Below are 55,120 nucleotides of genomic sequence, written 5' to 3' on the forward strand. Positions count from 1 at the left end.
CTTGTCCGCCGCGATCGATCCGGACGCTGATCGACGTCTTGATGCCGCGGTCTACTGGAAGAAGTCCCGGTGTCTCGAAGCGACCATCAGGGGGGCCGCGACTGGTGATGATGGCTTGACCTGTCTGGAAGGCGCGGCCAGCAGACGAGGCGCTGTCCACGACGAACGATGATTGCTCGACCGGGCTCGGCCATCCGTAACCCGCGCGGACCAGCAGTCTCTTGCCATCCGCCACGAATTCCATCGCCATCGTGAACGGTGCATTGAGGCCCTTGGCGCAGAGCGCGGTGGCGCGCTGAAGAACGCTGTTGATATCGCGGGTCTGCAATGCAGCACGACTGAATTCGGCGAGCACAGATTGTTGGATGAGCCTGTAGCTGCGTATGTCATTCCGGACGCCTGCCCGCTCGAGAAAGATCGGAAAAGCGGTATCTTGGCTCTGATGTCTCAACACGCGAATTCTCCAAAACAGGACGCACTCCGACTACAAATTCCCCGCTGCTCTCTTCCTTACAATTTGATATTATGAGACTATTGTGTTGCTGTTCCCGGTCGGAGTCTGAGCAAAAGCGAACATGGGTCCAGTTTGCCGCAGCGCAATTCGTCGGGAGCCGAATCGAGGAGAATGGCTCCCCGGCGCGGGCAGTAGCACCTGACGCTCGCTGTGCCCCCCGCGCGCTCATCCAGAGGACCTTCCACGGAGAGCGGGCACTGATGCCGTGGCGAGAGGCGTGCTCATGCCAGCCTTTCAGTGGGCGGGGCGGCACCCTCATCACCGGAGACCGCCCTATGCGAGCCAGGCGGCCGGCCGCTGGCGCGTCGGCCAGCTCCGCCCATTCGGCGGCAATTCTTTCCGCTCGGTGGTGTGGCCCACCGACAGCGAGTCGTGGGGCGTGTGACAGATGGATCCCGTCGAGCGCATCTGCCGATGGCTGCTGATGATGCACGACCGGGCCGAAGGGGCGGTGCTTCCGTACACGCATGAATTCCTGTCGCAGATCCTCGGCGCCAATCGCAAGTCGGTGACGCTTGCCGCGCAATCCATGCAGGCGGCCGGCCTGATCAGCTATCGTCGCGGCACCATTCAGGTGCTCGACCGGCCCGGACTCGAGAAAGCCTCGTGCGAATGCTACGCCATCGTCAAGCAGCGGTTCGGTGCATTTCTCCAGCCGCCCACGACGGCGGTGCGCAGCCAGCATTGATTTGATGGTGGCGCGGATCGAGCAGGGCCAGGGCCAGCTCGATCTCGAGATGCACGGTCACTCGAGATGCACGGTCATAGGCTCTTGAGGGGAGCCTTGCCTTCAACCGACTTCACGCCTGCGATATGCGGCTGATCGTGCAGAACCACGTTCAGCAGGGAGTTGTGGATCACGAGATGGCCGTTGTAGTCGATGAAGCCCAGCTTGCGGAACTTGTTCATGAAGTGACTGACCCGCGAGCGGGTGGTGCCGATCATGTCGGCCAGCATCTCCTGGCTGACCTTCGCGATGACCCGCTGCGGCTTGCCGTCATTGCCGAAATTGGCCAGCAGCAGTAGCGCCCGCGCAAGGCGCTTCTCGCTCGAATTGAACAACTGATCGATGAGATCGGCCTCGACGCGGATCGTGCGGGCGAGGATGTGCGAAACGAACACCTCGGAGAACGCCGGCTGCTCACGCAGGGTGCTGATCGCGGCCGATTTGGTGATCCGCAGGATTTCGCTGTCCGTGATGGCCGACGCTGCCGACAGCCGATGAGATTGGCCGGCCAGGCACCCCTCGCCGAAAAAATCGTCCTGACCGAGCAGCGCGATGACCGCCTCCTTGCCCTGCTCGGAATGGACGACGATCTTGACCGTGCCCGTGATGATATAGAACAGCACATCGGCGAGGCCGCCCTGGGAAAAGATCTGCTGGTCCTTTCGGTATTTCCCGATCGTCCGGCCTGGGCCTTCGGTCTTCAGGAACACCGCCGGATCGAAAGCCTGCTTCTTGGGCTGCGGCTTTGCGGCCGTCGGCGGCTTTACGATGGGTCGCTTCGCCATGTGTTCTCCGGGTGAAACGCGAGTGCTGAATACTTCGAAACCGGATCTCGGCATAACAGTTGGGCAGGCGCGAACGCAGCATAGCGCCTTTCGCGGCCGCTTGACAGCGCAGCGCCTATTTCGACGGGACATGCGCAGCCGTTTCGTGTTCCAGTGACGCAGCGGAGCGGGAATTAGTTAATTCATGTTATCAGACATTAGCATCGCACCGCTAATGCAGCGCAAACAGACCCAGCGCCTCGCGTACGTCGCGCAAGGTCGCATCGGTGACGGTGCGCGCCAGTTCGGTGCCGTGCCTGACGATCTCGAGAACATGGTCGGGATCACGCGCAAACGCTGCCCGCCGGTCGCGGATCGGCGCGACCACGGCCTGCAGCACGTCATCAAGTCGCTGCTTCACGACGCTGTCTCCGAGGCCGCCGCGAACGTAGCGCGCCTTCAGGTCCGCGACCGCCGCGTGATCGTCGTCGAACGCGTCGAGATAGGTAAAAACGACATTGCCTTCGACACGCCCCGGATCGGCGGCCCTGACGTGGCCGGGATCGGTGAACATGCGGCGGACGGCATCGCGAATCTGGTCCGCGGTGGCGGAGAGTGGAATCGTGTTGCCCTGTGATTTGCTCATCTTGGCCTTGCCGTCCACGCCAGGCAGGCGTCCGACGCTCGGGATCAGCGCGCGTGCCTCGGGGAGCACCTCCGTGCCCGCTTGGCGGTTGATGCGGCGGACGATCTCGTTGGTCTGCTCGATCAGCGGCGCCTGGTCCTCGCCGACCGGCACGATGGTCGCCCTGAAGGCGGTGATGTCCGCGGCCTGCGCGACGGGATAGCACAGGAAGCCGGCCGGTATATCGCGGCCGAAGCCGCGTGCCTGGATCTCGTCCTTGATGGTCGGGTTGCGCTCGAGCCGCGCCACCGTGACGAAGTTCATGTAGAGCAGCGTGAGATCGGCCAGCGCCGGCAGGTGCGATTGCAGGCAGATGGTCGTCATCTCCGGGTCGATGCCGACGGCGAGATAGTCGGTCGCGATCTCCAGGATGTTCCGGCTCACCTTGCCCGGATCGTGGGCGTTGTCCGTCAGCGCCTGGGCATCGGCCAGCAGCAGGAATTGCCGATGCGTCGATTGCAGCGCGACGCGGTTCTGCAGCGAGCCGACATAGTGGCCGAGGTGCAGGGGGCCGGTGGTCCTGTCGCCGGTCAGGATGACGGGACGTTCTGGCATTGAGAGAGGCATCGTGGTTCTCCAGAAGTGAGAACCGCCGCTCGATCGAGCTCTTCGATGCTGTTGATGACAAGAACCGCGTCGCAGGCCGATGAACGGCGGCGACGGGCGAATGAATGACGAGGCCGTGCCGCTCCTAGATGGAGCGCCACCACGTGTTCACGGGCATGGTCTCGGTCTTGATCATGCGATCGATATGGCCGAAACCGCCGATGAAAGCAACCCGCTCACGCACGCTGCACGGAGCGGCGAGCCCAGAGCCATTCAGCCTATTCGAGATCTATTGCGTGATACTGGCCGGTCTTGTCGAGCTGCGTGCCCCAGACCTTGTGCAGCGCCTGGTGGTCGGACGGGCCGAAGCTCACCCTTGATCCAACGCCCAGCTCGTAATTCTGCATCGATTCGAGGACATCGACCAGCGACTCGGTGTCGACAGCGGGACCGGCGCGACGCAGTCCTTCGATCAGGATGTTGGCGGTGAGATAGGCTTCCAGGGACGAGTAGTCCGCCGGCTCTCCCGGGAAATATCTGTCGAGCGCCTTCTTGTAGTTCAGGGTGACGGACGCGTAGCCGTCGACCGCCGGCGTGACCTGGGTGCAGATGACGCCGTCCGCATAGCGCGGGCCGAGCACCATCAGCTCACTGGCGAGGCCGGTGCTGCCGACACCCGAAATCGTCGCGTAGATCATGTCCGGATACAGGTCGCGGGTCTTCTCGATGAACTTGGCCGCGGCGCGAAAGGTGGCGACCAGCACCACCGCCTTGATCGCATGCTTCTGCCGGCGCAGTTGCGCGATGGCCTCGTCGACATTGACGGTATTGCGGTTGTAGCTCATGCGGAAGGCGTCGCCCACGCCGCCGCGCAGCCCGTGCATCGCCTTGCTGACACCCTCCCACCCCGCGTCGCCGTAGGCATCCTGCTGGGTGAGAACTCCGATCTCCTGCGGACGCAGCTTGCGGCTCTTGACGAGATAGTTCACGAGCGCATGGGCTTCCTCGGCGTAGCCGGCACGGTAGTTGAAGACGTAGCGGTCCGGCGGATCGTGGCGGAGCGAAGGAGCGCCGGTGAAGGCGCCGAAATAGAGCGCATGATGCTCGAGCGCGTACGGCACCGAGATCAGGGCCGTCGGACTGCCGTAGTTCTCGACGAAGCCGAACACCTTGTGCTGCTCGTAGAGCTCCTTCATCGCGTTCAGCGTCCGCGTCGGCTCATAGGCATCATCGGCCGTGTAGAGCTTGAGCTGCCGGCCATGCACGCCGCCTTCCTCGTTGGCCTGCGCGAAGGCGAGGTCGATGCCGAGCTTGAGCTGATGGCCCATCTCCCTGGCCGGACCCGAGAACGGCGCCGCCATTCCGAAGCTGATTTCGGTATCCGTCACGCCCTGGACCGGGGGCCGCGCGCTGGTCGGCTGCGCCGACGCGGCATTGGCCATCCGCGTATCGAACTTCGGCACGCGGTCCTCCTCCCTCAGCGGCAGGCTCTGATCCGGCGCGACGACGGGGACGGCGCTCGCAATCGCTCCAGTTGGGAGAGCATCTTGGACCGGTGCAACGGTCTGCGCGGCTCGGGCCGGCGATGACGGAACCGTTGCCGTGGTTGCAACCTCCGCACGGCCGTTGGCGGAGAGCGCAGCGGTCCACCGCGTCGGAAGCTTCGTCGCTGCAAAGCCGGCCACGCCTGCGGCGACAGCCACGAGCCCCAGTATGCTCAACGCGCCGAGGAATCGTCGCTCCCGTGGCGGCGGGGAAACCTCCTGCACGCCGAAACGGGACGCAAATTCCGCAGGCGAGGGCCGGTCGTGCTCGTCGCGCCACGATTGTTCATACAACGTACGCCGGCCATCGTCGTAACCGGACGAGAATGGCGGATCGTGGTCGTCGTTGGGCGCACGCAAATGTCTCACGATTTCCCCCTTGGCTCGCGCGTCCTGGACTCGTTGGCGCTTTTTCCTGATCGCGCGGCGGCCATACGCTGCAGGCTCTGCCGGCCGGATGAGCGTGGACATGCGCCGAGATCTGCGCATGTCACACGAACTAACACTCGTCATCGAGCGTTGGTGGATCGGCAGTTCCAGACATGTTGTCTGGAACAAGTCCGAACGTCGGCATGATACTGCGAAGCAATGGGGCGGTTGTTTGTTCTCGCCGTCAATTCCGGCTGAACAAGGCGGGAGCCGCGCCGCCGGGGCAGCAACTAGCTATCGCAGCAGGCAGGAGAGAAATGCCGTGAAGCAGTCGTGTTTGATCGTTGGCGTCAGGCGTCCGATGACGCTGCGCACGACGCCAAGCTGCGCGTCACCGGCCGGTCGTCTCCTCCGCCACCAGTCCCGTCACCATCGCCTGCACCATGGTCGCGATCTGCTGGCGCAGGGCGGCGAGCGGAACGGCGATCAGCTTCTGCTCCAGCCCGAGCGCGACCATGCCGTGGACCGCCGAGAACAGGCTGCGCGCGGTGACGCTGATGTCGTCGAACGAGCGCTGCGGAAACAACGCCGCCAGCGGCTGGTGGATGTGACGGAACAGGTGCATCTGGTCGGCGATGGCCCAGTCGGGCAGCGGCTTCTCAGGCGCCATGCGATGCTCGAACAGCGCGCGCCAGAGCTCGAGATTGTGGGCGGCGAAATCGCAATAGGCGATCGCGATGCGCACCAGCGCAGCCTCGGGGCCCGGCGGCCCGGCGCTTTCGGCCGCCGACAATTCCGCGTCGAGCCGCGCCAGGGTGCGTGATCCAACCATCAGCACGAGCTCGTCGACATCGGCGACGAGATTGTAGACCGCGCCATTGGCGACGCCGATCTCCTGGGCAAGATCGCGCGTCTTCAGACCGGCGAGACCCCTCGTCCGGATCATCCGCTCGGCGGCCTCGATCAGGGCTTCGCGCTGTTTTGCACGTCTTTCCAGTGTCTTGGACATTGTTAACCAAAATATTGAGCGATGCTCAAAATACGCCTTGAGCGTCGCTCATGATTGCGCTAGAAGAAACTGTATGAGCAATGCTCATAACAGGGAGTTCACAATGTTCAAGACTGTTCTGACGCTGTTTCGGGGCACCGTGGCCGTCGCGGAGGAGGAGCTGCAGGACCGTACCGCACTGGTGATCCTGGATCAGCAGCTGCGTGACGCCGCTGCCGCCGTCGATCGCAGCAAGCGCGCGCTGGCGCTGGCCATCGCGCAGGACCAGCAGGAGGGCAAGCGGCTCGAGGCGACCTTGGCGCGGATCACCGATCTCGAGGTGCGCGCCACCGCAGCGCTCGACGGCGGTCGCGAGGATCTGGCCCGCGAGGCGGCGCAGGCGATCGCTGGCCTCGAGGCCGAGCGTGACGCTGCCAGGACGGCGCGGGCGCTGTTCGCGACCGAGATCACCAGGCTGAAGAAGCATGTCGCCAACGCCGAGGCGCGCATTGCCGAGCTCGATCGCGGCCGGCGGATTGCGCGCGCCTCCGAGGCCGTGCGCAATCTGCGCCGCGGCGGCATCGAGGCGGCGCGTCCCTACGAATGCACGCTGCCAGAGGCCGAGGCGACCCTGAAGCGGCTGCGCGAGCGGCAGATGGAAGCGCAGGCCGCCGACGAGGCGCTGATGGAGCTCGATGCCGCGACGGGGCCGATCACCACCGCCGAGAAGCTCGCCGAGCAGGGCTTTGGCCCGCGCATCAAGACCACCACCGACGACGTGCTGGCGCGGCTGAAAGCCGGCCGCACTGCACCGGCCAACTGAATTTCGTCACCACCGATCGAAACGCATCAGCCAACCTGATTGTCATCATAGGAGCCGACCATGAACCAGAACACCCAGCCCCACAGCAGCGCCTTCATCACCTTCTCCTACGCCTCGTTCGCCGCCTCCGCTTTCCTCGTCGCCCTCGGCGTGTTCTTCATGCCGATCGATCTCTGGATGAAGGGCTATCTGACGATGGGCATCGTCATGCTGGTGCAGACTTGCGTCACCCTGACCAAGACCCTGCGTGACCGCCACGAGAGCGGCAAGCTCGTCAACCGCATCGAGGACGCCCGCGCCGAGCGCCTGCTGATGGAGGTGTCGAAGGCGGCGTGAGCAGCGGTTTCCTCGCCTCTCCCCACTCGCGGGTAGAGGCCGGATTGCATCGAAGATGCAATCCGGTGAGGGGGACACTCCGCGCGTGCCGGGAAGCGGTGGATGCGATGGCGTCCACCGCTTGCGGTCGTTCAACCTGCGTTTACCGTCACTGACGCTCTGTCCTGCGTCATGATCATGAATTAACGGCGCGGAGCGTATGTCGTGAACTTTAGGCACGGCTTCGGCGAGACGTTTCTGATCGGGCAGGTGGATGAGGACAATGAACGTCGTCGCAACGGCCAGGCGTATCCGCGACAATGTCGGCTTCTGGCTGACGGCGCTGGGGCAGGAGGCGATGGACCTGTCGCTGCGCACCCATGCGGAGTTTCGCACGCGCATCGTCGAGAGCCCGGGCACGACCCTGGACGATGCGGCGCTGGCGGCGCTCGTCGCCGATCTCCGCACCGTCGCCGGCAAGACGCTGCCCGCCGGCGAGCTCACCTATGGCATCTTCTCAGGCGAGCGCGACCCGCTCGCGCGCGCCATCATCACGGTGGTGTCGGAGGAGGCGGGCGGCCGGCCGATCGCCTTCAATGCGCTCGCGGTGATGCAGGTCGAGCGCGATGGCGACAGCCAGCAGGTGATCCATCTCGGATTGGTCATGGTCGATCCGGAAGCGCGCGGCAAAGGGCTGTCCGGCGTGCTCTACGGCCTCACGACGCTGCTGCTGTTCGTCCGCGACGGGCTGCGGCCGAAATGGATCTCCAACGTCACGCAGGTGCCGGCGGTGGCCGGCATGGTCTGCGAGACCTTCTCCGACGTCTATCCGTCGCCGCTGCCGCAGGCCCGACAGAGCTTTGCGCATCTTCAGCTCGCGCGCGGCATCATGCGGGCGCATCGCGCGGTGTTCGGTGTCGGCGGCGAGGCCGGGTTCGACGAGGCGCGCTTCGTCATCACCAACGCCTATACCGGCGGCTCCGATGCGCTGAAGAAGACGTATGACGATGCGCCCAAGCATCGCGACGCCATCTACAACGGCTTCTGCGCGCGCGAGCTGGACTACACCAGGGGCGACGATCTGCTGCAGCTCGGCCGAATCGATCTCGCCGCCGCCCGGCGCTATCTGCTGCGCGAGATCCCCTCCGGCTCGCTGCCGGCGCTGCTGGCGACCTCGGCCGTGCTGGCGCTGCAGCGGATGATCCTGCCGCTGGTGCATTGGCTCGACGACACCAGGACGTTCGGCACGCTCCGTCCGCGCCTGCAGCCCGGCGAACCCGCGCCATGACGGCCGGCATCGTTGCGGACTCCGTCGTCAACCTCTGCGGCGCAATCGGCCTCGCGGTGGCCGCCGCCATGCTGCACCGGCGCGACCCGAGGGGACCGCTGACGGCGCGGCTCGTCGTTCTGCTCGGGACCGTCGCCTCGCTGTTCCTGTTGCGTGGCATCGCCTGGTGGACGGACAATGCTTTTCTCGACCGCATCTCGCTGATTCCGGCGGCGCTGATCCCGCTCGGCGCGCTAGTGGTGACGGAAGGTCTGCTGCGGCGACACGCGCATCGCGCGCTCAAGGCGATCGCGCTGGCCGGCGGCGTGGTGCTCGCGCTCGCCGGCGCGCTCGGTCCGGCCGAGTTCGAAAGCCACCACACGGTCGTGCTGTCAGCCTTTCAGCTCGCAGGCTTTGCGACCTGCGCCTGGCTGCTGCTTCGCCGCGACCGCGCGAGCCTGCTGGCCTGGGAGAACCGCGTCATCGATCGCGTCGCGTTCGGCGCCGTCATGGTCATTCCCTTCATCATCACCGATTTCCGCGTGCTGGCGCCGAGCATGCCGGTGCGGCTCGGCGCATTGGGCGCGCTGCTGGCGGTGACCGCGATCCTGATCGCCGGCGCCAGCGCGGAGACGCAGCGTCAGGGCGGGCTGCTGACATTGTTGCGAATCCTCGGCGCCGCCCTGCTCGGCGCCGCCGCGGCCGCGCTGTCGCCGGACGTCGATGCGGCGCAATTGATGCGTTTCTGCGCGGTCGCGGTGGCCGGCGTGCTCACGATCGGGCTGATCGGCGATGCCTTGCGCGCGATGCTGCAAGCCCGCGAGCCGGGCGTGCTCGACTCGATCGGGGCCTCGATCGCGGCGACGCGCGACGGTCTGATCGCCGAGCTCACGCGCCAGCCGGTCTTCGAAAGCGCACGCCGCTGTCGCGAGGATGAGCTGACCGCCTATGATCCGCCGCTGCTGCGCGACTTTCTCGCGTCAAGCCGTGTGCTGCGCCGGGCCGATGCGCCGTGGCGGCGGGCGGTCACCGACCCCGCCGTCGAGCGCATGGTGGCGCTGATGGATGCGCGGCATGCGACGCATGTGATCGTGCTGTCGCACCAGCCGGTCGATCTCATCGTGCTCGCGGTCTCCGTGATCTCGGCCGATCCGGCCACGGAAACCGCGCTCGCGCTCGTCAGGCGCCTGCTGGTGCAGGCGCCCGAGCGACAAGTGATCACGCCCACATGTGATGATGCTGATGCTGTGACATCTCCATCATCGGCCCCTCCATCATCGGACCGTCCATGACCAGGGTTGCCGGAGCGGCGCCGGCGTGTGCTGCTGGCGCGGCGCTGGGAAGCATGATCACGTTCGAGGCCGGCGCGCTGGTGACCGCGGCCAGCAGCGCGGCGGCGTCGGCACTGTTGCCGCCGCCGGTGGTCGCCAGCACCTGGCCGATCGTGGTGCCGTCGACATTGTAGGCGCCGCCATTGACCGGGATGTTGTTGCCGCCGACATCGGCTGCGTTCTGGTGCATCTGGTCGGCGGCCGCGGCGACCAGCGCCTTGTTGCCGGCCTGGAAGCCCTCGAGGATCTTGGCGATCTCGGCGCCGAGCGTGCTCTGGTCGCCGAGCAGCTCGTTGTCGAAGCGGGCCTGGAAGATGCCGCCCTGCGCCGCGTCGAAATCGGTGACGTCCTTCTTGAAGGTTATCAGGTCGGCGGTGACCTTGGCCATCGCGGCGGCGTCGCCGGAATTGACGGCTGATATCGCCGCCTTGCCGAGCGCGTTCGACTGGGCGATGAACATGGCCCAGAAATCGGTCTGTGCCTGGTTGTCCTGATAGGCCGGCGTCGGGTTGAGGAAGTCGCCGAAGCCGCTCCAGCCGGTCAGGCCGTTCTGCTGCGCCATGTTGGCGAGATTGGTGTCGCCGGCGACGATGTCGATGATGTCGAGGAAGTCGTCGTTCAGCGCGCGGCCGATGTCGACATTGCCGGCCGCACCGTTGATGTGGGTGTTGACGAGCGCGAGCTGGTCGATGATGGCGAGCGCGTGCACGCCGGTCAGGCCGCCGAACTGCAGCGGATTGGCGGCGACCAGCGCATTGAGGCCGGCGATCAGCGCGTCGACATCGTCCTGGATGACATCGACGTTGCTTTCGTTCACGCCGCCGATCAGCCGGTTGGCGGCATCGTTGAAGATCAGGCCGAGCTCGGCCAGCGTGCCCTTGGCGGCGGTTGCGGCCGTCACGCCTTCGGGCAGCAGCGCCGGCGCCTGCAGGAAGCCGGTGGCGCCGTCGGCATTGGTCGCCTTGCCCGCAAGGTTCGGATCGTTGTTGACGACGTTGAGGATGTCGAGATGCGCGTTGCGCAGCGCGGTCTCCGCGGCGGCGATGCTGCCGAACGCGCCGCCGCCGGTCACCGAAGCCATCGCGGCATCCTGCGCGACCGTGATGTCGGCGAGGATCTTGTTGATGTTGGTGAGCGTCTGCCCGGTGAACTGGCCGGCGGCAACCATCGCCTTCAGACCATCCTGAATCACGGTGAGATCGCCAGTGTAGTTGTAGACGCTGCCAAGCCCCTGGCCGCCTTCCTCGACCACGTTGCGCCACAGTCCGCCTTCGAGAAAGCGCGTCGCGTCGTTGAAGACGACGCCGAGATCGGCAAAGCCGAGCGCGGGCGTCGGCGGCGTGGGCGGTGTCGGCGTGGGCGGCGTCGGAGGCATTGGCGCAGGCGCCGGCTGGCAGTGATGATTGTGATGATGATGGTGGTGGTGGTCGTTGTGATGATGGTGACCGTGGTGACTGTCGTGATGGTGACGGTGATGGCGCGACATGTCCAACGTACTCCTCAAAGCTGCGCACCACTGCGGATGAGCCGAAGCAACGGGCGCGGCTGACGCGGGTGCGGATGATGAGGGCTATCTGCTGCCTGCTTCGTGGCTGCTTCGCGCAGGGATTGTGGAATGCGTCTGCGTCAGATTGTCGTGCGGCGTACGGATGGCGCTCCCGCAGAGCTGCGACATCTCACCGCTTGACGGTTGAGGGGCGCTTCAAGAGCCGGCGACCAGCGGCGACGTCGCGCCCGCGGCAAATCAGTAAGTTGCAAGAGCATTCGACCGTAGCGATTCGGTCGATGGGTAGACGTCCCGAACGCACGCGGACCGCCTTGCGACGATCCGACGCGTCTGGGAGCTTGTGCTGAGACCGGGAGCAGCTATGCGCCGCCGCTCCGATGTGGTCGGATCATGGCGAAATCTTTGCGAACTCGGCGAATGCGTCGGCGTAGTCGGCATGCCAGCGCGACAGCGGCGGCCGGTTCTCGACGATGTCGCCGGCCGCCCACAGGATGCGCCGCTCGTCCAGCGCGCGCGGCACGTCGTTGTCAGGGCACAGCACGTAGAAGTCGCCGGCCGTAACGCGCTCCAGCATGAAGTCGACCGTCTGCTCCGGCGTCCAGGCGGCGGCCGGCTTCTCGATGCGGCCATTCGCCGTCAGCGGCGTGAACACGAAGCCCGGAATGAACAGATGCGCTGTCACCTCGCAGCCGGGCGTGTTGCGCAGCTCGTGCTGCAGCGCCTCGGTGAACGCCTTCACGCCGGCCTTCGAAACGTTGTAGGCGGGATCGCCGGGCGGCGTGGTGATGCCCTGCTTGGAGCCGGTATTGATGATCAGCGCCGGCTTGCCTTGCGCGATCATGCCGGGGGCGAACACCTGCGCGCCATGGATGATGCCCCACAGATTGACGCCGAGGATGCGTTGCCAATTGTCGTCGGCAAGCATCTTGCTGCCCGGCTGGATGCCGGCATTGTTCATCAGCACGTCGATCGCGCCGAAGCGCTGCCGCACCGCCGTTTCGAGCGCGACCACGCTGTCCCGGTTGCTCACATCGACCGTGGCGGTCATGACCGCAGCCTCGCCACGCTTGGCCGCGGCCGCGAGCCTGGCGGCGGCGTCGCGCAGCCGGGCCTCGTCGACATCGGCGATGCAGACGTTCATGCCGCGCTCTGCGAAGCGCATGGCGGCGGCGAGCCCGATGCCGGAGGCGCCTCCGGTGACGACGGCGGTGTGGTCGGCGGACAAGGCGGGGTGAGACACGGCAGGTTCTCCGGCATGACGATGAGATGCTGGTGTATGACGTCTTGGCACGGCCGCAAGATCATCCGGCTGACGGCAAGACGGTTTTTTGCGGCTGCAACGCGCGGCGCACCAGTCCGGTCGCGGATGCATCGCGTCGGCTGGAACCGGCTTACGACGCGGCCTTGGCCCCGCGCGCCTTCCTCGGCTTCTCGATATCGCTGCGCAGCGCGGCGAGATCCTTCTTCACGGCGTCAGCCGCATCGCGCTCGATGCGCCGATAACGTTCGACCAACTGCGCGCCGAACGCCGTCAGCGCCGCGCCACCGCCATTGCGGCCGCCGGTCTGGCGCGCCACCGCCGGCTGCCGGCACACCCGGTTGATCTCGTCGACGAGGTCCCAGGCCCGCTTGTAGGACATGTCCATCGCGCGCCCGGCCGCAGAGATTGAGCCGTGCCGTTCGATGTTCTCCAGAAGCGCGATCTTGCCCGGCCCGATCCGGCTGCCGTCATCGAGATCGATGCGCAGGCTGAGCGAGGGCAGGGCGTTCGCTTTCGGCATGGAGGGTCTGCTCGTACTGACGTGGGGCGGACATTGCCACCATCATGTTTTGCGAACAAGATGATCCCAATCGACAATCGCAACGACATCTGGGGACGAAATGCTGCCTGCGCTGTTTTCACCGCTCACCATCGGTCCTTATCGCCTCAAGCACCGCGTCGTGATGGCGCCGTTGACCCGCATGCGCGCCGCAAGGGAGACCCTCGCGCCGCGGCCGCTCAACGTCGAGTATTATGCGCAGCGCGCGACGCCGGGCGGGCTGATCATCGCCGAGGCCTCGCCGGTGCTGCCGACCGGCACCGGCAGCCCGAACGTGCCGGGGATCTACAGCGCGGCGCAGGTCGCCGGCTGGAAGCAGGTCGTCGACGCGGTGCATGCCAAGGGCGGAGTCATTTTCCTACAGCTCTGGCACGTCGGCCGCGTCTCGCATTCCTCGTTCCAGCCGGGCGGCGCGCTACCGGTGGCGCCGTCGGCGATCGCGATCGGCGACGATCTCAAGGCGATGACGGCGGACGGCAAGCCGGCGGCCTACGAGACGCCGCGCGCGCTGGAGACGGACGAGATCCCCGCGCTCGTCGCGGCCTATGGCCAAGCGGCGCGCAACGCGATCGCGGCGGGCTTCGACGGCGTCGAGGTGCATGGCGCGAACGGCTATCTGATCGAGCAGTTCCTGCAGACCCGCAGCAACCAGCGCACCGACCGCTATGGCGACGGAATCGCGAACCGCTGCCGCTTCCTGCTCGAGGTCACGCAGGCGGTGATCGACGCCTGCGGCGCCGACAAGGTCGGCGTGCGGCTGTCGCCCTATGGCATCGCCAACGGCTCCGGCGAGGCCGAGCCGATGCCGCTCTATACCTACGCGATCGAGGCGCTCAACAAGCTCGGCATCGCCTATCTGCATCTGATCGAGCCGCGCTCCTCCGGCGCCGGCCGCGCCGACGTCAACTGGCAGAACGTGCCGTCGGCCATCGCTCTGTTCCGGCCGGTGTGGAAGGGCGTGCTGATCGGCGCCGGCGGCTTCACCGGCGAGCCGGCGGACGCCGCGATCCAGGCCGGCCACGCCGACGCCATCGCCTTCGGCCGCACCTTCATCTCCAACCCGGACCTGCCCGCCCGCCTGCAGCGCGGCTGGCCGCTGACGCCCTATCACCGCCCGACCTTCTATGGAGGCGAGGAGAAGGGCTACACGGACTATCCGGCGTATGACGCCATGGCGAAGGCGTAGCTCGCGCTCTCTCCGCCGTCATTGCGAGGAGCGTAGCGACGAAGCAATCCAGAGTCGCGTGCGCCACCCTGGATTGCTTCGCTTCGCTCGCAATGACGGTGGAGCGAGAGTTGGCGTCAACTAATAGGACCGTGCCTGGAGGAGCCGACCCATGAAGAACCGCACCACCGGACGCTCGGCCTTCCTGGCGCTGCTCAAGGATGAGGGCATCACGCATCTGTTCGGCAATCCCGGCACCACCGAGCTGCCGATCATGCACGCGCTGAAGGACCATCCCGATCTCACCTACGTCATGGCGATGCAGGAGAGCCTGGTGGTGGCGATCGCCGACGGCTTCAGTCGCGCCTCGGGACGCCTCGTCGCCTGCAACGTCCACGTCGCGCCGGGTCTCGGCAACGCCATGGGCGCGCTCTACAATGCGCAGTTCACCGGCACGCCGATGATCCTCACCGCCGGCCAGCAGGAGCAGGGCCACGGCCTGATGGAGCCATTGCTCTACGGCCCGCTGGTGCGGATGGCCGAGCCGCTGGTGAAATGGGCGGTCGAGGTGACGAGGCTGGAGGACCTGCCGCGCATCATCAGGCGTGCCGCCAAGGTGGCGACCACACCGCCGACCGGTCCCGTCTTCATCTCGCTGCCCGGCGATATCCTCAATGCCGAAGCCGGCATCGAGCTCGGCCGTTCCACCCGGGTCGATGCGCGCGTGTTGCCGGCCGCGGACGCGTTGCAGGGGCTGGCGCAGCGCATTCTCAGGGCGCAGCGGCCGGTGATCATCACCGGCGACGAGGTCGTCAAGAGCGATGCGCTGCGGCAGGCGGCCGAGTTCGCGTCGGCGATCGGCGCTCCCGTGCATCAGCAGTCCGCGCCCTATGGCGCGCATTTCCTGTCCGAGCATCCCTGCTACATCGGCTCATTGTCGCGCGCGCAGAAGCAGGTCCGCGACCTGCTCGCGCCACACGATCTTCTCATCGTGCTCGGCGCCGATCCCTTGCGGATGTCCGTGCACAGCGAGATCGAGCCGCTGCCCGAGGGCTTGCCGATCGTGCAGATCGGCCTCGTCGATTGGGAGCTGGGAAAGAATTTCGGTGCCGAGATCGCGCTCAAGGCTGACGTTCGCGAGACGCTGCTTCAGCTCACGCCGCTCTTACACGAGCTCGGCGGCGCGGCCCTGCAGGCGCGTGCTCAGGAGCGCGTGGCCGAATTGTCCTCGAAGAACTGGAGCGCACGGCGCCGGACGCTGGCGGCGCAGATCGAGGCGGCCCGCGAGCGGACGCCGATCGACCCGGACTATCTGGCGCTGCAGGTCGCCGAGGCGATGCCGGAGCACGGCATCCTGGTCGACGAGGGCCTGACCTCGGCGCGCTACATGACGGCGCTGTGGCCCTATCGCGACCGCTACAATTATCACGGCCTCGCCTCCGGCGGCATCGGCTGGGGCCTGCCGGCCTCGGTTGGCGTCAGTCTCGCCAATCCCGATCGTCCGGTCGTGTGCTATTCCGGCGACGGCAGCGCGATGTATTCGATCCAGGCGCTGTGGACCGCAGCGCATCACAAGCTGCCGCTGTCGGTGGTCATCGTCAACAATGGCGGCTATCGCATCATCAAGCAGCGGCTGCTGTCGTTTCACGGCGACGACAACTACATCGGCATGGATTTTGCCGACCCGACGGTGGATTTTGCAGGGCTGGCACAGTCGCTCGGCTGCGAGGCGATGCGCATCAGTGATCCGCGCGAGCTGAATCCGACCTTGTCGGACGCGTTCCGCAGGCCCGGCGCCAAGCTGATCGAGGTGATGGTCAGCCACGCGGTGAATTGAGAGACTGCGCCTCTGGATTGTCAGTTGACCACTTTCGTCCGGGACGAGGACGGGGCTGGCGTTACACGGGCGGGCGAGGAGTACCGAGCAAGCCGCAGCGCGATCCAACCACCGAGTTTGATGGTAGGCTACGCGGTTCCGAAATCCGAGACTTGCTTGATATCAGCACTGAATTCAAAGCGAGCCCCTTCCGCTCGTCGCGCGATCCCGATATGACGCCGCCTTCGTTGTGACTGGAAAAGCGCCATGACCAGGATTGATGCAATTGCCCGTGCCCGTCAGACGCTGACGAGCGGTGACTTCTTGGCCGAGCTCGGCCGCCGGGTCGCCTATCGCACCGAGAGCCTCAATCCCGAGCGCAAGGACGAGCTCGCGGCGTATCTGACCAAAGAGCTGACGCCGTCCTTTGCCGCCCTCGGCTTTTCCTCCGAGATCGTGCCCTCGCCGAGCGGCAAGTCGCCGTTCCTGATCGCGGCCTACCACGAGAGCGACAGCGCCCCGACGGTGCTCAGCTATGGCCACGGCGACACCGTCGACGGCATGGCTGGTGAATGGCGCGACGGCCGCGATCCCTGGGCGGTGACGCCGGCGGGCAATCGTCTCTATGGCCGCGGCACCGCCGACAACAAGGGCCAGCACAGCGTCAACATGGCGGCGCTGCGCGCGGTGCGCGAGGCGCGTGGCGGCAAGCTCGGCTTCAATGCCAAGTTCATCATCGAGATGGGCGAGGAGATCGGCTCGCCCGATCTCGCCAAGGTGGCCGATCTGCATCGCGACGCCTTGAAGGCCGACGTCTTCATCGGCTCGGACGGCCCGCGGCTGTCGACCGCGCGCCCCACCATCTTTCTCGGCTGCCGCGGCGGCATCCGGTTACATCTCGACGTCAACCTGCGCGAGGGCGGCAATCACTCCGGCAATTGGGGCGGCGTGCTCGCCAATCCGGCGACCATCCTGGCGAACGCGATCGCCACGCTGGTCGACGGCCATGGCCGCATCAAGCTGGAGGCGCTGAAGCCGCCGCGTCTCACCAATGCGATCCGCGCCATCCTCGCCGACGTGAAGGTGGAGCCGACCGCCGACGAGCCGGCGCTGTCGGACAATTGGGGCGAGGAGGGGCTGACGCCCGCGGAGCGGCTCTATGCCTGGAATACGCTCGAGGTGCTCGCGATCTCCTCCGGCAATATCGACAAGCCGGCGAATGCGATCCCCGGCCGCGCCCGCGCCGTGCTGCAGCTGCGTTTCGTCGTCGGCACCAAGGTCGACAGCATCGTGGCCGACGTGAAGAACCATCTCGCCGCGCATGGCTTCCCGATGATCGAGGTCAGCATGGCGCAGAGCTTCATGGCCTCGCGCGCCGACATCGACAGCCCCTGGATCAAATGGGCTGCGGATTCCATCAAGATGAGCACCGGCAAAGCGCCCGCCGTGCTGCCGAACTTCGGCGGCTCGCTGCCCAATGACGTGTTTGCCGACGTGCTGAAGATGCCGACCATGTGGGTGCCGCATTCCTATCCGGGCTGCTCGCAGCACGCGCCGGATGAGCACATTCTGCTGGATGTCACGGAGGAGGCGCTCGGCCTGATGGCCGGGCTGTTCTGGGATCTCGGCGAGCTGCAGAAGCCGTTGTGAGGCGAGAAGGGGGGCATGAGCACACATCTCTTGGCGTTATCGGTGCTCACCTCTCGCTGCCTGAGGCGGGGTGAGCGACGCCCCGGTCGTGTTCAGCGCCTGCGGCCGCCCTTCGAGACGGCCGCCTTCGGCGGGCTCCTCAGGGCGAGGACTGGTGCCTTGGCGAAGTCCGTGGTGACGTTCATGGTGAGGAACGCCGCGCCGGTCAGGAAGATGGACGGCGGGCTTGCCGCGCGCGGCGCGTCTCGAACCACGAGGTCCGTGTGCTGTGCGGTTGCATTGCCGCGTGCGGGAACCGCCCGAGTGAGACTTTCGTCTGGTCGCGGGGCTCGCGAGCCCCTCGCAGTTTACCATCCCGACGTTCGGCGCTGCCGTTTCAGCCCGAACGTCTTGTCGAAGGGGACACAGGACAGGCAATTTGTCGCGATCGTCCGAGGACGTCCCGCCGCGGGGCGGTCTATGGTGCCCGCGCTCGTCCGGCCGGAGATCGTCCGGGGGGCGGGGGCCATTTTGAGTTCGCTGTGGTTTATGCAAGCATCCGGCGATCAGCCGGATTGAGGAGATCAGTTATGAAGCAGCTTCGCCTATTCGGTCTTGCCGTCGCCGCCGCGCTCTGCGCCGGCCAGGTGCAGGCCGAGGACCTGACGGGGACCCTGAAGAACATCAAGGAGACCGGCACCATTACGCTCGGCGTCCGCGACTCCTCGATCCCGTTCTCCTATCTCGACGACAATCAGAAGCCGATCGGCTTTGCCATCGACATCTGCATGGGCATCGTCGATGCCGTGAAGAAGGAGCTCAAGCTCGACAAGCTCGACGTGAAGCTCAACCCGGTGACGTCATCGACCCGCATCCCGCTGCTCGCCAACGGCACCATCGATCTGGAATGCGGCTCGACCACCAACAATGCCGAGCGCCAGAAGCAGATCTCCTTCACCAACACCCACTTTCTGACGGCGAGCCGCTACGTCTCGAAGAAGGCGAGTAAGATCAACGCGATCGACGATCTGAAGGGTAAATCGGTCGTGTCGACCGCCGGCACCACCAACATCAAGCAGCTCACCGAAGCCAACGCGGCGCGCAACCTCGGCATCAACATCATCCCGGCCAAGGATCATGCCGAGGCCTTCCTGATGGTGGAGACCGATCGCGCCGTCGCCTTCGTGATGGACGACATTCTTCTTGCGAGCCTCGTCGCCGGCTCCAAGGATCCGGCCGCCTACGTCGTTTCCAAGGACGCGTTCTCGAAGCCTGAGCCCTACGGCATCATGCTGCGCAAGGACGACCCGCAGTTCAAGAAGGTCGTCGACGCCGCGACCGCCAAGATCTACACCAGCGGCGAGGGCGCCAAGCTGTATGACAAGTGGTTCATGCAGAAGGTCCCGCCGAAGGGCCTGAACCTGAACACCCCGATGTCGGCCGAACTGAAGGCCGAGTTCGCCAAGCCGTCGGACTCGCCGGATCCGGATTCGTACAAGCCGTAACGTGAGGCCGCAGCTCTCGCGCCGAATTCGATCTGCCCCCCTCCCCCAAGGGGGAGGGGGCGGGGGTGGGGGTCTCAGGAAAGACTGCCCGTGTGGACCCCCCACCCCGACCCTCCCCCGCAAGGCGGGAGGGAGCGCAGCGAGTTTTTGGCAAAGACTGTGTAATGCGACTTGCGAGCTAATTCCCTCTCAGGATGTCCCCGTGAACTACACCTGGAACTGGCACATCTTCCTGGAGCCGAACCCGACCGGGGCCGGCACCTATTTCGACATGCTGCTGTCGGGGCTGAAGGTCACCATCGTGACCTCGCTGTCGGCCTGGGTGATCGCGCTGATCTGCGGCACGATCGTCGGCATCCTGCGCAGTCTGCCCTCGAAATTGGCGACCTGGATCGGCTTCGCCTATGTCGAGTTCTTCCGCAACATGCCGCTTTTGGTGCAGCTGTTCCTGTGGTTCTTCGTGCTGCCGGAGCTGTTGCCGCCCACGATCGGCCTGTGGCTGAAGCAGATGCCCAATGCGCCATTCTATACGGCGGCCGTCGGCATCGGGCTGTTCATGTCGGCGCGCGTCGCGGTGCAGCTCGCGGCCGGCATCGGCTCGCTGCCGCGCGGCCAGATGATGGCGGCGACCGCGCTCGGCCTCACCACCTTGCAGGCCTATCGCTACGTGCTGCTGCCGATGGCCTTCCGCATCATCCTGCCGCCCCTGACGTCCGAATTTCTCAACACCGTCAAGAACAGCGCGGTCGCGATCACGATCGGCCTGATCGAGCTGACGGGCGCTGCGCGCGCCATGCAGGAATTCTCCTTCCAGGTGTTCGAGGCGTTCAGCGCCGCCACCCTGATGTATCTCGTCATCAACGTCATCGTCGTGATCGGCATGCGCCTCCTGGAGCGCGCGGTGGCGATCCCTGGCTACATCACGGGCAAATGAGATGCTGGCCAATTTCGATTTCGATGTCATCCGCCGTTCGCTGAGCTACCTGTTCATCGACGGCATGACCTTCACCTTGATGCTGACGGCACTGTCGGCGACGGGCGGTCTGGTGTTCGGCACCCTGATCGCGCTGATGCGGCTCTCCGGCTATCGCGTGATGGGTTGGATCGCCGGGCTCTATGTCGACTTCATGCGCTCGCTGCCGCTGGTGCTGGTGATCTTCTGGTTCTACTTCCTGGTGCCCTATATCGGGCAGTGGATCACCGGCTCGTCCCGGCCGATCAAGGTCGGCGCGTTCGCCTCGTCGCTGATCACCTTCATCCTGTTCGAGGCGGCGTATTTCTCCGAGATCATGCGCGCCGGCATCCAGTCGATCTCGCGCGGTCAGCCGGCCGCGGCCTCGGCACTCGGCCTGACCTACGCGCAGACCATGCGCTACGTCGTGCTGCCGCAGGCGTTCCGCAACATGCTGCCGGTGCTGCTGACGCAGACCATCGTGCTGTTCCAGGACACCTCGCTGGTCTACGTGCTCTCGATCCCGGACTTCCTCGGTGCCGCCTCCAAGGTCGCCCAGCGCGACGGCCGTCTGGTCGAGATGTACCTGTTCGCGGCCCTGGTCTACTTCACCATCTCCTGTGTCGCGTCCTACGGCGTCCGCCGCCTGCAGTCGCGCATCTCCATCATCAGATAGTCGGCTCCCATGATCGAAATCAGCCACGTCAACAAATGGTACAGCCCGAGCTTCCAGGTGCTGAAGGACTGCACGACCTCGGTCGCCAAGGGCGAGGTGGTGGTGGTCTGCGGTCCGTCCGGCTCCGGCAAGTCGACCCTCATCAAATGCGTCAACGCGCTGGAGCCGTTCCAGGACGGCACGATCACGATCGACGGGCTCAAGGTCAATGATCCGAAGACCAACCTGCCGAAGCTGCGCTCGCGCGTCGGCATGGTATTCCAGCATTTCGAGCTGTTTCCGCATCTGAAGATCATCGAAAATCTCTGCCTCGCCCAGCAGAAGGTGCTGGGACGCGGCCATGAGGAAGCGACCGCCAAGGGCATGAAGCTTTTGGAGCGCGTCGGGCTGAAGGAGCAGGCGCAGAAGTTTCCGGCGCAGCTCTCCGGCGGCCAGCAGCAGCGCGTGGCGATCGCACGTGCGCTCGCCATGGACCCGATCGCGATGCTGTTCGACGAGCCGACCTCGGCGCTCGATCCGGAGATGATCAGCGAGGTGCTCGACGTCATGGTCGATCTCGCCCGCGAGGGCATGACCATGATGGTCGTGACCCACGAGATGGGCTTCGCCCGGAAGGTCGCGCACCGCGTCATCTTCATGGACCGCGGCGAGATCGTCGAGGACGCCAAGAAGGAGGATTTCTTCGGCCAGCCGCGCAGCGAGCGGGCGCAACAGTTCCTGTCGAAAATCCTGTCGCATTAGCACTTACCGTCGTTCCGGGGCGCGCGGAACGCGCGAACCCTGAATCTCGAAGTTGGAGAATATGAATTTGGACCCGATCGCTTACGTCAACGGCGCCTTCGTGCCCCTGTCCGAGGCCAAGGTCTCGGTCCTCGATCGCGGCTTCCTGTTTGCCGACGGCATCTACGAAGTGGCGGCGGTGCTCGATGGCAAGCTGGTCGACAGTGCCCCGCATCTTGCCCGCCTGGAGCGCTCGGTCGGCGAGATCGGGCTGGCGCTGCCGGAGAGCCTGGCGCGGATCGAGGAGCTGCAGAAGGAGCTGGTCGCACGCAACCGGCTCGACCAGGGTATGGTCTATCTGCAGGTGACGCGCGGCGCCGACAAGGGCCGCGACTTCCCGTTTCCCAAGGGCGACGTCAAGCCGACCTTGGTGATGTTCGTCACCGCCAAGGACATCATCAATGCGCCCTCGGCGAAGACGGGAATTGGCGTCATCACCGTGCCCGACATCCGCTGGGCGCGCCGCGACATCAAGAGCGTGGCGCTGCTGGCGCAGGTGCTCGCGAAGCAGGCGGCCGCCGCGGCCGGGGCCGGCGAGGCGTGGATGGTCGAGGACGGTCATGTCACCGAGGGCGGCTCGTCCTCGGCCTTCATCCTGACCAAGGACGACGTCATCGTGACGCGGCCGAACTCGAACGCGATCCTGCCGGGCTGCACCCGCAAGGCCGTGGTGAAGCTCGCCGAGGAGCGCCAGCTCAAGGTCGAGGAGCGGCTGTTCACGGTGGAGGAGGCGCTCGCGGCGAAGGAAGCCTTCATCACCAGCGCGAGCTCGTTCGTGCAGCCGGTGGTCACGATCGACGGCAAGCCCGTCGGCGACGGCAAGCCGGGACCGGTGGCGGCGCGGCTGCGCGAGATCTATGTCGATTTTGCGCGCGCCACGGCGGTGTAGTTGGAGGAGACGATAGAGCAGGTGCAGCATCGAAACCCGTTTGAATTGTCCGGCGCTTTGCTATCGTGGCGACGAACGAAACAGAAATCAGGGAGGAGTTTCGATGCGGTATCGCTTGAGTGGGCTCGCGGCCGGACTATTGATTGCGGGCGCAGGCATGACGGGAGCGGCATTGGCCGATGACGGCTGGGTGACTCTGGTCGACTCCACGACCAAGGCCGACTTCACCGAGGTCGGCAAGGCCAATTGGGAGATGAAGGACGGCGCGCTGTCGGCCGACAAGCTCGACGGCAAGGATCCATCGTATCTGGTGACCAAGGTGAGCTACAAGGACTTCCAGATCAAGGCCGAGTTCTGGGTCGATGACGCCGCCAACAGCGGCATCTTCATCCGCTGCGACCAGTCGGCGAAGATCGACTCCAACATCTGCTACGAGGTCAACATCTTCGACAAGCGGCCCGATCCGAAATACGGCACCGGCGCGATCGTCGACGTGTCCAAGGTCGATCCGATGCCGAAGGCCGGCGGCAAGTGGAATACCTATGAGATCACCGCCAAGGGCACGCGGCTGACCGTGATCCTCAACGGCGAGAAGACCGCCGATGTCGACGACAGCAAGCACGCGGCGGGACCGATCGCCCTGCAGTACGGCTCGGGCGTCGTGAAGTTCAGGAAGGTGCAGATCAAGCCGCTGTAGCGGCCGTGCATTCCGGGCAGCGGCGCTGGCCGCGGCTGGCGCGGTAGAGGCTCTTGCAGTACCAGCGGCGCGCCATCATCTGCAGGGGATGGCGGGCCAACCGGGCCAGCGTCACCAGTTCGAGCATGGCGGGCATTGCGGACTCCTCTCCTACTTTCCAACTCTTGTGAAATGGGGCGGCACTTCGTTTGCGGAAGTGCCGCCCCAGTCGCATCAGCCATGCAGCTTCTTTGCGGTCTCGGCGATGACGCGGCCCTGATAGCGCGCCCCCGCCAGCTCGTTCGCGCTCGGCTGCCGGCTGCCGTCACCGCCGGTGATGGTGGTGGCGCCATAGGGCGAGCCGCCGGTGACCTCGTCGAGCTTCATCTGGCCGGCGAAGCCGTAGTTGAGGCCGACGATGGTCATGCCGAAGTGCAGCAGGTTGGTGATGAGCGAGAACAGGGTGGTTTCCTGGCCGCCGTGCTGGGTCGCGGTCGAGGTGAAGGCGCCGCCGACCTTGCCGTGGAGCGCGCCCTTAGCCCACAGGCCGCCGGCCTGATCGAGGAAGTTGGCCATCTGCGAGGCCATGCGGCCGAAGCGGGTGCCGGTGCCGACGATGATCGCGTCGTAATCGGCGAGCTCCTCGACCTTGGCGATCGGGGCTGCCTGGTCGAGCTTGTAGTAGGAGGCCTTGGCAACGTCGGCCGGCACCAGCTCGGGCACGCGCTTGACGTCCACGGTGGCGCCGGCCTCGCGGGCGCCTTCGGCCACCGCGTTGGCCATCGCTTCGATGTGGCCGTAGGCGGAGTAGTAGAGAACGAGAACCTTGGTCATGGCAGTCTCCGTGGGGACGAGGATGATCGGGAAGAGCGTCCCGGCCGGATGCCCGGCCGGGATCGCGTGAGACGGTTAGGCGGCGTCGACGAGCACCAGCTCGGAATCTTCGAGCGCGGTGATCTTCAGCGTGGCCTCGTCGCGGATGGCGGCGCCGTCACGAGCGTTGACTCGGACGCCGTTGACTTCGACGCTGCCGGCTGCGGGCACCAGATAGATGTGCCGGGCCTTGTCGGCGCTGTACTCGGCGGTCTCGCCTGCCTTCAGCGTGGTGCCGAGTACGCGCGCCTTGGCGCGGATCGGCAACGCGTCGCCGTCATCTGCGAAGCCGCTCGCCAGCGTGACCAGCTTGCCGGAGCGGTCGGACTTCGGAAACGGCTTGGCGCCCCAGGTCGGCTGGCCGCCATCGGTGGCAGGCTCGATCCAGATCTGGAAGATCCGTGTCGTGGTCGGCTCCAGATTGTACTCGGAGTGGCGGATGCCGCTGCCCGCGCTCATCACCTGGACGTCGCCGGCCTCAGTGCGGCCCTTGTTGCCGAGGCTGTCGTGATGCGTGATCGCGCCTTCGCGGACATAGGTGATGATCTCCATGTTCCGGTGCGGATGTGCAGGGAAGCCGGTGTTCGGGGCGATCTCGTCGTCGTTCCAGACCCGCAGGGCGCCGTGGCCCATGTTGCTGGGGTCGTAATAGTTCGCGAACGAGAAATGGTGCTTGGCCTTCAGCCAGCCGTGGTCGGCGCCGCCCAGCGCCGCAAAGGGCTTCAATTCGATCATGGGTTTGTTCCGTTGTTGCACGTCGGCCGCGAGCCGCCGTGCCGTTGGGCACTGGAATAGGCTGACGATCCGAGTATAGAAATAGAAACTATTGAAACCCATTGTTTCCAAAAGTGAGATTGCCGCCGATGGCGCGACTTCCGGATTTCGAGGCGATGGCGATCTTCGCCAAGGTCGTCGAGCTGCGCTCCTTCGCCGGCGCGGCGCAGGAGCTGAGCCTGTCCAAGGCGTCAGTGTCGAAGGCCGTGAGCCGGCTGGAAGAACGCCTGGGCACGCGGCTGTTCAACCGCACCTCGCGCCGTCTGGCGCTGACCGATGCCGGGCAGCGGCTGTCAGAGAGGGCCGCGCAACTGCTCACGGATGGCGAGGCGGCGGAGACCGAGGCGTTGGCGCAATCGCTGACGCCGCGCGGGCTGGTGCGCTTCGCGGTGCCGATGACCTTCGGTGTGAAGAAGATCGCACCGCTGCTGCCGGTCTTTCTCGAACAATATCCGGAAGTGTCGATCGATCTGCACATGAGCGATGCGACCGTCGATCTCATCGGCGAGGGGTTCGATCTCGCGCTGCGCATCGCGCGGCTGCCGGACTCATCACTGGTGGCGCGCCGCCTCTGCGCGATGCCGCGCTACACGGTGGCGGCGCCGTCCTATCTGAAGCGGCACGGACGGCCGACGCATCCGATGCATCTTGCCGAGCACAAATGCTTCGGCTACGCCTATCTCTCCACCGCCGGCGTCTGGCACTACACCAATGCAGCCGGCGAGCAGGCCAGCGTGCGGCCAGCCGGACAGCTGCGCGTCAACAATGGCGAGGCGGTGCTGCCGGCGGTGCTCGCCGGCCTCGGCATCGCCGACCTGCCGGACTTCATCGTTGGCGACGCGATCGCCTCGGGCGAGGTCGAGGTGATCCTGAAGGGCTGGAGCCAGCCCGAAGGGGCGATGCATCTGGTGATGCCGCCCGGCGGCCCGCGCCCCGCCCGGGTCGAGGTGCTGGCGGAGTTCCTGGTCAAGGAGCTGGCGAAAGGGAAGCGCAAGTGACGTTCGGGGGAGTGGTTTCCATGTGGAAGCAGCTGCCGAGCGCCGTTGCAAGGTGCGCCGTCGCTCTCGGAATCATTGGGTTTTTGCTACCGCTCGGATTGGGGGTGTTTCCGGACGATTGGCTGAATGCGATCGAGCTTCCAAACGCGCTTGGCTCGGCCCGGGTTGCAGCTCCAAATGGACGTGTGTTCGTTGCGAGCGAGCCGTTGGGGAGAGTGCAGCGCTATGGTCCCCAGGGCTTCGAGCGAGGTTTTTACGTCGGTTCGCAAGGCGGCGCCTTCGATATCGGTGTCAGTGACGTGGGAGATGTGCTGATCTGCTCCGTGCGTGCACGTGCGTTGATCGTCTACACACAAGACGGCGTCGAGTCCGCCCGGCGTGGACCCTGCACCTTCAACGACGCAAATGGTGGACTCATGCCCGCGTCCCGGAGCTATGAGCGCAACGCTCGAGTGCCGGAAATCGCTTTCGGATGGTTCGGACTGCTGGCGGTGCCGCTCTGGCATCCGTTCGTTGCATGGTTCATGGCGCTCATGGGGGCGCTATTTTTGAAGTCGGGCACCGCTCGCTCGCAACAGAGCGAGCTTTCGTCAGTCGCCAAATGAGCGCACGACGCGATGAAGCTGCCGCGCCTGGTATCATTTCGGTGCGACGACTAAGTCGCGACCTCGCAAACGTCGACCCATTCGGCCGATGTCAGCTCGGCCATGCGGTCCGGCGTGATCTTGACGGCGCTATGGGTCGAGCCTGCCGCCGGCACGACGATGTCGAAGGCTTTCAGCGAGACGTCGCAATAGACCGGCAGCGGCGATTTCAGCCCGAACGGACAGACGCCGCCGACCTCGTGACCGGTGATGTCGGCGACCTCGTCGAGGCCGAGCATCTTCGGCTTGCCGCCGAACTGCGCCTTGACCTTCTTGTTGTCCATCCTTGCGTGGCCCGCGGCGACGATCAGGATGACGCGCTCGCCGACGCGCAGCGACAGCGTCTTGGCGATGCGGGCCGGCTCGACACCATAGGCCTCCGCCGCGAGCGCCACGGTGGCGGAACTCTGGCTGGAGACGAGGACGTCGATGTCGGGGGCTTTTTCGGTGAAGAAGGCGCGGACGGAATCAAGGCTCATGTTTGGCGACGATCTCGGGCAGTTCGGATAGTGCAGCAATACGATAGTCCGGCGCCAAACCCAACTCGTCCATCTGGCTGCGCAGCGCCTTGAACAGGGTGAGCGGCGCGACGAGGTCGGTCTGGCTGCAGGCAGCCGCCATGGCGTCCGGGGTGACGCGCTCGATCCAGGCGACGTTCAATCCGAACGCCTTGGCGCCGCAGACGTCCCAGGGGTTGGAGGATACGAACAGCACCTCGTCGGGTGCAAACCCGAGCGTCTCCTCGATCAGTGCGTACGCCTGGGGACTCGGCTTGAAGATCTTCCGGGCATCCACGCTGATGACCGCATCGAGCGGAGCATCGAAGCCGCTGGCCTTGACCAGGCTGTCGAGCATCGCAGGGCTGCCGTTGGAGAGGATCGCGAGCCGATGATCCTTCATCGCGGCGAGCGCAGCCCTCGCATCGGGGTAGGGATCGAGATCGAGATATTTGGCGATGATTCGGTCTCGCGTGGCGGCATCGGCCTGCAGGCCCAGAATGCGCAGCGTGTAGCTCAGCGCGTCGCGGGTCACGACGGCGAAATCCACGTAGCGCTGCATCAGCGAGCGCAGCCAGGTGTATTCGAGCTGCTTGATGCGCCAGATCTGCGTGATGATGTCGCCATGGCCGGGAAAGGCCTCCTCGGTCACGGCCGCTACCGACTGGATGTCGTACAGCGTGCCATAGGCATCGAAGACCACGGCTTTGAAGGGCACGGCGATCACCTGATCGAAAGCAGACAGGCGCTAAGGCTGATGGCCACCGCGCCTGCGGATGATAGCATGATGCCCGTGACTTGCGCGGGGCGGCAAGGGCAGGACCGACGACGTCAGATCCCGAGCAGCTTGCGGGCGTTGGCCTTCAACACCTTCGGCCGGATCTCGTCGCGGATGTCGAGCTTGGCGAAATCGGCGAGCCAGCGGTCCGGCGTGATGACCGGCCAGTCCGAGCCGAACAGCATCTTGTCCTGCAGGATCGAGTTGATGTAGCGCACCAGGATCGGCGGGAAGTACTTTGGCGACCAGCCCGAGAGGTCGATATAGACGTTCGGCTTGTGGGTCGCCACCGACAGCGCCTCCTCCTGCCAGGGGAAGGAGGGATGGGCGAGGATGATCTTGAGGTCGGGGAAGTCGGCCGCGACGTCGTCCATGTACATCGGGTTGGAATATTTCAGCCGCATCCCCATGCCGCCCGGCATGCCCGAGCCGACGCCGGTCTGGCCGGTGTGAAACAGTGCGATCGCGCCGCCGTCGTTGATCGCCTCATACAGCGGATAGGCCAGCCGATCGTTGGCGTAGAAGCCCTGCATCGTCGGGTGGAACTTGAAGCCGCGGACGCCATACTCCTCGATCAGCTTGCGCGCCTCGCGCACGCCGAGCTTGCCCTTGTGCGGATCGATGCTGACGAAGGGGATGAGGACGTCGAGATGGTCGGAAGCGACCTCGAGCATCTCGTAGTTGTTGTAGCGCCGAAAGCCGGTCTCGCGCTCGGCGTCGACCGGGAAGATCACCGCGGCGATGTTCTTGGAACGATAATAGGCGGCGGTCTCCGGCACCGTCGGCGGATGCTTGTGCGGCGACTTGAAGTAGTCGGCCATCTGGGCCTGGAAATCGTCGTAGCCGTCATCCGCATGCATGCCGCAGGGCTCCTCGGCATGGGTATGGATGTCGATGGCGACGACATCGTCGATCTTGGGCAGAGCGAGCTTGGGCATGGGCGTTCCCGGCGGTTGGTTCTTGGCTTTGGAAAATTGATTATAGGATATAACAAATTTGGCAATCGCCAAGTTGGATCGAGGGGCGCGTCGCCGGCCGGTTCTGTTGAAGCCGGGGCCCGCCATGATTGACATCCGGCGGGCTGGTGGTTAGAAACCGGCCAATCCGGGCGACTTGGTCGCTTGCGGAACTCCCTTTGTATTTGCCACTTCCGGCCTGTCCAACACGGCCTTTCAACGTATCAGGATGTCCCATGAAGGTCCGTAACTCGCTGAAGTCGCTGCGTGGCCGCCATCGCGCCAACCGTCTGGTCCGCCGCAAGGGCCGCGTCTATGTGATCAACAAGGTCCAGCGCCGCTTCAAGGCGCGCCAGGGCTGATCCCGTAGATCTCCCCTCGAGAAGAGGGGCCTCCTCACAGGTCTTTGAGGCGCGTGCTGCTTTGCAGGACGTGCCGACTGCGTTTAGACTTGGGGCATGGCCAAGCGATCCTTGCGGGCGATTCTTCTCGCCGTTGTCGTCATTTCGGTACCGCATCTTGCCTTTGCGCAGGGGGAGCCGCGGGCCGGCGTCAAGCCAAAGCCGCCCGAGGCTCCGGCCAAGCTGCCGAAGATCGGCGCCGACAAGACCAAGGGCCTCGATTTCCTGTTCGGTGCCCTGAAGGCGGCGCCCGACGAGATCAGCGCCAAGCATGTCGAGGCGCGGATTTGGGCGATCTGGCTGCAGACCCCCAGCGATACCGTCGCCCTGTTGATGTCGCGGTCCAAAGCCGCGATGGACGCGAAGCAGAACGAAGTTGCGCTCAAATTGCTCGATTCGGTGATCAAGCTCCGGCCCGATTATGTCGAGGCCTGGAACCGTCGCGCGACCATCTATTACCTCCAGAACGATTACGGCCGCTCGCTTGCCGACATCCAGCAGGTCCTGCTGCGTGAGCCGCGGCACTTCGGCGCGCTCGCAGGTCTCGGCATGATCATGCAGGATCTGGGCGAGGAGAAGCGGGCGCTGGACGCGTTCCGCAAGGCGCTCGAGGTCAATCCGCATCTCGACAAGGTGCCGGAGTTGGTGAAGACCCTCACCGAGAAGGTCGAGGGGCGCGACATCTAGCCGTAACGGCCGATTAACCACGTCTGGGCGGCCGTCCTTGTCGGTCCGGCCACGCGAACCTAGCTGCCTCTCAACGATGGATCTCGGCAGGAGAGACGCGATGCGGCGGGCGGTGCTGACGGCAGCGCTGGTGATGACGACGATGTCGGCCGCCTGGGCCGAGGATCCGGATCTGTTCTGGGTGGTCGGCAACCGCGCCACCAATCGCTGCGAGATCGTGACCAGCAATCCGGTCGTCACGATCATGGGCGACATCTGGTTCGCGTCCGGCCCCTTCAAATCGAAGGATGACGCCAAGCTCGCGAGATCCACGATCAACGCGTGCCCGAACAAGGACATGACGCAGGAGGACTGATCGGCTCGCCCGCGAGCGGGCCGGCGGCTCAGTGGAACGCGGTGCTGCGGCGGTCCGGCAGGCCGTACTGGGCGGCCGCGGCATAGAGTTGTGCGATCTCGGCCTCGAGATGCTCGTTGACCAGCAGCAGCGCCTTCAGCGCGCCGCGAAGGTCGCCGTTGCAGCTCGCGACGATCTCGTCGATGGCTGCCTCGCTTGAACGAAAGCTCATCGGTAACCCCCTCCCAAAACACCAAACTAAACACAGGGCCGGTCATCGTGCTTCGACTGCGCAATGACCCGACCGCAAGTAATTCACGGCCATCGGCTGATTGCGAGGAAATGTCCTGACCATGGTTATAAAATGGCCGACGACGCCATCATGACAGGATTCGCAGGCGAAATGACGGGAGACGGCGGCCGCAGCCGCAACCTGCTGCGATCCATCCCGTATCTGTCCAGGTGACAGGCAGAAAATCATCAATGATTTCAATACTCGTAGTGGGGGCCCTGGGGCTGCTGGCGCTGCTGACCCAGGCCGGCGTCGTGCTGATGGAAAGACGCTATCCGGCCCAGGGAGAGGCGGTCGAGGTCGATGGAGCGACCATCAATCTTGTGGATATCGGGCCGCGTGACGGGGAGCGGCCGCCGCTTCTGCTTGTCCACGGCGCCAGCTCGAACCTCGAGGCGATGCGCAGGCCGCTCGGCGACCTGCTCGCCCGGCGTCATCGGGTGCTCCTGGTCGACCGTCCCGGCCACGGCTGGAGCCCGCGCGATCGCGCCGAGGATTCGACGCCCGCGGTTCAGGCCCGCATGCTGGACGAGGCGCTGGCCCGGCTCGGCATCGGCCCGGTGATCCTGGTGGTCCATTCCTGGAGCGGTGCGCTCGGCCTGCGCATGGCGCTCGACTTCCCTGACCGGGTCGCTGGCCTCGTCATGCTGGCGCCGGTCGCCTATCCCTGGCGGGGCGGGGTCGGACAGTACAATGCGGCCGTCACGACGCCGGTGGTCGGGCCCTTGCTGGCGCATACGATCACGCTGCCGCTCGGCCTGGCGCTGATGGCGCCTGGTGCCCGCGGCGTGTTCGCGCCGCAGGAGATGCCGGACGATTTCGTCGACCGGACCGCGACGCCGCTGTTGCTGCGGCCGCGCGAGTTCCTGGCCAATGCGCGCGACCTCGTCACCCTGAAGCAGGCGGTGATCGAGCAGGCGCCGCGCTATGGCGAGATCAAGGTGCCGGTCACGATCCTGGCCGGCGATGCCGACAGGACGGTCTATACCGAGATCCATTCCCGGCCGCTCGCGCGGGTCTTGCCCCAGGCGCGCCTGATCGTCGTGCCCGACCTCGGGCACATGGTCCAGAATGCGGTGCCGGAGCTCGTGGTGGGCGAGGTCGATCGGATGGTCAGCGCGCTCACGGCCGTCGAAGCGGCGCCCTGATGATGGAAAGGCCCCGGCGTCTGCCGGGGCCTCCAGGTCTCGAGCGGAGGGCCGCGGCCGGCCGCTTACTGCTTCTGCTTGCCGTCCTTGTCGAACGACGCGACATAGGCCCAGAGATTGTTGATCTCGGTCTCGTTCTTGATGCCCGCGAAGGTCATCTTGGTGCCGGGGATCTTGGCCTTCGGGTCCTTGATGTATTCCTTGAAGACCGCCTCGTTCCAGGTGATGCCCGAGTTCTTGTTGGCTTCCGAATAATTGTAGTCCGGCGCGCTGCCCGACTTGCGTCCATCGAGGCCGTTGAGTTCCGGACCGACCTTGTTCTTCGCGCCTTCGCCGATCGCGTGGCAGGGCAGGCACTTGTTGAAGGACGTCTTGCCGGCGGCCGCATCCTGCGCCAGCGCGGCAGACGCCAGCGACGACGAGGCGAGGATGACGAGCGCGCTCAAAGTCATTTTCTTCATGGATCAGGCTCTGTGGGTTACGAGACGAGTTTGCGCGCAGGTTGTGGCATGGCCTCAAGCGACGCACAAGCGGGGAAGCGCTGAGGCAAATCAGCATAATGGCTGAGTTTGTTGCTCTGCCGCAAACTCCGATGCTGATCCGCTGCCTATCCAAACCGTTTCCGTTGTGATTGATATGCCAGGGCAAATCGAGGGCCGGAGGAACGCGATGGCGATCATGATGCCGGAAGCTGATCGGGCGGTGCTGGCGCGCCGTGACGAGATCGTTGCTGCACTGCGTGCGATCGTGCCGGGCGAGGGCGTCATCGACAGCGCCGCCGAGATGCTGCCTTACGAGTCCGATGGGTTGATGGCCTACCGCCAGCCGCCGATGGTTGTGGTGCTGCCGGAGACCACCGCGCAGGTGTCGAAGGTCCTGAAATACTGCCACGAGCAGGGCATCAAGGTGGTTCCGCGGGGCTCGGGGACGTCGTTGTCCGGCGGCGCGCTGCCGCTGGCCGACGGCGTGCTGCTCGGGCTCGGCAAGTTCAAGCGCATCCGCGACATCGACTTCGACAACCGCGTCGTCGTCACCGAACCCGGCGTGACCAATCTCGCCATCAGCCAGGCGGTCGCGCATGCCGGCTTCTACTACGCCCCCGATCCGTCCTCGCAGATCGCCTGCTCGATCGGCGGCAACGTCGCGGAGAACTCCGGCGGCGTGCACTGCCTGAAATACGGCATGACCACCAACAACGTGCTCGGCTGCGAGTTCGTGCTGATGACCGGCGAGGTGCTGCGCATCGGCGGCAAGTGCGCCGAGAACGCGGGCTATGACCTGATGGGACTGATCACCGGATCGGAGGGGCTGCTTGGGGTCGTGACCGAGGTGACGGTGCGCATCCTGCAGAAGCCGGAGACGGCGCGCGCGCTGATGGTCGGGTTCGCCGAGGTCGAAGCCGCCGGCGAATGCGTCGCCCGCATCATCGGCGCCGGCATCATCCCCGGCGGCATGGAGATGATGGACAAGCCGGCGATCCACGCCGCCGAGGCCTTCGTCCATGCCGGCTATCCGCTCGACGTCGAGGCGCTGCTGATCATCGAGCTCGACGGTCCCGGCGTCGAGGTCGACGAGCTGATTGGCCGCGTGGAGGCGATCGCGACCGGATGCGGCTCGACGACCTGCCGGATCTCGACGTCGGAGGCCGAGCGCAATTTGTTCTGGGCCGGACGGAAGGCGGCATTCCCTGCGGTCGGACGCATCTCGCCGGACTATCTCTGCATGGACGGGACGATCCCGCGCGGCGCGCTGCCGAAGGCGCTGGCGCGCATTCGCGAGCTGTCGGAGAAGTACCAGCTCGGCTGCGCCAACGTCTTCCACGCCGGCGACGGCAACCTGCATCCGCTGATCCTGTACGATGCCAACCGGCCGGGCGAGATGGAGCGGGCCGAGGCGTTCGGCGCCGACATCCTGCGCTGCTGCGTCGAGCTCGGCGGCGTCCTGACCGGCGAGCATGGCGTCGGCATCGAGAAGCGCGACCTGATGCCGGAGATGTTCACCGAGATCGACCTCAACCAGCAGCAGCGGGTGAAGTGCGCCTTTGACAGCCAGGGCCTGCTCAATCCCGGCAAGGTGTTCCCGACCTTGCACCGCTGCGCCGAGCTCGGCCGCATGCACGTCCACGGCGGCAAGCTGGCGTTTCCTGATCTGCCGAGATTCTGAAAAGCGCGCGTGAGAGCAGGGCGGCATCGTTTGGTGTCTGCTCGATCTCACGTCCCGCAAATGCTGGAGACCCTCATGGTGAGGAGGCGCGATAGCGCCGTCTCGAACCATGAGGCCACCGTACGGGCCTCGCCCTTCGAGACGCCCGCCTGCGGCGGGCTCCTCAGGGTGAGGAGCGAAAGTCGTGCCCAGAACACGTACCGTGTAGATCGATCCAGCACTCTCGCTCTCTCCACGACGACGCTGCTGACAGTCCATGTGCCGCGCCGCTCTCGGACCTGGCCCCTCATGGTGAGGAGGCGCGCAGCGCCGTCTCGAACCATGAGGCCCGTCCAGCCATGCCGACGGCGTGAGGTCCATATCCACATCCCAGACAATATCGGACATGACCTCGCATCCCCGCGGCGCACGACGCCCGGATCCTGCCATCGACATGCCCTTCGAAAGCAATCGAGAGGGCGCAGGGAATGCCGGGTGAAGGCCTCACCCATGGCCCGCCTGCGAAAAAAATGCAGGCGGCAGGTACCACAGGTTCAGCCGATCAACCGGCATTCCCCGCGCGCTGGTCTTAACGCTTATACGTGATCTCCTCGGGGACCGGCGTTCTTGCCCCCGTCGCCTGCGCGCCCCGCAAAGGGCATCGCCCGCTTGGCCTCAGCACCGGGAGGCCAGGACCACACGACTTCACGTCCGCATCGCAGTCGTTCGTCGGCATGACCGAAGCCACGCTGCGACCCGACACGGCCACCGCATCCCCACCCCACGTATCGTGACGACCGCGCGTACGCCCCTCTCGGCGAGGCGGGATGGGGAGAGTCATACACGATTTCTGTAAAAACGAAAGAGGAAATTTCGGCGCCTGGAGGAGGCCTGCCGCTTCGCACTGAAATAGCTCGCGAAATGGGGTTTTCCGCGCGAGCGATTTTGCTGCGGCCGGCCGTTCTTGTGCGGTGAGATCGCGCAAGATCAGCAAAGCTGATTTGCCCGACGACTCGAAAAAGCCCTGCATCTCTGTCGGTTCGAAATTGTGGACGCTCAAGGGATCGACCTTGGACCGCTCCCGTGTGAAGGTTGCGGATCAATGTTCATTTCAGATGCAAATCAATGAGTTATGTAGTGGGCGCGCCATTCGTGGACGGTTTATACACGGCGAAAGAAGCGGACATGCCGTGCTCTTATCGATCGCTACGAGCACACGATGGCGAGCGAAGAAGCGCGGCCGGCGGATTTGTTGCCGGTGGCCCGAAAGATCAGTCCTCGCTCCTAGTTCGTTGAGCGACCCATAGCAGACGCGGAGATTCCATCGTCATGGTCAAGCACGGGCCGTAACGCGCTTGGAAAGACGATATGGATCCTATTGCTTGTAGCCTTAGAGAGATCGACAGAGGGGCACTACATTCATCCCAGGGTGAGGAATGTGCCCTTACCGTTCAGGCATTCGTCTCCGAACCGCTTGAATGGATGCTCGGCGTCCGAAGTATCACAGTCGCATATGTGAGGGATCGCAGGCCCGAAGGCCTCCGCTATGGCAATTCGGGCGTTTGCCTTGGCTCGATTGCGTGCGCTCTTTCCTTCCACAGTGATCCTTAAGGCAAAGTCGAGGTGAGCCTCCTGACCGTGCTCAACAGTGCTTGTAACGGTCAAGGTGTAATCAGGACCATTGAGGGGGATGGCGCCATATTTGGCGTTTCTAAAGCCACAGTAATATCGACGAGCCTTCGCGGTCTGGTTCTGGATGGCAGCAATGCCACAACCGATTTGATGCACCTGCTCGGCTTCCGGCACCAATCGTCTCAGTACGCCAGACTCGTGGCCACAGCCATCCTCGCCAGAGTTTTCGAAGCGCCAAAGCAGCTCGTCGAGATGGACCTGATCTTCGGAAAAGAAGCGCGGAAAGATAATGCACCGCGCGATGCTATCATCTTCTTCAAGGGCAACGGTCATTTTTAAGCCGGCGTGTGTCCCAACAATTTAAACTCGTGTATATTGATCGAGTCCCTTGCCGTCAGCAACTGACGATTGTCGCGAACGACGTAGCCGACTTCACCGTCTGTTATCGTAATGGCGCAACGCTTCATGCCCTCTGCCCAGAGCATGATTATAGCTTCGTGGTCTTGAGTCGCGATTTTCGGAGGTGGCAATCGAGCGATCTCGATTTGATTCAGAACCGCAATCGCGGTTTGTACGGCACCGCGCTCGACCGCTTCTTCGTCGTCTGCGTTTGCTAACGCATCCAAGCGCCTCTCGATCTCGTCGTATCGCTTTTTCACACTTGCTAAGGCGCTAGCGGCGGGGCCTTCATCGATCGTAGGCGACGATCGACCATAAATTCGTTTGTAGATCAGAGGCTCGTAGGTCTCGTTCGGGCTCACCTTCTGAAGCATGGAGAGGTGCACGGTGCTGTCTGCTGCGTATCGAACCAGGAGATCAGACGAAAGCGGTTCAGCTTTTTTCCTAGGCAGTGTAACATCGATCGAGTTAGGCTGCGGCGATTGCTGAAATCTAAGCATTGGAACCACTCGTTGTGTTTTCAATTCGCGCGATGGCTCGCGATGAGAGGCATCGAAAGACGCGAGCAACATCACCTCTTTGAAATGACTGATTTGGCGCGGTGTTAACGTCGATCTTGTGAACTATGCGCTGATCAGTTTTCACCGCAAAGGGAGTTGCTCCGCTAGAATCGAATCGAAAGAGCTGCACGTTAGCTACCGACCAGGTTGATATCTGGTTCACCAGAAGCGGCGGGTCGCCATCCTCCGTCACCTGGATATTATACTGGATCGTTGGGTCAATCGAGTTGATCGGAAATCTTGCACCCGTTTTCGCTTCGATCATCTCCGTTGCAGAGCCTTCGAACGGGAGAAGCTGGTTCAGTACAAAAGCGCCCCGCAACAGCGGGCAAGACTCTGGCAACAGCTCAGCCTTTTGAGCGAGTTCAGCTAAGATCTCTTCCGGGCTTTCAAGAAAGGGATGATCCTCCCCCGGAGCGTCAGGCATCGTATTGACCGTTACATCAATCCGACCAATCTGGCTGGCGATAGTGATTTGTTTTTGGGCGGCGGTGCCTGCCGCGACGGTTTGCTTTCCAGGAGTATTTGGAATCCGCCGAAATTCATCCGGACCAGGCGCACCGTAAAACAACTCCCAAATCTTTCCAGCATCGAGCGGATCCGGCCTGGGAGCCGTGAAGTAAGCCATTTGGATGAAGTCGATGTTTTTCACTGCGATTTTCCGGTTGCCCAATAGTAAATGGCTCGGCCGGGGCATATCAAGAGACGGCGGGCCACAATGGAACTCTATCGTATACAACTGAAGACAACGGAAAGAGGGCGACGCTCAAATGGCGGTTCGGCTAAGGGCCAAAAATCCTATCACTCCGAGTTCGATCCGCGCAACCGGAACGGGCCTTTGGCGAAACTTTGCAACTTAAGCATTAGATCGTCGAAATTCTCTAGTAATATCAATGACTTTCGCTCCCTTCACACGGTAGAGGCCCCAGGTTGATCCCATCTGGCGACGCCCATGGTGCCCTGTGATCTTTCGTTTCTTACCGGCTACGCCGCTCGACGCACCTGCCAGTCTTCATAGGCGCGCATCCCGGCCTCGCGCTCGGCCTTCTTCAGGATTTCGCCCGGCGGCCGGTCAACGCGACTGGCGACTTCATCCAATCTGCCTCGAGCCAGTCCTGAATCGTCGGCATGACCGAAGTCACGCTGCGACCTGACACGGCCACCGCGTCCCCACCCCACGTATCGTGACGACCGCGCGTACGCCCCTCTCGCTCGGCGAGGCAGGATGGGTGAAATCATACACCATTTCTGGAAAAAAGAAAGAGGAAAATTCGGCATTCGGAGGCCTTGAACTACGGGGCGCTATTGCGCACCGTGGTTCAATCACCAACGTGCAGCCGGTTAGCGTCTTCGCATTGACGATTGCCCCGGAATGACGGCGAAAACGCGTCCGCTTAGCTCTCGCGGAACCTTGACGACGCTGCACGCGCGCCGCCCATCATCTGATAGAATAACGACATGGTGGCGGCCGCGCGATGTTCGCGGCTGCGGTCCGATCATTCGCACAGCGGGGTGAACCATGACAAAGCCGTTTCCGTCAAAAACCCATATCGGCAACCATGCGCTGCATCCGGAAACGCTGATGCTGAACTACGGCTACGATCCGCAGCTGTCGGAAGGCGCGGTCAAGCCGCCGGTGTTCCTCACTTCGACCTTCGTGTTCAAGAGCGCGGAGGATGGACAGGATTTCTTCGATTTCGTCTCGGGCCGCCGCGAGCCGCCTGAGGGCGGCGCGGGCCTGGTCTATTCGCGGTTCAACCACCCAAACAGCGAGATCGTCGAGGACCGGCTCGCCATCTACGAACGCACCGACAAATGCGCGCTGTTCTCGTCCGGCATGTCGGCGATCGCGACCACGATCCTCGCCTTCGTGCGTCCGGGCGACGTGATCCTGCACTCGCAGCCGCTCTATGGCGGCACCGAGACGCTGTTCAGCAAGACGCTGGCCGGCCTGTCCATCGGCGCGGTCGGCTTCGCCGACGGCGTCGACGAAGCCGCGGTCGACGCGGCGGCGCAGGATGCGATGCGCAAGGGGCAGGTCGCGATGATCTTCATCGAAACCCCGGCCAATCCCACCAACGGCCTGGTCGACATCGCGATGGTGCGCCGTGTCGCCGACACGATCGGCAGGGCGCAGGGACATACGCCGCTGGTCGCCTGCGACAACACGCTACTCGGCCCGGTATTTCAACGGCCGATCGAGCACGGCGCGGACATCTCGCTCTACTCGCTGACCAAATATATCGGCGGTCATTCCGACCTGATCGGCGGCGCCGCGCTCGGCGCCAAGTCCATCATGAAGGACGTGAAGGCGTTGCGCGGCGCCATCGGGACCCAGCTCGACCCGCACTCCTGCTGGATGCTGAGCCGCTCGCTCGAGACCTTGAGCATCCGGATGGAGAAAGCCGATGCCAACGCGCTCATCGTCGCGGACTATCTGCGGGACCACCGCAAGGCGGCCAAGGTTCATTACCTCGGCCATCTCGACCAGGCCTCGGCCGCAGGCCGCGTCTTCCGGCGCCAGTGCACCGGCGCCGGCTCGACCTTCTCGTTCGACATCGAAGGCGGCCAGGCGGCCGCCTTCAAATTCCTCAACGCGCTGCAGATCTTCAAGCTGGCCGTCAGCCTGGGCGGCACGGAGTCGCTCGCAAGCCTGCCCGCCAGCATGACCCATTCCGGCGTGCCGGCTGCCGTCAGGCAGAAGATCGGCATCCTGGATTCGACGATCCGATTGTCGATCGGCATCGAGCATCCCACCGACCTGATCGCCGACATTGCCCAGGCCTTGAACGCGGCCGCGCCCTCTCCGGCGTGACTGCGCTGAGGGCCGGTTTCAGGAAAGCGGCGTTTCAATCAGCTCGTACTGCACCCGCTCGCGCCGGGCCAGCAGAGGCAGGGCCAGCCCGGCGATATAGGTCTTGAAGTGGTCGCTCTCCTGGTGGGCCTTGAACGCGGCTTCGTCGCGGAACAGCTCGTAGAACAGGAACTGCGCCGGGTTGTCCTTGGCGCGGGAGATCAGGAACAGTTCGGCGCCGGGCTCGCGCTGCGCCTCGGGCAGGAAGCGCGACAGGATCTCGGCGACGCGGTCGGCTTCGCCGTCGCGGGCCTCCCATTGTGCCACCACCAGCAGGCCGCCGCCGCTGATGGCCTCGTTCACGGTTTTCGTCTCGACTGCATATCCGGTCATCGTGATCGGTCCTTTCGTTGAAGTGCTGCAAGGGCAACGATACCGCAGTTCCTGCACCTGATCCTTCGATGGCGGACGAAGGATGGATGTGCACATGAGTGCGTAGGGCGGATGGGCCGAAGGCGTCATCCGCCGTGCGTCTCGAAAGTCGGCGGGTTACGCTTCGCTAACCCGCCCTACGGGCTGGGGAGTACGCGATGCCTGGGCTTGTTCCGCCTGCGGGGCCTGGCGCCTCGCGGGGCGAAGGCCCGGCATCGACGTCTTTCCTTCTCCGGATTCGACGACGTGGATGGTCGGGACAAGCCCGGCCATGACGACGTTGAAACAGCTCGGCCGGACTCTGACGGCGTCATATGCGATAGTCCTGCGGGGCAGCGAAGCCTCGATGCCGCAGAGCACGACGGCGGGGCCATGCAGATCGCGCGTGAACGTTCCGTCGTGGCCGCCCTTGTGTCCGGCCCGCAACGCTTTAGAAAGGCCCCAACGTCGGTGGCCGCGTCGCGCTGGACCGCCTGTCATCATCAACAAGCAAGGCGAGCAGCGGTGGACGCCCTCAAAGTACGCAACGCAGCCGACGTGGAGGAGGTGGTTCGCGCCGCGATCGCGAGCGAGCAGCCGCTCGACGTCATCGGCCATGGCTCGAAGCGCCGGATCGGGCAGATCACGACCACCAACGCCGTGCTCGACCTGTCGGCCCTGAGCGCCGTCGTCGCCTACGAGCCGAACGAGCTGATCATCACGGCGCAGGCCGGCGCGCCGCTCGCCGACCTCTTGTCGCTGATCGATTCGAAGAGCCAGCAATTCGCGTTCGAGCCGATGGACACGGGTCCGCTGCTCGGAACCACGGGCCGCGGCACGCTCGGCGGCATGATCGCGGCGGGCCTGGCCGGTCCGCGGCGCATCCGCGCCGGCGGGGCGCGCGACCATCTGCTCGGGGCGCATGCCGTCTCCGGCTTCGGCGAGAGCTTCAAGACCGGCGGCAAGGTCGTCAAGAACGTCACCGGCTATGATCTCTGCAAGCTGCTGGCGGGCTCCTGGGGCACGCTCGCGGTCATGACCGAGGCGACGCTGAAGGTGATGCCGCGGCCGGAGTCGGAGCGCAGCCTGGTGCTGCGCGGGCTCGACGACCTCAAGGCCAACCGCGCCATGACGGCGGCGCTGGGATCGCCGTTCGACGTGTCGGGGGCTGCGCATCTGCCGGCCTCCACGCTGCGGCCGGAGGTCGATGGGCTGAGCCCGATCGGCTCGCCGCGCGAGGCGGTCACGGTGATCAGGCTCGAGGGCATCACGGCGTCCGCGGCGCATCGGGCGGCGTCGCTCGCCAAGCAGCTCGCGACCTTCGGTCCGGCCGAGATCATCGCGGACGACGCCTCCGCCGATGTCTGGAGCGCCGTGCGCGACGTGCTGCCGTTCGCGGCCAATGGCCCGCTCGGCGCCTGGCCGGTCTGGCGCATCGTCTGTCCGCCCGTATCCGGCGGCGTCATCGGGCAGGCGCTGACGCGCCAGACCGGCGGCGAGGTGATCTATGACTGGGGCGGCGGGCTGATCTGGGCGGCGCTGCCGCCGCAGCCCGATGCGTCCGCGGGGCTGGTGCGCAAGCAGGCCGAGGCCGTTGGCGGCCACGCCACCCTGCTCCGCGCGTGGGACGAGATGCGTCTGGCGGTCGACGTCTTCCACCCGCAGCCGCCCGGCGTCGCCGCGCTGGAGGAGCGGGTTCGCGTCTCCTTCGATCCCAAGACCATTCTCAACCGCGGCCGTATCAGGCGGAGCGTTGCGTCATGAAGACCGAGTTCACCCTGGCGCAGCTCGCCGACCCCGATATCGCGGTGGCCGACAAGATCCTGCGCGCCTGCGTCCATTGCGGCTTCTGCACGGCGACCTGTCCGACCTATGTGCTGCTCGGCGACGAGCTCGACAGCCCGCGCGGCCGCATCTACCTGATCAAGCAGATGCTCGAGAAGGACCAGGCGCCGACGGCGGACGTGCTCAAGCACATCGATCGCTGCCTGTCGTGCCTGTCCTGCATGACGACCTGTCCGTCGGGCGTCCACTACATGCACCTCGTCGACCAGGCGCGGGGGCGCATCGAGCAGACCTACCAGCGTCCGCTGGCGGACCGTCTGTTGCGCGCCGTGCTCGCCTATGTGTTGCCGCGGCCGCGCGAGTTTCGGCTCGCGATGACCCTGGCGCGGCTCGGCCGGCCGTTCAAGGCGCTGCTGCCGGCGTCCTCCGTGACGCAGGGACCTGTGCCGAGCCTGCTGCGGCGCGTCAGGGCGATGCTCGACCTGGCGCCCGCCGCGGCGCTGCCGCCGCCGGGGCCGGCGGGCGGCAGCGTGTTTGCCGCGCAGGGCGCGCGGCGCGGCCGCGTGGCGCTGCTGCAGGGCTGCGCGCAGGCGGCGCTGGCGCCGCGCATCAACCAGGCTGCGATCAGCGTCCTGACGCGGCACGGCGTCGAGGTCGTGCTGGTCAGGGACGAGCAATGCTGCGGTGCGCTGACCCATCACATGGGGCAGGACGCCGACGCGCTGGCGCGCGCCCGCGCCAATGTCGGGGTGTGGGCTGCCGAGGCAAAGCGTGGCGGTCTCGACGCCATCCTGGTGACGACCTCGGGCTGCGGCACCGTCATCAAGGACTACGGACACATGCTGCGCGAGGACCCGCAATATGCAGCGCCTGCTGCGGCCGTGTCGGCCATGGCGAAGGACATCAGCGAGTATCTCGCGGGTCTCGATCTGGTCTCCGCATCTCGGCACGACGACCTCGTCGTGGCCTATCACTCCGCCTGCTCGCTGCAACATGGGCAGAAAATCACGAGCATTCCGAAAGAATTGCTTTCCAAGTGCGGATTCGTGGTGAAAGATATACCGGAGAGTCATTTGTGTTGCGGTTCGGCGGGGACCTACAACATTCTCCAGCCTGACATCGCGATGAAGCTGCGCGATCGCAAGGTCGCCAATATCGCGACCGTCAAGCCGAATGTGATCGCGGCAGGCAATATCGGCTGCATGATGCAGATTGCCAGCGGCACCACCGTTCCCGTCGTGCACACCGTTGAGCTTCTCGACTGGGCGACGGGCGGTCCGCGACCAGGAATGATTTGACGGACGGGCGCGTGCTGACTGCCGGCCCGTCCCGCCGGATGAGTTGATTTCGGCGGCAACTGGAGGGATTCTGATGGCGAAGGACAAGAAGGCGAAGAAGGACAAGAAAGACAAGAAGAAGCTGATGGCGCAGGCCAAGACAGCCAAGAAGGCGACGAAGAAGTCCGCCAAGAAGGCTGCCAAGAAGTCCGCGAAAAAGGCTTCCAAGAAGGCTGCAAAGGCGCCGGCCAAGAAGGCGAAGAAGACCGTGAAGGCCGCGGCGAAGAAGGCGGCCAAGGCTCCTGCCAAGAAGGCGCCTGCCAAGAAGGCTGCTGTGAAGAAGGCTCCCGCCAAGAAGGCCAAGACGTCGGCCGCGAAGGCTCCCGCTGCGCCGAAGAAGAAGGCCGCCAAGAAGCGGGCTCCCAAGATGGCTCCTCTGGTCGAAACCCCCGAAGTGAGCGCAACCGAATCGGCTGCCGAAACCAGTTGGGCGATGCCGAGCGTGGCACCCGAGGCGCACGAGGACGGAGAGGGGACTGCCTCCGGAAGCTGATCTTTCCGGATCGGATCGTTCTCACCACCGAGCGAATTCACATCGGGAGGCCGCGGCGGCAACGCTGCGGCCTTCTCGTTTGTTGTTGCCTCCGTCTGTTGCCACCGTCTGTTGGCTCTGTTTTGGCTGGCCGTTTTGTCGATCTGCTCGTCGCCAGCGTCGCCCCCGCAGATCTACGGCCGGGCGAATCCGATCCCGATGCGCTGCGGCATTTCGCTTGCGGCACGACGAGTCCAGCGTGCCGGCACACCCGAATGTGCGTCCTGGGCTGCTCTAGGACACGGAGATTTGTTGTTCAAATGCAACACGCGCTGACTACCTGCCGTGGAATTGTCGAAACGCCCAAAAAGGCGGCAGATGCCGCGCTTTTTTGCTTCACCTGCGGCGAGACCCTGGCACAAATTGCGTCTGGATGACGCAGCCGGTCTTGTTTGCGCCCTGGGGGGCCAATGTGGGGCAGGCTTTTTCGAAAATAGGGTGATGGGGATCGTCATGAAAAAGTGGGCTTTGCTGGCAACGGCGCTGGCAATGGTTTCGGGATCGGCTTCGGCGGCGGACATGGCGGTCAAGGCCTATAAGGCTCCGCCTCCGGTGGCGTTTGAACCGTGGGATATCGCGTTCGGCGCGGCGATCATGAACGACTACGTCTTCCGCGGCATCACCCAGTCGAACCACAAGCCGTCGGTCGCCGCCTATTTCGAGCCGCGCTTCAACGTCAACAAGGACCTGCAGTTCTACGTCGGCGTCGCTGGCGAGAGCATCTCCTTCCCGAACCGGGCTGCGGCCGAGATCGATATCTACGGCGGTATCCGCCCGACCTTCGGCGCCTTCGCCTTCGACATCGGCGTCTGGGGCTACCTGTATCCGGGCGGCACCTGCTATTACGGCGGCGGCGCCACGACGGACTTCGCCGGCCGCGCGCTGAGCGCCGAGTGCCAGGCCAACACCTTGACGAACTTCAACACCATGAAGAAGGACGTCAGCTTCTTCGAGGTCTACGGCAAGGGCACCTATACGGTGAACGACAACTGGTCGTTCGGCGTCACCGAATTCTATACCCCGAGCTTCCTGAACTCCGGCGCCTGGGGCAACTACGCCTCGGTCACCGGCAAGTATACCGCTCCGAGCACCCTGTTTGGATCGAGCGGCGTCGGCATGTACGTCTCGGGTGAGTTCGGTCGCCAGTGGTTCGGCACCACCGACAGCTTCTACGGCACCGCGGCCTTCCCGAACGGCATCCACTACGCCGACTACAACACCTGGAACGTTGGCGTCGGCTTCACCTACAAGGTGTTCACGCTGGATCTGCGCTACTCCGACACCAACCTGTCGAAGGGCAATTGCAACGCCTTCACTGGCGACTTCACCGCCAGCGGCACCACCAACGTCACCGCGATCAACCCGGGTGGCCTGGGCTCGAAGTGGTGCGGTGCGACCGGCATCGCCAAGCTCTCGGTCGACCTGACGGCGATGACCAACCTGAAGTAATCGTCCCAAGGCGGATCGAAATTCCTGACGAGGGCGGCAGAGCAATCTGCCGCCCTTCTGCTTTGGTGACGGCAGCTCGCCGTGGTCGCTCGGGCGTCTTGCCGTCCTTCTGGAACGCCATCTTCTGGAAGGCCATGGCTCGGACGCCGCCGGGGCAATTGGACTTCTCATCATCGGCGCAGGGGCGCGATGAGATCCCTGGCGGCGCCCTCGGGACAATGGGCTGCGTTCGGGACGGATCTCTCAGACCCCTTGCCGATGGAGGCGCGCCGCCTTGCGGCACATCTCCATTCCATGAGGTCGCGGCGCTTGCTTCAATTGCCTCCACCCGCGGTCGCGTCGGCAGCCTTCTCAGTCTGCCGCAGCGCGAACCGGTCGCCATCCCGAATCAGCTCGACCTTCCGATCATGGAACTCGTGCAGGGTCGAGCGGTGGCCGATCGAGACGACGGTGGTCTGCGGCAGGCGTTCGGCCATGACCCGATACAGCCTCGCTTCGCTCGGCTCGTCCAGCGACGCCGTGGCCTCATCGAGGAAGAGATATTGCGGCGCATGCAGCAGCGCGCGGGCAATTCCGAGCCGCTGCTGTTCGCCGAGCGACAGCATCCGATTCCAGTGCGAGTCCTCGTCCAGGCGGTCCGCAAGTTGTGGCAGACCGACGGCCACCAGCGCCTCCCTGACCTGCTCGACGCTGAACGCGTCGGCCGCTGCCGGATAGACGATCGCGGCCTTGAGCGGGCCGATCGGGAAATAGGGCCGCTGCGGCAGCATCATCAGCTTGGCATGCGCGGGCACGCTGATCGCGCCGCTGCCGAACGGCCAGACCCCGGCGATGGCGCGGAACAGCGTCGACTTGCCGGCGCCGGAAGGGCCGGTCAGCAGCGTGCGCTCGTTGTTGCCGATGCTGAACCCGTCGGCCGCGACCAGCGGCAGGCCATTGGGCAGCTTCAGCAGCAGCTGGGCGAGATCGATGCTGTCGCCGGCATGGTCGACGACATCGATCGTCTGCGGCTCGCCCGAGAGCTTGTGCGCGCTCTCGATGGACATGTCGAAGCCGTCGAGGCGGGCGACGGTCGAGCGCCAGTCGGCAAGCGTCCGGTAAGTCGTCACGAAGAACGACAGCGCGCCCTGCACCGTCGAGAAGGCGGACGCCGTCTGCATGATGCCGCCCATCTGGATCGACTTGGCGAAGTAGGCAGGCGCAACGAGCACATAGGGAAAGATCACGGCCGCCTGTGAATAGCCCGCCGTGAAGGCCGTCAGCCGCTTGGTCCGGCTCATGATCTGGTACCAGTTCTGGACGACTCGGCCGAAGCGGGTTCCGAGCTGACCCTGCTCGGCGCCTTCCCCGCGCAGCAGCGCGATCTGCTCGGAGCTCTCGCGCACCCGCACCAGGTTGAAGCGGAAGTCGGCCTCGTAGCGCTGCTGCTCGAAATTCAGATTGACGAGCGGCGAACCGATCCAATGCGTCAGTATGGTGCCGAAGACCGCATAGATCAGCGCGATCCAGACCAGGTAGCCGGGGATCGCGATGTCGGTGCCGAACAGTTGCAGCGGGGCATCGGTCGACAGCCCCCAGAGCACCACCATGAACGAGGCGAGCGAGACGATCGAGCTGAGCAGCCCGATGGTGATGTTCAGCGTCTTGTCGACGAACAGCTGCACGTCGTCGGCAATGCGCTGGTCCGGGTTGTCGGCGATGTCGCCCTTGAGCTGCATGCGATAGTGCGTGGCGTTGTCCAGCCAGCGGCGCAGGTAGACGTCGGTCATCCACCGCCGCCAGCGGATCTGCAGCCATTGATTGAGATAGAGCTGATACACGGCCAGGATGATGAAGATGGTCGCCAGCACGGCGAACACGCCGATTTCCCAGATGAAGCTGTTCCAATCATACTGTTGCAGCGCGTTGAAGAACCTGTTCTGCCACTGGTTCACCAGCACCTGGATCGCAACGAGCGACAGTTCGATCGCAATGACGGCGGCGAGCAGGATGCGGCCGGCGACCTTGTCCTCGGAGCGGAAGTAGGGAATGGCGATCCGCCAGACGGTGGCGACGGTCGAGCGCAGATTGTTCACAGAGGGGCTGCTCCTGAGAAAAGGTCTTAACGGGCTGACGAAAAACGAGAAAATCGCAGTGATTGCCGCCTGTATAGACTAAAGTCGTAATGTGGCGGGTGACCGCCGGCTTGTCGGTCGCGTGTGACAAACCGTAGCATGGGGTAGGGGAGAGGGACTGCGACCGCCGCCAGATTTCGCGAGAATTTGAGCAGAGTTGGGCGTTGCCGGTTTTGTGATCTCCTTTTCCGACCTTTGCCAGGCTTGGGGGCCTGGGCGAGCAGACCTGATCCGTCCCGCCGGACCGGGTCCAACAACAAGAACGTGGGGGGAGAAGTCACGATGTGGAATCAAATCTACGACCCGATGGGGAGCCCGGCGCTGTCGACGCTGGCCGCCGCCGTCCCAGTGGTGACGCTGCTGGTGCTGATCGCCAGCGGCAAGGTGAAGGCACACATCGCGGCGATCATCGCCGTGATCCTGACCAACCTGATCACGATCTTCGTGTTCACGATGCCGGCCAACATGTCGCTGCGCGCGACGTTTCTGGGCGTCATCACCGGCTTCTTTCCGATCGGCTGGATCGTCCTGAACGTCATCTTCCTCTACCAGGTGACGGTCTCGACCGGCCGCTTCGAGTTGCTCAAGCGCGCCATCGGCGGCGTCACGGAAGACCGGCGGCTGCAGCTGCTGCTGGTCGCCTTCTCCTTTGGCGCGTTCTTCGAGGGCGCGTCGGGCTTCGGCACACCGGTGGCGATCACCGGTGCCGTGCTGATCGGCCTCGGCTTCTCGCCGCTCGCGGCGTCCGGCCTGTCGCTGATCGCCAACACCGCCCCGGTCGCCTATGGCGCCTTGGGCACGCCGATCCAGGGCCTCGCCTCGGTCACCGGTCTCGATCCCTACATCCTGGGCGCAATGGTCGGCCGGCAGCTGCCGGTGTTCTCGCTGATCGTGCCGTTCTGGGTGATCTGGGCGTTCGCGGGCTGGAAGGGCATGAAGGACGTCTGGCCGGCGATCCTGGTCACCGCCGTCTCGTTCGCGGTCCCGCAATTCCTGATCTCCAACTACATCAATCCGTGGATCGTCGACATCGGCGCCTCGCTGATCTCGATGGGCGCGCTGATCCTGTTCCTGAAGGTCTGGCAGCCGAGGCAGCTGTGGCTGTCGCCGGCGTTGCGCGGGCGTGACGAATCGGCCGCCACGATGACGGCGGCGAAGCCGCTGGACCGCACGCCGCTGACGCAAGCCGAGCTCTGGGGCGCGCTGCTGCCCTGGATCATCGTCTGCGTGATCATGCTGATCTGGGGCAACGGCGCCTTCAAGGCCTGGGCGAACTCGATCTTCACCTGGAACTATCCGGTGCCCGAGCTCGACAAGCTGATCAACAAGATGCCGCCGGTGGCCGCGAAGCCGACACCGGAAGGCGCGGTGTTCTCATTCACCTACCTGACCTTCACCGGCACCGGCATGCTGATCGCCGCGATCATCTCCGGCTTCCTGATGGGTGTCGGACCGGGCAAGCTGATCGCGGAATATGGCCGCACCATCCGTCTGTGCGCGATCTCGCTGATCACGATCTCGGCGATGCTGGCGATCGGCACGCTGACCCGGCTGTCCGGCGTCGACGCAACGCTCGGCCTCGCCTTCGCCGCGACCGGCGTGCTCTATCCGTTCTTCGGCACCTTGCTCGGCTGGTTGGGCGTGGCGCTGACGGGATCGGATACGGCCTCGAACGTGCTGTTCGGAAACCTGCAGAAGATCACCTCCGAGCAGCTCGGCCTGTCGCCTGTCCTGATGGCGGCTGCCAACTCATCCGGTGGTGTCATGGGCAAGATGATCGATGCGCAGTCGATCGTGGTCGCTTCGACCGCCACCAACTGGTACGGCCACGAGAGCTCGATCCTGCGCTACGTCTTCCTGCATTCGATCGTGCTGGCCTGTCTGGTCGGCCTGTTCGTCACCTTGCAGGCCTACGTCTATCCGTTCACGGCGATGGTGCTGAAGTAGCAACACCGGCAGCGACAAAAGCCCCGCGCCGCAGCTGCGGCGCGGGGTTTGCTATGTTTGGAACACATTTGTGCGGGAGCCGTGGCGGCGGGGATCACGGTCGTCGCCTGGAAGGCGCAACCCTGCGTGTGATTGGTCTGAAGAGGAACGATGCAAGTGTTGAAGCGTGGCTGCGCCGTGGCGATGATGGCGTTGTCGATGTCGGGCCTGCCGCTTGCCGGCGCGTCGGCGGAGGAGTTTCCCTTCGGAATGGAGATGACGCTCGATGCGTTACCAATGCCCGGCTCGAAGCGCGTGCCGGATCTCGACATCGGCGACAACGGCGAGACCGTGCTGGAGCTCTGGTGCAAGGGCGGCAAGGGGCAGTTCTCGGTCGCCGGCAACACCATCGTGTTCATCGCCAGCAAGATCGACGACCGCAACTGCCCGGCGGCACGCGCGCAAGCCGATGACGAGCTGATCGCGGCGCTGAGCGCGACGACGAACTGGAAGCGTCAGGGCGACCTGATCATCTTCATCGGACCGAAGACGCTGCGCTTCCGGCTCAACACCAATTGAGCCGAGACGGGCGTATCGAAAGTCCTCGTCTTGGTCACATCGATATATCGGCATGTGGACCTCGCTGTCATGGTCCGGCACCTGGTCCCGCTTCATGCACGTTCGCGATTCCGCAGCACGCAGCTTTGAGGTCAGCCCCGCTGTCACCCTCCCCTGGAGGGGGAGGGGCGCCTCTCATGAGCGCAGCGAATGGGAGGCGGGGTGGGGTGATCTCTCCACGTGCACCGGTGCCCGCGGCGTCACCCCACCCCGCTCGCCCGCTTCGCGTGCGATCGACCCTCCCCCTCCAGGGGAGGGTGGCATCTGAGATCGCGGCGCCTGCCGTCGCCTTACTTCCAGACGGAGTTGTCCGCATCCCAGCGCTTGGCCTTGAAGGCCTTCGCCAGCTCGTCGATGGCACCGCCGTCGTCGCGGGTATCGCTTTCCTCGTCGCCCGAGGATTCGTCCGACAGGATCAGCTTGGCGCTCGAGGCCTCATCGATGGTGGTCGTCGTCGGGCTGCTGATCCAGAGCATCAGCGCGTCGGCACCGCCCGGCTTGTCCGCCGAGACGAGGCCGGTGACCTCGATGACGTCGGTCAGCTCGAGCGCCGGCATCAGCTGGCTCGGCCGCTTCAACGTCAGCTTCAGCTTGCCGCTGACCGGATTCCACGCCGCACTCGTCGGCTTGGCATTGTAGGTCTTGGCCAGCACGTCGGAGATGGCGCCCGCCAGCTTGTCCTTGTTGATCTTGTCACCGTCGCGCCAGTCGGCCGCCGCAAAGCGGATGGTGCGGTCCATCTCGACCGTGCCGGCGGTCCAGCCGGCGGTGACGACGCCGTTCATGGTCCGCGCCTTCGCGATCAGTGCGCCGGCTCGTTCGGGGTCGACGGTCATGCTGATGGTCTGCTCGCCCGCGCGCAGTGCGTCGCAGCTCACGATGAGGCTCGACAGCGAAACTTCGACGTTCTCGCCCTTCAGGCTCTTGAGGAAGTCGGTCACCGCGTCGAGCTTGAGCCGGACCGAGACCGCCTCGGGCGAGACGTCGGTGAAGTCCTTCGGCTGGGCGCTGATGCCGTCGTCGCTCGACTGGCTCTCCTGGAACTCTTTCTCGCTGACGTCGGAATTGTCGGTCGACGTCACCTCGGTGACGGTCTTGCCGATCGCGATCTGTCCGCGGAACTCGAACGTGTCGCCGGTCGGCTTGCGATTCAGCTTCACCGTGACCGGCTCCTTGGCGCCGTTGCTCTGGGTCGCACCGGTCAAGGTCTGGCCATTGACGGTGAGGCTGACCACGAAGCGGTCCTTGCGATCCGAATTCTTTGCGACGGGATAGCAGACGTCGAGCGTGGCGGCGGTGACGGTCTTGCCCTGGCGCGTCTCCTTCAGGATCACGTCGGCATTGCCGTCCATCAGGCCGTCGATCGCAGTGAAATACCGAGTCTCGTTGGCGGGGGCCTTGGTCCCGCTCTTGCTCTGGGCCCAACCGAGTTCCGGCGCGGCCGCTGCAATCACGGCCAGCGCAAGCAAAATCGCGCGCATCTGAAAATCCTTGTGGGGGCAGAATCGGCCTTAAGCTGTAGCGCCGATTTGCGATCGCTGCACCCCCGGGCGCGGACACTCGGCCAAAAAGAAGGCCGCCCGGAGGCGGCCTTCCTGAACGTCTCGGTGATGCAAGGGGGGCTCAGAAGCCCATGCCGCCCATTCCACCCATGCCGCCGCCGGCCGGCATCGCGGGAGCTGCGTCCTTCGGCAGCTCGGCGACCATCGCCTCGGTGGTGACCAGGAGGCCGGCGACCGACGAGGCGTCCTGCAGCGCGGTGCGGACCACCTTGGCCGGGTCGATGATGCCCTTGGCGACCATGTCGACATAGTCCTCGGTCTGGGCGTCGAAGCCGAAGGTCTCGGACTTCTCGTCCAGGATCTTGCCGACCACGATCGAGCCCTCGACGCCGGCGTTCTCGGAGATCTGGCGGATCGGAGCCTCGAGCGCCTTCAGCACGATGTTGATGCCGGCCTGGACGTCCGAATTGGCGTTGGTGATGCGGCCGACCGCCTTCTTGGCGCGCAGCAGCGCGACGCCACCGCCGGGGACGATGCCTTCCTGCACCGCAGCGCGGGTCGCGTTGAGGGCGTCCTCGACGCGATCCTTCTTCTCCTTGACCTCGATCTCGGTCGCGCCGCCGACGCGGATCACCGCGACGCCGCCGGCGAGCTTGGCCAGACGCTCCTGCAGCTTCTCGCGGTCGTAGTCCGAGGTGGTCTCCTCGATCTGCGCCTTGATCTGGCCGACGCGCGCCTCGATGTCGGCCTTCTTGCCGGCGCCGTTGACGATCGTGGTGTTCTCCTTGTCGATCACGACCTTCTTGGCGCGGCCGAGCATCTTCACCGTGACGTTCTCGAGCTTCATGCCGAGGTCTTCCGAGATCAGCTGACCGCCGGTCAGGATCGCGATGTCCTCGAGCATCGCCTTGCGGCGATCACCGAAGCCCGGCGCCTTGACGGCGGCAACCTTGAGGCCGCCGCGCAGGCGGTTGACGACCAGCGTCGCCAGCGCCTCGCCCTCGACGTCCTCGGCGATGATCAGCAGCGGACGGCCCGACTGCACCACGGCTTCGAGCACCGGCAGCATGGCCTGCAGGCCGGACAGCTTCTTCTCGTGCAAGAGCACGTAGACGTCGTCGAGCTCGGCCGTCATTTTCTCGGCGTTGGTGACGAAGTAGGGCGAGAGATAGCCGCGGTCGAACTTCATGCCTTCGACGATGTCGACCTCGGTATCGAGCGACTTGTTCTCCTCGACCGTGATGACGCCCTCGTTGCCGACCTTCTGCATCGCCTGGGCGATCATCTTGCCGATCGCGGCGTCGCCATTGGCGGAGATGGTGCCGACCTGGGCGACCTCGGAGGACGAGGCGACAGGCTTGGCGCGCTTCTCGATGTCCTTGATCACGGCGGCCACCGCGATGTCGATGCCGCGCTTGAGATCCATCGGGTTCATTCCGGCGGCAACCGCCTTGGCGCCCTCGCGCACGATGGCCTGGGCCAGCACGGTCGCGGTGGTGGTGCCGTCACCGGCGGTGTCGTTGGTCTTGGAGGCGACCTCGCGCAGCATCTGCGCGCCCATGTTCTCGAACTTGTCCTCCAGCTCGATCTCCTTGGCGACGGTGACGCCGTCCTTGGTGATGCGCGGAGCGCCGAAGCTCTTCTCGATGACGACGTTGCGGCCCTTCGGGCCGAGCGTCACCTTGACGGCGTTGGCGAGAATGTCGACGCCGCGCAGCATGCGGTCGCGTGCGTCGCCGGCGAATTTGACGTCCTTGGCTGCCATTTCAAAATTCTCCTGGAGTAGACCTCGACGGCGAGGGGCGTGATCGCCCGTCTGTCGCCGGAACGAGGTTGCAGAGCATTTTCGCCCGGGGCGGCTGATCGCCGCCCCCGGCAGGTCGGGATCAGGCGACGACGCCCATGATGTCGGACTCCTTCATGATCAGGAGCTCCTCGCCGTCCAGCTTGACCTCGGTTCCGGACCATTTGCCGAACAGCACGCGGTCGCCGACCTTGACGTCGATCGGGATCAGCTTGCCGCTCTCATCACGGCCGCCCGGGCCGACGGCGACGACTTCGCCCTGCGAGGGCTTTTCCTTGGCGCTGTCGGGAATGATGATGCCGCCCTTGGTCTTCTCTTCGGCGTCGATGCGCTTAACCACGACGCGGTCGTGCAGGGGACGAAACTTCGATTTGGCCATGACGGATCCCTTTTGGGGTGCTTGGATAAGTTGTTGCTGTCGGAGGAAATCTGAATGCGGCCACATTTGACGCCCACTTGGCGCCAACTGGCTCGCAGCCTTAGCAATCGCGCCCTCCGAGTGCTAAAGACCGCTCGGGGAAATATGGCTTGCGGCTGTTCCTGTCAAGCAACGGCCGGCAGTTAAGCCGTTCTTGAGGCTGTTAGGGGATGTTGTCCCGGGCCAGACATGTTAGTGGAGCGGCGTCGTCATCCGACGTCATTGCTCTGACGAGCGTTTTGGGTTTGGTTGCCGGACGGGGCAGCCACGATCTTGTTCCTAAGGGGATGCCATGACGAGTTCACGGTGCGCGCGGCCGGTTGCCAATCTCGCGATCGCGTCGGCGCTCACGATGCTTCTGGGAGCGTGCACGGGCTTCAGCCTGTCGCCGTCGCCCCCCATGCAGACCGAGGCGCCGGTCGAGCCCGAGGTTCCGGCGACGATCCGCCCCGAGGATCTCGTCGGCAAATGGGGCCTCGCCGCTTACAACAACCCCAACGACCGTCCGCGCACCGAGAAGATGGCGTTGGCGCAGTGCAAACAGCCCTATGTCATCGGGGCGGGCACGTCCGGCGGTGTCGTGATGCATCTGGCCGACCAGGCGACTCCCCAGGAGCTGCGCCTGAAGGGCTCGGCCAGCGGCAAGAACTACATCGGCCCGGCCGGACCGCCCGGCGGCGAGCAGGACCGCGAGGTCGTCTCCTTTGACGGCCGTGTGCTGATCACCCGCTTCGTCGACAAGGATGCGGCGACCCGTTACCAGACGATGGTCTACGTCCGCTGCGGACCGCGCGCCTGAGATCCGGGCAAAGCCCTCGCGACAAGCCCCGGCCACACCCAAAAGCCAAACGAAAAACGCCGGTGAAAGCGCCGGCGTTTTGCTTGGTGCTGCTCGGTGCCATCCCTGGCCGGCGTGGCCGCCGGTCAGGCAGGACGAGGTCAGTTGAACATCGCGTCGATGTCGTCCTGCGAAGCGTGGCCGACGTCACCTTCCGCCTTCGGGCCGTTCAGCAGCCGGGCGTCGCCCTCGCGGTGGTCGACGATCGGCGGCGTATGCGCCTTGATGGCGTCGACGCCGCCCCAGATGTCCATCATCACCACGATGTGGTGCTCGATGAACTTCATCGTGGTCATGACCTTGTTGATGCGCTGGCCGGTCAGGTCCTGGAAGTTGCAGGCCTCGAAGATCGAGACCACCCGCTCCTGGATCTCTTCGCTCAGGATCTTCTGCTGGTCGGCCGAGTCCACCTTGGACAGCGCGCTGGCGGCCTGGTCGATCGCCTCCGCGGCTTCGAGGATCTGCTGCGTCGCCTGCTCGGTGCCGCCGACGACCGCGCCGAGCTCGCCGTTGACCTTGGCCATCTCCTCGCCGTTGAAGCTCTTGGCATGGAGGGTCGCGATCTCGCCCTTGGTGCGGTTGATCGCGTCGTGGATCAGGTCGAGCTCGACCTTGAGCTTTTCGCACTGCTCGATCTGGGCACGATAGGTCTCGAGCAGCGCGCGCGCTTCGGCGACCTCGCGTGCGGCGGACTCTTCGATGGCGGCGTTCGCCGTGTTGCTGCCGCCGCTGCGGATCGCATTGGCCATCTGGGAGCGGATCGCGCGGAGCTCGTCCATGATTTCCTTGTGGTTGGGGCCGATCTCGCCGCCCACGAATTCGGGCTCCGGCATATGGCCGACGATTGCTTCTTCGATACGGAAACGCTTGCGAACCGCCATGATAGTATCCCTGACCTTTTGCTCGGATCAGTTCTACGCAAAGGCTATTTAACATCGCGTTCACGCCAGGAACCGCCGTTGAGCAACGCTGGCGTGCATCGTGCGTCAACGATTAAGCATGCTCCGCCGGCCTTCACGCAAAATAAACGCTAGCGATCAAAACCGCCGACGTATGCAGCGATGGTGAATCCCGGCGCCTCCTGCGTTTACCAAAGCGATCGGGTTTTGCTCTTTATTGACGATACGCGGCGGCGCATTTGCCTCGCGCGATGAACAGTCTTCAGACGAAACAGTACAGAGTACGTCGA

General features: G+C 64.8%; 57 protein-coding genes (2 of these 57 only partly in view). 31 read left to right on the plus strand and 26 right to left on the minus strand.

Annotation, left to right across the window (positions count from 1 at the left end; genetic code table 11):
• Nucleotides 1–454, minus strand: partial view of a sensor histidine kinase gene (locus tag QX051_RS24755; protein ID WP_315777918.1) — the 5' end (the start) only. Its footprint begins 821 nt before the window's first position; the window shows 454 of its 1,275 coding nt (coding positions 1–454); the start codon lies at nt 452–454; its stop codon lies off the left edge, out of view.
• Between the two features lie 448 nt (nt 455–902).
• On the opposite strand from QX051_RS24755, the gene QX051_RS24760 reads away from it, so the two are divergent.
• A complete protein-coding gene (locus QX051_RS24760) occupies nt 903–1,202 on the plus strand; it encodes a Crp/Fnr family transcriptional regulator (protein ID WP_409998138.1) in 300 nt (99 codons plus the stop codon).
• A gap of 74 nt (nt 1,203–1,276) precedes the next feature.
• Here the strand turns inward: QX051_RS24760 and QX051_RS24765 are convergent, their stop codons facing one another.
• The 4 genes from QX051_RS24765 to QX051_RS24780 all read right to left on the minus strand — a co-directional run bounded on the left by QX051_RS24765 (nt 1,277) and on the right by QX051_RS24780 (nt 6,158).
• Complete coding sequence (locus QX051_RS24765) at nt 1,277–2,026, minus strand: Crp/Fnr family transcriptional regulator (RefSeq protein WP_315736510.1); 750 nt, start codon at nt 2,024–2,026, stop codon at nt 1,277–1,279.
• A gap of 211 nt (nt 2,027–2,237) precedes the next feature.
• Nucleotides 2,238–3,257 (minus strand): tryptophan--tRNA ligase, encoded by a 1,020-nt coding sequence (trpS, locus tag QX051_RS24770; protein WP_315777919.1) that lies wholly within the window; start codon nt 3,255–3,257, stop codon nt 2,238–2,240.
• A gap of 257 nt (nt 3,258–3,514) precedes the next feature.
• Nucleotides 3,515–4,699, minus strand: coding sequence for an ABC transporter substrate-binding protein (locus tag QX051_RS24775; RefSeq protein ID WP_315777920.1), 1,185 nt, complete (start codon nt 4,697–4,699; stop codon nt 3,515–3,517).
• Between the two features lie 841 nt (nt 4,700–5,540).
• The gene (locus QX051_RS24780) at nt 5,541–6,158 is read right to left on the minus strand and encodes a TetR/AcrR family transcriptional regulator (RefSeq protein ID WP_315754587.1); all 618 of its coding nucleotides are present in this window, start codon (nt 6,156–6,158) and stop codon (nt 5,541–5,543) included.
• A gap of 103 nt (nt 6,159–6,261) precedes the next feature.
• Here QX051_RS24780 and QX051_RS24785 point away from each other — a divergent pair, with 103 nt between their 5' ends.
• The 4 genes from QX051_RS24785 to QX051_RS24800 all read left to right on the plus strand — a co-directional run bounded on the left by QX051_RS24785 (nt 6,262) and on the right by QX051_RS24800 (nt 9,834).
• Nucleotides 6,262–6,960 carry a PspA/IM30 family protein gene (locus tag QX051_RS24785; RefSeq protein ID WP_315777921.1) on the plus strand — a complete coding sequence of 233 codons (699 nt, stop codon included), beginning with the start codon at nt 6,262–6,264 and terminating at the stop codon, nt 6,958–6,960.
• Nucleotides 6,961–7,020: 60 nt separating this feature from the next.
• On the plus strand, nt 7,021–7,296 hold the full coding sequence (locus QX051_RS24790) for a YiaA/YiaB family inner membrane protein (RefSeq protein ID WP_315716622.1): 276 nt from the start codon (nt 7,021–7,023) through the stop codon (nt 7,294–7,296).
• 262 nt (nt 7,297–7,558) lie between these two features.
• Nucleotides 7,559–8,563: a hypothetical protein gene (locus QX051_RS24795; RefSeq protein ID WP_315777922.1), complete on the plus strand. Its 1,005-nt coding sequence runs from the start codon at nt 7,559–7,561 to the stop codon at nt 8,561–8,563.
• Nucleotides 8,560–9,834: a hypothetical protein gene (locus QX051_RS24800; RefSeq protein ID WP_315777923.1), complete on the plus strand. Its 1,275-nt coding sequence runs from the start codon at nt 8,560–8,562 to the stop codon at nt 9,832–9,834. Before QX051_RS24795 ends, QX051_RS24800 begins: the two co-directional genes overlap by 4 nt.
• On the opposite strand, the gene QX051_RS24805 is transcribed toward QX051_RS24800, so the two are convergent.
• A complete protein-coding gene (locus QX051_RS24805) occupies nt 9,761–11,248 on the minus strand; it encodes a hypothetical protein (RefSeq protein WP_315777925.1) in 1,488 nt (495 codons plus the stop codon). The genes QX051_RS24800 and QX051_RS24805 overlap by 74 nt on opposite strands.
• A 24-nt stretch (nt 11,249–11,272) precedes the next feature.
• Here QX051_RS24805 and QX051_RS24810 point away from each other — a divergent pair, with 24 nt between their 5' ends.
• On the plus strand, nt 11,273–11,422 hold the full coding sequence (locus QX051_RS24810) for a hypothetical protein (RefSeq protein WP_315777926.1): 150 nt from the start codon (nt 11,273–11,275) through the stop codon (nt 11,420–11,422).
• Between the two features lie 346 nt (nt 11,423–11,768).
• On the opposite strand, the gene QX051_RS24815 is transcribed toward QX051_RS24810, so the two are convergent.
• Both QX051_RS24815 and QX051_RS24820 read right to left on the minus strand, forming a co-directional pair.
• Nucleotides 11,769–12,620: an SDR family NAD(P)-dependent oxidoreductase gene (locus QX051_RS24815; RefSeq protein WP_315777927.1), complete on the minus strand. Its 852-nt coding sequence runs from the start codon at nt 12,618–12,620 to the stop codon at nt 11,769–11,771.
• Between the two features lie 151 nt (nt 12,621–12,771).
• Nucleotides 12,772–13,161, minus strand: a complete 390-nt coding sequence (locus QX051_RS24820; protein ID WP_315736519.1) for a winged helix-turn-helix domain-containing protein — start codon at nt 13,159–13,161, stop codon at nt 12,772–12,774.
• Between the two features lie 100 nt (nt 13,162–13,261).
• Here QX051_RS24820 and QX051_RS24825 point away from each other — a divergent pair, with 100 nt between their 5' ends.
• The 3 genes from QX051_RS24825 to QX051_RS24835 all read left to right on the plus strand — a co-directional run bounded on the left by QX051_RS24825 (nt 13,262) and on the right by QX051_RS24835 (nt 17,831).
• A complete protein-coding gene (locus tag QX051_RS24825) occupies nt 13,262–14,386 on the plus strand; it encodes an alkene reductase (RefSeq protein ID WP_315777928.1) in 1,125 nt (374 codons plus the stop codon).
• Nucleotides 14,387–14,537: 151 nt separating this feature from the next.
• Nucleotides 14,538–16,202, plus strand: coding sequence for a thiamine pyrophosphate-binding protein (locus QX051_RS24830; protein WP_315777929.1), 1,665 nt, complete (start codon nt 14,538–14,540; stop codon nt 16,200–16,202).
• A 246-nt stretch (nt 16,203–16,448) separates the two neighbouring features.
• On the plus strand, nt 16,449–17,831 hold the full coding sequence (locus QX051_RS24835) for a M20 family metallopeptidase (RefSeq protein WP_315777930.1): 1,383 nt from the start codon (nt 16,449–16,451) through the stop codon (nt 17,829–17,831).
• A 92-nt stretch (nt 17,832–17,923) separates the two neighbouring features.
• On the opposite strand, the gene QX051_RS24840 is transcribed toward QX051_RS24835, so the two are convergent.
• The gene (locus QX051_RS24840; protein ID WP_315777931.1) at nt 17,924–18,085 is read right to left on the minus strand and encodes a hypothetical protein; all 162 of its coding nucleotides are present in this window, start codon (nt 18,083–18,085) and stop codon (nt 17,924–17,926) included.
• A gap of 315 nt (nt 18,086–18,400) precedes the next feature.
• On the opposite strand from QX051_RS24840, the gene QX051_RS24845 reads away from it, so the two are divergent.
• The 6 genes from QX051_RS24845 (at nt 18,401) to QX051_RS24870 (ending at nt 23,309) form a co-directional block, all read left to right on the plus strand.
• Nucleotides 18,401–19,315, plus strand: a complete 915-nt coding sequence (locus QX051_RS24845) for an amino acid ABC transporter substrate-binding protein (RefSeq protein ID WP_315777932.1) — start codon at nt 18,401–18,403, stop codon at nt 19,313–19,315.
• Nucleotides 19,316–19,517: 202 nt separating this feature from the next.
• The gene (locus QX051_RS24850; RefSeq protein WP_315777933.1) at nt 19,518–20,249 is read left to right on the plus strand and encodes an amino acid ABC transporter permease; all 732 of its coding nucleotides are present in this window, start codon (nt 19,518–19,520) and stop codon (nt 20,247–20,249) included.
• A gap of 1 nt (nt 20,250) precedes the next feature.
• Nucleotides 20,251–20,943: an amino acid ABC transporter permease gene (locus tag QX051_RS24855; protein WP_315716633.1), complete on the plus strand. Its 693-nt coding sequence runs from the start codon at nt 20,251–20,253 to the stop codon at nt 20,941–20,943.
• Between the two features lie 9 nt (nt 20,944–20,952).
• Nucleotides 20,953–21,684, plus strand: coding sequence for an amino acid ABC transporter ATP-binding protein (locus QX051_RS24860; protein ID WP_315777934.1), 732 nt, complete (start codon nt 20,953–20,955; stop codon nt 21,682–21,684).
• 67 nt (nt 21,685–21,751) lie between these two features.
• Nucleotides 21,752–22,612 carry a D-amino-acid transaminase gene (locus QX051_RS24865; protein ID WP_315736527.1) on the plus strand — a complete coding sequence of 287 codons (861 nt, stop codon included), beginning with the start codon at nt 21,752–21,754 and terminating at the stop codon, nt 22,610–22,612.
• A 103-nt stretch (nt 22,613–22,715) separates the two neighbouring features.
• A complete protein-coding gene (locus QX051_RS24870) occupies nt 22,716–23,309 on the plus strand; it encodes a DUF1080 domain-containing protein (RefSeq protein WP_315736528.1) in 594 nt (197 codons plus the stop codon).
• On the opposite strand, the gene QX051_RS24875 is transcribed toward QX051_RS24870, so the two are convergent.
• From QX051_RS24875 to QX051_RS24885, 3 genes are all read right to left on the minus strand, one after another.
• Nucleotides 23,296–23,445, minus strand: a complete 150-nt coding sequence (locus tag QX051_RS24875) for a hypothetical protein (protein WP_315736529.1) — start codon at nt 23,443–23,445, stop codon at nt 23,296–23,298. The two genes, QX051_RS24870 and QX051_RS24875, sit on opposite strands and share 14 nt — an antisense overlap.
• Nucleotides 23,446–23,522: 77 nt before the next feature.
• Nucleotides 23,523–24,122 carry an NAD(P)H:quinone oxidoreductase gene (gene wrbA, locus QX051_RS24880; protein ID WP_315777935.1) on the minus strand — a complete coding sequence of 200 codons (600 nt, stop codon included), beginning with the start codon at nt 24,120–24,122 and terminating at the stop codon, nt 23,523–23,525.
• Between the two features lie 75 nt (nt 24,123–24,197).
• Nucleotides 24,198–24,896 (minus strand): pirin family protein, encoded by a 699-nt coding sequence (locus QX051_RS24885; protein ID WP_315777936.1) that lies wholly within the window; start codon nt 24,894–24,896, stop codon nt 24,198–24,200.
• Nucleotides 24,897–25,024: 128 nt separating this feature from the next.
• Between QX051_RS24885 and QX051_RS24890 the strand changes: the two genes are divergently transcribed.
• Nucleotides 25,025–25,933 carry a LysR family transcriptional regulator gene (locus QX051_RS24890; protein WP_315777937.1) on the plus strand — a complete coding sequence of 303 codons (909 nt, stop codon included), beginning with the start codon at nt 25,025–25,027 and terminating at the stop codon, nt 25,931–25,933.
• A gap of 20 nt (nt 25,934–25,953) precedes the next feature.
• Complete coding sequence (locus QX051_RS24895; protein WP_315777938.1) at nt 25,954–26,538, plus strand: hypothetical protein; 585 nt, start codon at nt 25,954–25,956, stop codon at nt 26,536–26,538.
• A 50-nt stretch (nt 26,539–26,588) separates the two neighbouring features.
• On the opposite strand, the gene QX051_RS24900 is transcribed toward QX051_RS24895, so the two are convergent.
• The 3 genes from QX051_RS24900 to QX051_RS24910 form a co-directional block, all read right to left on the minus strand.
• Entirely contained in the window at nt 26,589–27,056 is a 468-nt protein-coding gene (locus QX051_RS24900; RefSeq protein ID WP_315736534.1) for a YbaK/EbsC family protein, read from the minus strand.
• A complete protein-coding gene (locus QX051_RS24905) occupies nt 27,046–27,792 on the minus strand; it encodes a haloacid dehalogenase type II (RefSeq protein ID WP_315777939.1) in 747 nt (248 codons plus the stop codon). Before QX051_RS24905 ends, QX051_RS24900 begins: the two co-directional genes overlap by 11 nt.
• 113 nt (nt 27,793–27,905) lie before the next feature.
• Nucleotides 27,906–28,790 carry an amidohydrolase family protein gene (locus tag QX051_RS24910; RefSeq protein ID WP_315736536.1) on the minus strand — a complete coding sequence of 295 codons (885 nt, stop codon included), beginning with the start codon at nt 28,788–28,790 and terminating at the stop codon, nt 27,906–27,908.
• A 254-nt stretch (nt 28,791–29,044) separates the two neighbouring features.
• Between QX051_RS24910 and ykgO the strand changes: the two genes are divergently transcribed.
• From ykgO to QX051_RS24925, 3 genes are all read left to right on the plus strand, one after another.
• Nucleotides 29,045–29,170: a type B 50S ribosomal protein L36 gene (gene ykgO / locus QX051_RS24915; protein ID WP_006611362.1), complete on the plus strand. Its 126-nt coding sequence runs from the start codon at nt 29,045–29,047 to the stop codon at nt 29,168–29,170.
• Nucleotides 29,171–29,266: 96 nt separating this feature from the next.
• Nucleotides 29,267–29,896 (plus strand): tetratricopeptide repeat protein, encoded by a 630-nt coding sequence (locus QX051_RS24920; protein WP_315736537.1) that lies wholly within the window; start codon nt 29,267–29,269, stop codon nt 29,894–29,896.
• A gap of 100 nt (nt 29,897–29,996) precedes the next feature.
• The gene (locus tag QX051_RS24925; protein WP_315736538.1) at nt 29,997–30,251 is read left to right on the plus strand and encodes a hypothetical protein; all 255 of its coding nucleotides are present in this window, start codon (nt 29,997–29,999) and stop codon (nt 30,249–30,251) included.
• Between the two features lie 28 nt (nt 30,252–30,279).
• On the opposite strand, the gene QX051_RS24930 is transcribed toward QX051_RS24925, so the two are convergent.
• The gene (locus QX051_RS24930) at nt 30,280–30,462 is read right to left on the minus strand and encodes a hypothetical protein (protein WP_231319498.1); all 183 of its coding nucleotides are present in this window, start codon (nt 30,460–30,462) and stop codon (nt 30,280–30,282) included.
• A gap of 251 nt (nt 30,463–30,713) precedes the next feature.
• On the opposite strand from QX051_RS24930, the gene QX051_RS24935 reads away from it, so the two are divergent.
• Complete coding sequence (locus QX051_RS24935; protein ID WP_315777940.1) at nt 30,714–31,670, plus strand: alpha/beta hydrolase; 957 nt, start codon at nt 30,714–30,716, stop codon at nt 31,668–31,670.
• Between the two features lie 65 nt (nt 31,671–31,735).
• Here QX051_RS24935 and cycA read toward each other — a convergent pair whose 3' ends face one another.
• Nucleotides 31,736–32,131, minus strand: coding sequence for a cytochrome c-550 CycA (cycA, locus tag QX051_RS24940; protein WP_315736540.1), 396 nt, complete (start codon nt 32,129–32,131; stop codon nt 31,736–31,738).
• A 208-nt stretch (nt 32,132–32,339) separates the two neighbouring features.
• Between cycA and QX051_RS24945 the strand changes: the two genes are divergently transcribed.
• Nucleotides 32,340–33,833, plus strand: a complete 1,494-nt coding sequence (locus QX051_RS24945; RefSeq protein ID WP_315777942.1) for an FAD-linked oxidase C-terminal domain-containing protein — start codon at nt 32,340–32,342, stop codon at nt 33,831–33,833.
• A gap of 1,398 nt (nt 33,834–35,231) precedes the next feature.
• Here the strand turns inward: QX051_RS24945 and QX051_RS24950 are convergent.
• The 3 genes from QX051_RS24950 to QX051_RS24960 are packed head-to-tail and all read right to left on the minus strand — an operon-like array spanning nt 35,232 to nt 37,055.
• Nucleotides 35,232–35,777 carry a hypothetical protein gene (locus QX051_RS24950; RefSeq protein WP_315777943.1) on the minus strand — a complete coding sequence of 182 codons (546 nt, stop codon included), beginning with the start codon at nt 35,775–35,777 and terminating at the stop codon, nt 35,232–35,234.
• 2 nt (nt 35,778–35,779) lie between these two features.
• Nucleotides 35,780–36,343: a hypothetical protein gene (locus QX051_RS24955; RefSeq protein WP_315777944.1), complete on the minus strand. Its 564-nt coding sequence runs from the start codon at nt 36,341–36,343 to the stop codon at nt 35,780–35,782.
• Nucleotides 36,336–37,055: a hypothetical protein gene (locus QX051_RS24960; RefSeq protein ID WP_315777945.1), complete on the minus strand. Its 720-nt coding sequence runs from the start codon at nt 37,053–37,055 to the stop codon at nt 36,336–36,338. The genes QX051_RS24955 and QX051_RS24960 overlap by 8 nt, the downstream gene beginning before the upstream one ends.
• Nucleotides 37,056–37,922: 867 nt before the next feature.
• Between QX051_RS24960 and QX051_RS24965 the strand changes: the two genes are divergently transcribed.
• Nucleotides 37,923–39,218: a cystathionine gamma-synthase family protein gene (locus QX051_RS24965; protein ID WP_315777946.1), complete on the plus strand. Its 1,296-nt coding sequence runs from the start codon at nt 37,923–37,925 to the stop codon at nt 39,216–39,218.
• A gap of 18 nt (nt 39,219–39,236) precedes the next feature.
• On the opposite strand, the gene QX051_RS24970 is transcribed toward QX051_RS24965, so the two are convergent.
• On the minus strand, nt 39,237–39,560 hold the full coding sequence (locus QX051_RS24970) for a putative quinol monooxygenase (protein WP_315777947.1): 324 nt from the start codon (nt 39,558–39,560) through the stop codon (nt 39,237–39,239).
• A 573-nt stretch (nt 39,561–40,133) separates the two neighbouring features.
• Between QX051_RS24970 and QX051_RS24975 the strand changes: the two genes are divergently transcribed.
• The 4 genes from QX051_RS24975 to QX051_RS24990 all read left to right on the plus strand — a co-directional run bounded on the left by QX051_RS24975 (nt 40,134) and on the right by QX051_RS24990 (nt 44,711).
• Complete coding sequence (locus QX051_RS24975) at nt 40,134–41,372, plus strand: FAD-binding protein (RefSeq protein ID WP_315777948.1); 1,239 nt, start codon at nt 40,134–40,136, stop codon at nt 41,370–41,372.
• Nucleotides 41,369–42,691 carry a glycolate oxidase subunit GlcF gene (gene glcF / locus QX051_RS24980; protein ID WP_315777949.1) on the plus strand — a complete coding sequence of 441 codons (1,323 nt, stop codon included), beginning with the start codon at nt 41,369–41,371 and terminating at the stop codon, nt 42,689–42,691. Before QX051_RS24975 ends, glcF begins: the two co-directional genes overlap by 4 nt.
• A 73-nt stretch (nt 42,692–42,764) precedes the next feature.
• Entirely contained in the window at nt 42,765–43,223 is a 459-nt protein-coding gene (locus QX051_RS24985; protein WP_315777950.1) for a hypothetical protein, read from the plus strand.
• A gap of 492 nt (nt 43,224–43,715) precedes the next feature.
• Entirely contained in the window at nt 43,716–44,711 is a 996-nt protein-coding gene (locus QX051_RS24990) for a TorF family putative porin (RefSeq protein ID WP_315736549.1), read from the plus strand.
• A gap of 314 nt (nt 44,712–45,025) precedes the next feature.
• On the opposite strand, the gene QX051_RS24995 is transcribed toward QX051_RS24990, so the two are convergent.
• A complete protein-coding gene (locus QX051_RS24995) occupies nt 45,026–46,786 on the minus strand; it encodes an ABC transporter ATP-binding protein/permease (RefSeq protein WP_315771249.1) in 1,761 nt (586 codons plus the stop codon).
• Nucleotides 46,787–47,107: 321 nt separating this feature from the next.
• Between QX051_RS24995 and QX051_RS25000 the strand changes: the two genes are divergently transcribed.
• Together QX051_RS25000 and QX051_RS25005 are read left to right on the plus strand one after the other, a co-directional pair.
• Nucleotides 47,108–48,772 carry an L-lactate permease gene (locus tag QX051_RS25000; protein WP_315736551.1) on the plus strand — a complete coding sequence of 555 codons (1,665 nt, stop codon included), beginning with the start codon at nt 47,108–47,110 and terminating at the stop codon, nt 48,770–48,772.
• A gap of 150 nt (nt 48,773–48,922) precedes the next feature.
• Nucleotides 48,923–49,330: an META domain-containing protein gene (locus QX051_RS25005; protein ID WP_315777951.1), complete on the plus strand. Its 408-nt coding sequence runs from the start codon at nt 48,923–48,925 to the stop codon at nt 49,328–49,330.
• Nucleotides 49,331–49,659: 329 nt separating this feature from the next.
• Here the strand turns inward: QX051_RS25005 and QX051_RS25010 are convergent, their stop codons facing one another.
• The 3 genes from QX051_RS25010 to groES all read right to left on the minus strand — a co-directional run bounded on the left by QX051_RS25010 (nt 49,660) and on the right by groES (nt 53,054).
• A complete protein-coding gene (locus QX051_RS25010; protein WP_315777952.1) occupies nt 49,660–50,850 on the minus strand; it encodes a hypothetical protein in 1,191 nt (396 codons plus the stop codon).
• A 142-nt stretch (nt 50,851–50,992) separates the two neighbouring features.
• A complete protein-coding gene (gene groL, locus QX051_RS25015) occupies nt 50,993–52,636 on the minus strand; it encodes a chaperonin GroEL (RefSeq protein ID WP_315777953.1) in 1,644 nt (547 codons plus the stop codon).
• Nucleotides 52,637–52,757: 121 nt separating this feature from the next.
• A complete protein-coding gene (gene groES, locus QX051_RS25020) occupies nt 52,758–53,054 on the minus strand; it encodes a co-chaperone GroES (RefSeq protein ID WP_008961387.1) in 297 nt (98 codons plus the stop codon).
• 331 nt (nt 53,055–53,385) lie between these two features.
• Between groES and QX051_RS25025 the strand changes: the two genes are divergently transcribed.
• On the plus strand, nt 53,386–53,892 hold the full coding sequence (locus QX051_RS25025) for a hypothetical protein (RefSeq protein ID WP_315736555.1): 507 nt from the start codon (nt 53,386–53,388) through the stop codon (nt 53,890–53,892).
• A 140-nt stretch (nt 53,893–54,032) separates the two neighbouring features.
• Here QX051_RS25025 and QX051_RS25030 read toward each other — a convergent pair whose 3' ends face one another.
• The gene (locus QX051_RS25030) at nt 54,033–54,812 is read right to left on the minus strand and encodes a protein phosphatase CheZ (protein ID WP_315716668.1); all 780 of its coding nucleotides are present in this window, start codon (nt 54,810–54,812) and stop codon (nt 54,033–54,035) included.
• Nucleotides 54,813–55,119: 307 nt separating this feature from the next.
• Here QX051_RS25030 and QX051_RS25035 point away from each other — a divergent pair, with 307 nt between their 5' ends.
• Nucleotide 55,120: a 1-nt sliver of a L,D-transpeptidase gene (locus QX051_RS25035; RefSeq protein ID WP_315777954.1), read on the plus strand. Its footprint extends 791 nt past the window's final position; a 1-nt sliver of its 792-nt coding sequence is all that appears in the window; the start codon is cut by the window's right edge — 1 of its three bases falls inside, at nt 55,120; the stop codon falls past the right edge of the window.

Source organism: Bradyrhizobium sp. SZCCHNR1053, assembly GCF_032381235.1.
Lineage (GTDB): Bacteria > Pseudomonadota > Alphaproteobacteria > Rhizobiales > Xanthobacteraceae > Bradyrhizobium.

Coding starts and splice junctions, on each gene's coding strand:
- QX051_RS24860 (WP_315777934.1), top strand. CDS start 20,953: ATGATCGAAATCAGCCACGTCAACAAATGGTACAGCCCGAGCTTCCAG.
- QX051_RS24885 (WP_315777936.1), bottom strand. CDS start 24,896: ATGATCGAATTGAAGCCCTTTGCGGCGCTGGGCGGCGCCGACCACGGC.
- groL (WP_315777953.1), bottom strand. CDS start 52,636: ATGGCAGCCAAGGACGTCAAATTCGCCGGCGACGCACGCGACCGCATG.
- QX051_RS25000 (WP_315736551.1), top strand. CDS start 47,108: ATGTGGAATCAAATCTACGACCCGATGGGGAGCCCGGCGCTGTCGACG.
- QX051_RS24890 (WP_315777937.1), top strand. CDS start 25,025: ATGGCGCGACTTCCGGATTTCGAGGCGATGGCGATCTTCGCCAAGGTC.
- QX051_RS24870 (WP_315736528.1), top strand. CDS start 22,716: ATGCGGTATCGCTTGAGTGGGCTCGCGGCCGGACTATTGATTGCGGGC.
- QX051_RS24835 (WP_315777930.1), top strand. CDS start 16,449: ATGACCAGGATTGATGCAATTGCCCGTGCCCGTCAGACGCTGACGAGC.
- QX051_RS24900 (WP_315736534.1), bottom strand. CDS start 27,056: ATGAGCCTTGATTCCGTCCGCGCCTTCTTCACCGAAAAAGCCCCCGAC.
- QX051_RS24965 (WP_315777946.1), top strand. CDS start 37,923: ATGACAAAGCCGTTTCCGTCAAAAACCCATATCGGCAACCATGCGCTG.
- QX051_RS24790 (WP_315716622.1), top strand. CDS start 7,021: ATGAACCAGAACACCCAGCCCCACAGCAGCGCCTTCATCACCTTCTCC.
- QX051_RS24800 (WP_315777923.1), top strand. CDS start 8,560: ATGACGGCCGGCATCGTTGCGGACTCCGTCGTCAACCTCTGCGGCGCA.
- QX051_RS24910 (WP_315736536.1), bottom strand. CDS start 28,790: ATGCCCAAGCTCGCTCTGCCCAAGATCGACGATGTCGTCGCCATCGAC.
- glcF (WP_315777949.1), top strand. CDS start 41,369: ATGAAGACCGAGTTCACCCTGGCGCAGCTCGCCGACCCCGATATCGCG.
- QX051_RS24990 (WP_315736549.1), top strand. CDS start 43,716: ATGAAAAAGTGGGCTTTGCTGGCAACGGCGCTGGCAATGGTTTCGGGA.
- ykgO (WP_006611362.1), top strand. CDS start 29,045: ATGAAGGTCCGTAACTCGCTGAAGTCGCTGCGTGGCCGCCATCGCGCC.
- QX051_RS24895 (WP_315777938.1), top strand. CDS start 25,954: ATGTGGAAGCAGCTGCCGAGCGCCGTTGCAAGGTGCGCCGTCGCTCTC.
- QX051_RS24765 (WP_315736510.1), bottom strand. CDS start 2,026: ATGGCGAAGCGACCCATCGTAAAGCCGCCGACGGCCGCAAAGCCGCAG.
- QX051_RS24945 (WP_315777942.1), top strand. CDS start 32,340: ATGGCGATCATGATGCCGGAAGCTGATCGGGCGGTGCTGGCGCGCCGT.
- QX051_RS24950 (WP_315777943.1), bottom strand. CDS start 35,777: ATGACCGTTGCCCTTGAAGAAGATGATAGCATCGCGCGGTGCATTATC.
- QX051_RS24845 (WP_315777932.1), top strand. CDS start 18,401: ATGAAGCAGCTTCGCCTATTCGGTCTTGCCGTCGCCGCCGCGCTCTGC.
- cycA (WP_315736540.1), bottom strand. CDS start 32,131: ATGAAGAAAATGACTTTGAGCGCGCTCGTCATCCTCGCCTCGTCGTCG.
- QX051_RS24985 (WP_315777950.1), top strand. CDS start 42,765: ATGGCGAAGGACAAGAAGGCGAAGAAGGACAAGAAAGACAAGAAGAAG.
- QX051_RS24795 (WP_315777922.1), top strand. CDS start 7,559: ATGAACGTCGTCGCAACGGCCAGGCGTATCCGCGACAATGTCGGCTTC.
- wrbA (WP_315777935.1), bottom strand. CDS start 24,122: ATGACCAAGGTTCTCGTTCTCTACTACTCCGCCTACGGCCACATCGAA.
- QX051_RS24925 (WP_315736538.1), top strand. CDS start 29,997: ATGCGGCGGGCGGTGCTGACGGCAGCGCTGGTGATGACGACGATGTCG.
- QX051_RS24760 (WP_409998138.1), top strand. CDS start 903: ATGGATCCCGTCGAGCGCATCTGCCGATGGCTGCTGATGATGCACGAC.
- QX051_RS24805 (WP_315777925.1), bottom strand. CDS start 11,248: ATGCCTCCGACGCCGCCCACGCCGACACCGCCCACGCCGCCGACGCCC.
- QX051_RS24875 (WP_315736529.1), bottom strand. CDS start 23,445: ATGCCCGCCATGCTCGAACTGGTGACGCTGGCCCGGTTGGCCCGCCAT.
- QX051_RS24855 (WP_315716633.1), top strand. CDS start 20,251: ATGCTGGCCAATTTCGATTTCGATGTCATCCGCCGTTCGCTGAGCTAC.
- QX051_RS25030 (WP_315716668.1), bottom strand. CDS start 54,812: ATGGCGGTTCGCAAGCGTTTCCGTATCGAAGAAGCAATCGTCGGCCAT.
- QX051_RS24920 (WP_315736537.1), top strand. CDS start 29,267: ATGGCCAAGCGATCCTTGCGGGCGATTCTTCTCGCCGTTGTCGTCATT.
- QX051_RS24785 (WP_315777921.1), top strand. CDS start 6,262: ATGTTCAAGACTGTTCTGACGCTGTTTCGGGGCACCGTGGCCGTCGCG.
- QX051_RS24930 (WP_231319498.1), bottom strand. CDS start 30,462: ATGAGCTTTCGTTCAAGCGAGGCAGCCATCGACGAGATCGTCGCGAGC.
- QX051_RS24820 (WP_315736519.1), bottom strand. CDS start 13,161: ATGCCGAAAGCGAACGCCCTGCCCTCGCTCAGCCTGCGCATCGATCTC.
- QX051_RS25005 (WP_315777951.1), top strand. CDS start 48,923: ATGCAAGTGTTGAAGCGTGGCTGCGCCGTGGCGATGATGGCGTTGTCG.
- QX051_RS24780 (WP_315754587.1), bottom strand. CDS start 6,158: ATGTCCAAGACACTGGAAAGACGTGCAAAACAGCGCGAAGCCCTGATC.
- groES (WP_008961387.1), bottom strand. CDS start 53,054: ATGGCCAAATCGAAGTTTCGTCCCCTGCACGACCGCGTCGTGGTTAAG.
- QX051_RS24955 (WP_315777944.1), bottom strand. CDS start 36,343: ATGCTTAGATTTCAGCAATCGCCGCAGCCTAACTCGATCGATGTTACA.
- QX051_RS25010 (WP_315777952.1), bottom strand. CDS start 50,850: ATGCGCGCGATTTTGCTTGCGCTGGCCGTGATTGCAGCGGCCGCGCCG.
- QX051_RS24830 (WP_315777929.1), top strand. CDS start 14,538: ATGAAGAACCGCACCACCGGACGCTCGGCCTTCCTGGCGCTGCTCAAG.
- trpS (WP_315777919.1), bottom strand. CDS start 3,257: ATGCCTCTCTCAATGCCAGAACGTCCCGTCATCCTGACCGGCGACAGG.
- QX051_RS24810 (WP_315777926.1), top strand. CDS start 11,273: ATGATTGTGATGATGATGGTGGTGGTGGTCGTTGTGATGATGGTGACC.
- QX051_RS24935 (WP_315777940.1), top strand. CDS start 30,714: ATGATTTCAATACTCGTAGTGGGGGCCCTGGGGCTGCTGGCGCTGCTG.
- QX051_RS25025 (WP_315736555.1), top strand. CDS start 53,386: ATGACGAGTTCACGGTGCGCGCGGCCGGTTGCCAATCTCGCGATCGCG.
- QX051_RS24825 (WP_315777928.1), top strand. CDS start 13,262: ATGCTGCCTGCGCTGTTTTCACCGCTCACCATCGGTCCTTATCGCCTC.